This window comes from Actinomycetes bacterium, assembly GCA_036000965.1.
GTDB lineage: Bacteria > Actinomycetota > CALGFH01 > CALGFH01 > CALGFH01 > DASYUT01.
Genome location: DASYUT010000175.1, coordinates 1 through 55,839, shown reverse-complemented (window position 1 = coordinate 55,839; position 55,839 = coordinate 1). Strand labels below are relative to the sequence as shown.

Genomic DNA, 55,839 nt, shown 5'->3' with positions numbered 1-55,839 from the left:
AGGGTCAGGTCGAACGGTACCCCGCGGGCCTTGGCCCAGCGGTAGGCGGCCTCGGCCTGGACGAGCGTGCGCGGGTAGCCGTCCAGGATGTAGCCGCCCTCGGTGTTGGCCCTGACCACCCGGTCGCGGGTCATGGCGATGACCAGCTCGTCGGGGACCAGGTCGCCGCGGTCCATGTACGCCTTGGCGGTCCGGCCGAGCTCGGTGCCGCCGGCGACCTCCTCGCGCAGCGCATCCCCGGTGGCGATCCGGGTGAGGTCGAAGTGGGCGGCGATCCGGCTCGCCTGGGTGCCCTTGCCCGCCCCGGGCGGGCCGATCAGCAGCACGCGCATCCCCTGCTCCCTCCCCTTGGTTTGCTCCCTCCCCTTGGTTCTCCCGGCCGGGCCGGGCTCCACGTCGCCCGGCCCAGGAGTTTGCCAGACGGCCGACCCTTGCCGCGAGCGGACCGCGCGGGAGCGCGACGTCACCGCGCCGCGCGCCCGCGCCGGCCGGCCAGCGCGCGGCTCGCTCCTGGCTCAGAGGCGGGGCGCGGGCCGGCTACAACCCGAGCTCCTCGAGGATCGGGGTGGCGCCGCGCACGCGCTCGCGGGCGGTGGCCGCATCGGGGGCGGCCAGGGCCTCGTCGGCGAGTCGGCGGCAGTCGTCCAGGGTGTGCCGGCCGAGCAGCATCCGCACGTCTGCGATGGATGGCGGGGCCATCGACAGGCTGGTCACGCCCAGGCCGACGAGCACCAAGGCGAGCACGGGATCGCCGGCCGCCTCGCCGCAGACCCCGACCGGCTTGCCGGCGGCGTGGCCGGCCGCCGCGGTCATCGCGACCAGCTTGAGCAGGCCGGGCTGCCAGGGGCTCTGCAGGCTGGCGAGCGCCCCGACCATCCGGTCGGCGGCGAGCGTGTACTGGGCCAGGTCGTTGGTGCCGAGGCTGGCGAAGTCGGCCTCGGCCAGGATCGCCTCGGCGGTCAGGGCGGCCGCTGGGATCTCGACCATGACCCCGGTCCTGGCCACCGGTCGGTCGCCGAGCTGGGCGCGGAACCAGCTGGCTTCCTCGACCGTGGCCACCATGGGGGCCATGACCCAGACGTCGGCCGGGCTGCCGGCGGCGGCCTGCCCGATCGCGTCGAGCTGGGCGGTGAGCAGCTCCGGCCGGCGGCGCATGGCCCGCAGGCCGCGCACGCCGAGAGCGGGGTTCGGCTCGTGGCCCAGGTCGAGGAAGGCGAGCGGCTTGTCGGCGCCGGCGTCCAGGGTGCGGATGACGACCTTGCCGCCCGGGAACGCCTCGAGCACCGACCGGTAGGCGGCCGCCTGCTCCTCGACCGGCGGCGGGTCGGTGCGGTCCAGGAAGAGGAACTCGGTCCGGAACAGGCCGACGCCTTCGGCGCCGGCGGCCACCGCGGCCTCCACGTCGCCCGGGCCGCCGACGTTGGCGAGCAGGTCGACGTGGTGACCGTCGCTGGTCCGGCCCAGGCCCACGAATGCCGACCGGGCTGCTTCCAAGGCCCTGGCCCGGGCCTCGGCGGCCTGGACCCGCGCCTGGTCCGGTTCGACCACGACCTGGCCGGCCCCGCCGTCGACGATCACCTGGACGCCGTCGGCCAGCCCGGTGGCGCCCGTGCAGGCGACCACGGCGGGTACCCCCATGGACTTGGCCAGGATCGCGGTGTGGCTGGTGGGGCCGCCCTCCTCGGTGACGATGGCGAGCACGCGGTCGCGGGGCAGGGTCGCCGTGTCGGCCGGGGCGAGGTCGCGGGCGACGAGCACGAATGGGTGGCCGGGGTCGGGCACGCCCGGCATGGGCACGCCGAGCAACCGGGCGACGGTCCGGTCCCTGATGTCGTCGAGGTCGGCGACCCGGGCCGCCATGTAGTCCCCGGCCCCGCCGAGGACCTTGCGGTACAACCCGAACGCCTCGTAGACGGCGCGGGCGCCCGTGCGCCCGCCGCGGGCGTACTGCTCGACCTGGTCGGCGAGGCCGGGGTCCCTGGCCATCATCGCCTGGGCCTCGAGCACCGCTTGCGCCTCCCCGCCGGCGGCCTGGCCCCTGGCTTCCAGGTCGTCGGCGACCGCCTGGAGGGCCTCGGCAGCGGCCCGCGCCTCGGTGTCCGGGTCGGCTGCCGCGCCGCCCTCAGGGGGCACGGGAACCTCGCCGCCGACGCGGGCGACAGGCCCGACGACGACGCCGGGGCTTACCCCGACGCCCTGCAGCTCAGCCGGCATCGGGGGCGTCCAGGTCCTTGGCCACGAGGGCGGCCAGCTCGTCGAGGGCCTGCTCGGCACCGTCGCCCTCGGCGACGAGGATGATCTCCTGGCCGCCGCGGATGTCCAGGCCGAGCACGGCCAGGATGCTGCGGGCGTCGACGGGGTCGCTGCCCTCCTTGGCGACCGTCACCTTGACAGGCAGCTTGCTGGCGGTCTGCACGAACAGCGCGGCCGGGCGGGCGTGCAGCCCGACCTTGGAGCCGACGACGACCCGTCGAGTCGCTCCCATACCAGGTACCTCCTTGTTGTGACGGTGCCCTCTTCGTCGGGATGGTGCCTCTTCGTTGGGACGGTGCCTCTTCGTGGGGTTGGGATGCTGCCTCTTCGTCGGGGTTTGGGGCGGTGCCCTCATGGTTGGACGGTGCCCTCCGGGAGCTGGGACCACCGGAGGGCACCGTCGGCCGATCGCGCCACCTGTGCGACTGTGCTACCCGGTGGCCGTCGCGGTCCCGGTCGGCATGACGGCCGGCTCGGCCTCGGCGGGGACCCGGCGCCCGATCGACTTGGCCAGGGCCACCACGACCGCGGTCACGATCGTCCCCGCGACGATGGCGACCAGGTACAGCAGGGGCCTGCCGACCAGCCCGAGCACCCAGATGCCGCCGTGCGGCGCCCGCGACGTGGAGCCGAACACCATGGAGAGGCCACCGGTGACGGCGCTGCCGAGCATCAGCGACGGGATCACCCGGATCGGGTCGCCGGCGGCGAAGGGGATCGCCCCCTCGGTGATGAACGACGCCCCGAGCAGCCAGGCCGCCTCCCCGGCCTGCCGCTCGGCCCTGGTGAACAGCTTGGGGCGGACCACGGTGGCGAGCGCCAGGCCGAGCGGCGGGGTCATGCCGGCGGCCATGACGGCGGCCATCACCTTGAGGTTGCCGCTGGCCAGGCTGGCCAGCCCGAAGGCGTAGGCGACCTTGTTCACCGGGCCGCCCATGTCGAAGGCCATCATCAGGCCGATCAGCACGCCGAGCACGACGGCGTTGGTGCCGGACAGGCCGTTCAGCCAGTCGGTCAGCCCCTCCGTCGCCGCCGCGATCGGCTGGCCGACCACCACCAGCATGAGCGCGCCGACGACCAGCGCGGACACGAGCGGGATGACCACCACCGGCATGATGCCGGCGACCCCGCGCGGCACCTTGACCCGCTTGATGGCCATGACGATCGCGCCGGCGAGCAGGCCGCCGATGAGCCCGCCGAGGAAGCCGGCGCCGATCTCGTTGGCGAGCAGGCCGGCGACGATGCCGGGCACGAGGCCCGGCCGGTCGGCCATGGCGTAGGCGATGAAGCCGGCCAGGATCGGCACCAGCATGAAGAACGAGGTCGCGCCGATCTTGAACAGCAGCCCCGCCCAGCCGGCCTGGACGACCAGCTTGGACAGGTCGGTGACGGCGGGGTACTCGACGCCCTCGAAGGTCCCGCCGTTGACCTTGTTGGCGACCTCGGGGCCGCCGAGCAGGAAGGCGAGCGCGATCAGGATCCCTCCGGCGGCGACGAACGGGATCATGTAGCTGACGCCGGTCATCAGCCAGCCGCGCAGCCGGATCCCCAGGTGGGCCTGCTGGTCGACCTTGGTGGCCAGCGCCGGCGCGGCATCGGCGACCAGCGAGTCGGCCGGCCCTGCGGTGGCCGGGGCGGCCGTCACGCCGCGCTCGGCGGCCGTCTCGACCTCGGCGAGCACACCGGGAGCGTCGTTGATGGCACGCTTGACCGACGTCTGGACGAGCGGCTTGCCGGCGAACCGCTCGCGGTTGCGGACCTCGACGTCGGCGGCGAACACGACCGCATCGGCGTTGGCGATGTCCTCGGGGGGCAGCGGCTCGGCACCAGCCGCGCCCTGGGTCTCGACCTTCAGCTCGTGGCCGGCGTCCTTGGCGGCCTGCTCGAGCGCCTCGGCCGCCATGTAGGTATGGGCGATTCCCGTGGGACACGACGTCACCGCGACGATCTTCACTGTCCCAGCACCTCCTTCTTGATGAGGTTGACGACGGCCTCCGGGTCGGGGGCGGTGCGCAGCGCCTCCTTGAAGGAGGCGTGGATGAGCCTCCTGGCCAGGGAGGCGAGGATGTTCATGTGCTCGGCGCCGCCGCCCTCGGGGGCGGCGATGAGGAAGATCAGGTCGGCCGGACCGTCGTCGGAGCCGAAGTCGATCCCGGCCGTGCTGCGCCCGAAGCCGAGCGTGGGCTCGGTGACGTGCGCCGAGCGGGCGTGCGGGATGCCGATGCCACCTTCGATCCCGGTCGGCATCTGCGCCTCCCGGGCACGCACGTCGGCCAGGAAGCCGTCGAGGTCGGTGACGCGCCCGGCTGCCTGGAGCCGCTCGGCCAGCGAGCGGGTCGCCTGGTGTCGGTCGGCGGCGGCCAGATCGAGGTCGACGAGGTCGGGGGTGATGAGGTCCGCCATGGGCTCAGCTCCGTTCCTTCAGGGGTTGGTCGGGGTCGAAGCGGGTCGAGATCCGGACGGCGGCCGGGTCCAGGTCGCCCGGCCGGGGCATCCGGCTGCCGGGCAGGCTGGCGGCGGCGGCCCCCCAGGCGAGCGCCTCGGCCAGGGCCTCGGGCCCGCTGCCACCGCCGGCCAGGAAGCCGGCCAGCAGCGCGTCGCCGGCGCCGACGGCGCTTCGCGGCCGGTCCACCCGGGCCTCACCGTGCACGGCTCCGCTGGCGTCGACCAGCAGCGCGCCGTCCGCGCCGAGGCTGGCCAGCACCGTGCGGGCACCGCGGCGACGCAGCTCCTCGGCGGCGGTGACGGCTTCGCCGAGCGTGGTCACCGGCCGACCCGCCGCCTCGGCCAGCTCTTCCCGGTTGGGCTTGATGAGGTCCGGGCCGGCGGCCAGGGCGGCGACCAGCGGCGGGCCGCTGGTGTCGACCGCGGCCCGGACCGAGGCCGGGCCGAGCCGCTGGATCAGGCGGGCGTAGAAGTCGACGGGCGTGCCGGGCGGGAGGCTTCCGGACACGGCCACCCAGTCGGCACCGGCCGCGGCCGCCACGGTGGCGGCGGTGACCGCCTCGAGCTCGGCCTCGCTCAAGGTGGGGCCGGGCTCGTTCAGCTTGGTCACGGTACCGTCCGGTTCGACCACGCTGACGTTGGCACGGATCGAGCCGCTGACCGGGACCAGCATGACCGGGACGTCCTCCGGGGCGAGCAGGGCGGCCAGCTGGTCGCCCTCCCAGCCTCCGGCCGGCAGCACGGCGTACGTCTTGCGCGCGTTGGCGGCCAGCGCCCGGGACACGTTGACTCCCTTGCCGCCCGGGTCGACGCGCGAGGCCTGGGCCCGCAGCACCGCCCCTCGTACCAGGGCATCCACCTCGATCGTCCGGTCGACGCTCGGGTTCGGTGTCAGGGTGACGATCATGCGCGCACCACCTCGAGTCCGGCCGTCTCGAGCCGGGCGACCTGGGCGGCGCCCAGCCCGGAGTCGGTGACCAGCAGGTCGACGTCTTCCAAGTTCCCGAATCTGGCGAAGTGGTCGGAGCCGACCTTGGTGTGGTCGGCGAGCACCACCACCCGCCTCGCGGCGGCGATCATAGCCCGCTTGACGGCCGCCTCGGCCGGGTCGGGCGTGGTCAGCCCGCGCTTGAGCGAGATGCCGTTGGTGCCGACGAACGCCACGTCGACGTAGATCTCCCGCAGGTCCCGCTGGGCCCAGTCGTCGACCACGGCCAGCGTCCGGCCGCGCACCCGGCCGCCGAGCAGCCGCAGGGTGAGCCCCGGGCGGACCGACAGGGTGAGCGCGATCGGCAGCCCGTTGGTCACCACGGTCAGGTCCCGGTCGCCGGGCAGCAGTTCGGCCAGGCGGGCGGTGGTGGTCCCGGCGTCCAGGAGCACCGAGCCCTCGGTGGGCAGCTCCGCCAGGGCTGCCTTGGCGATCCGCTCCTTCTCCTCGGTCATGACGGCGTCGCGGGCGGCCAGGCCGGGCTCGAACCCCAGCCGCTCGACCGGGATGGCGCCGCCGTGGACACGGCGCAGGACGCCGTGGCGCTCGAGCGCCGTCAGGTCCCGGCGTACGGTCTCAGCGGTCACCTCGAACTCGGCCACCAGGGCGGCGACGTCGACCCGCCCGGCGCTGCGGGCCAGTTCCACGATGCGCTGCTGCCGTTGCTCCGCATACATGTGGATTCTCCGTCGATTAAGTCTGTGTTCCTATTCGTATACGGCTGTTTGTGTGGGAAGTCAATACCGATCGTACCGCAATCCTCGTACCTCAATCCCAGCCATGTCCCCTCAGTTATGTCCATTCAGACCGGGCAGGAACCGTGGTGTTGCCCTTCGATCCTCCTGGGTCGTCCTCCGGTGTCCATTTCCGGTGTCCATGCGAAGGTGGCGCCACGACCTGGGTCGTCCTCCGGTGGCCACGCGGAGGTGGCGCCACGACGCGTCGCTACGTGCGCAGGCAGGCCGCACGGGGCGTGTAGGCTGCCTCAGCTTCGCCGGTCATGAGAACCTCCCGGAGCCGGCAAGGAGGCTCTCATGACCGCGCCCGGGGAGATCTCAAAGGCTCCTGACAGCCAGCAACCGGGAAGTCCGCGTGCCAGGGCTGAGAGGGTGTCAGCTGGAGCCCACCCGCCGGACCTGACGTGGTGCATCCCAGCTGACGTGGTGCATCCCAGCGAAGGAGGCACGATGCCGGAGGCTTCCGCCCACCCTACGGCCGCCGACCTGCTCGCCGACGTGCAAGCGGAGCTCGAGCCGGTCGAGCGCGCCGTGCGCGGTCATCCGTTCCTGACCGCACTGGCCGAGGGCAGAGTGGCGCGTGACCGGCTGGCCGATCTCGCGGCCGAACAGCAGTCGATCATCGGCAGCGACCGGCGCAGCTTCGCGTTCCTGGCCGCGCGCTTCCCCGCAGCGCCTGCAGGCGACCTGTTCCTCGGGCTCGCCCAGGGGGAGGGGACGGCGCTCGAGCACCTGGCCGGGTTCGCTCGCTGGCTCGGCCTGGACCCGGCCAGCCTGGGCGACCGGGAGCCAAGCGCGCGGGGCCAGGCGTACACCGCCTTCGTGGCGTGGCTGGCGTTGAACGGGTCAGCCACCGACGTGGCGGTGGCGTTCCTGGCCAACCTGGCCGCGTGGGGTGAGAACTGCGGGCGTGTCTCGGCCGCGCTCGCCGGGCAGCACGACGCCGGGCCGGAGGCGACGGCCTTCTTCGACTTCTTCGCCACGCCTGCACCCGGCTTCCGGGAACATGCCTTGGCCGTGGTCCAGGCCGGGCTGGCCGCGGGCGACCCGCCAGCGCAGGCACGGCATGCCGCCCGGCTGCTGCAGTCCTATGAGCTGATGTTCTGGGACAGCTTGATGGACCCCTGGCCACCCGCCCCAGCAGGCGCGCCATGAACCACCGCTCGGCAGGCCGGTTGGCACTCCGCGTCGCTCGACGGCGAGGTCGTCGCCCCTCCCGATCTCCTCCCAGCTGCCGCCAAAGCCTCGCCACCAGGGTTGGCGCCTCCGTGGAATGGGAACTCAGGAGCATCGGCGCACATCAAGGAGCCGCGGCATGGGTCTGGCCCAGGGGAGCGAGCAGCGCAGTGGGGCAGGCGTGAGGCTGGAGCTCGACATCTCCCTCTCGCCTGGGCGGGTCGCTCGCCTCCTGGCACTCGTGGTGGCAATCCTCACGCTGCTCTCCGCCATGGGGTGGCTCGCGGTGCTCCTCCTGCCGGACTTTCCCTTGCGGGACTTCACCGCGCGCCTGTTCGACGTGGACAAGGAGATGAACATCCCCTCCGTCTACTCGACGCTCGCGATCCTCGCCTGCTCGGCCCTGCTGGCAGTGATCGCACGGTCGGAGCGGCTGGTGAGGGGCTCGCGCCATGGCCGTCACTGGCGGCTCCTGTCGCTGGTCTTCCTCGGCCTCGCCTTCGACGAGCTGCTCAGCTTCCACGAGGAGCTGGTCGGCCGTCTCGACCTCGGCGCGTTCAGCAGGTTCACGCTGTTCTCGTGGGTGGTCGTCGGAGCCGGCCTCGTGGTCGCCGCCGCCGTCGTGTTCAGCGGGTTCCTCATGCGCCTTCCAGCGGCCACGAGGCGCCGGTTCCTGCTTGCCGGAGCGTTGTTCGTCGGTGGCAGCCTCGGTGTGGAGGTGGTCGGCGGCCATTTGGCGAGCCTGGATGGAAAGGACACCCTCGCCTACATGGTCGCAACCCACGTCGAGGAAGCCCTCGAGATGGCCGGGATCGTCGTCTTCCTCTACGCTCTGCTGTTGTACCTGCGGCGGGTCACGCACACGGTCGTGGTGGAACTCCACCTCGACGGCGAGGGCCCTCTCGGCAGGACGACCCTGCCGGACCAGGGGCACGAAGGGACGAACAGGGGGGTGACCCATGGCACAGACCCGGCGTCACGAGGCTGAAGGGCCCACGCCGGCCGGTGGGCTCATGGCGCTCGAGGGGACGGGGTTCGGCGAGGCGTTCCGGCGGCGCCAGCCGGTCGAGTTCGGCCACAGGCTCGCCGACCACCCGCTGTTCACCCTGGAGGCGATCGCCGACCTGGCCGACGCCCTGCCGAGGGACTCGATCATCTACGACACGGCGGACCAGGCCCTGCTCGTCCCGGAAGGAGGGCCGCCCCGCGGCGCGCTCGACCGGCCCGGGGACGTCGTCCGCCTCCTCGACCAGAACCGCTCCTGGCTGACCCTGCTGAACATCGAGCAGCACCCGGCCTACGCGAAGCTGATGGACGACTGCCTCGACGAGGTCGAGCCCCACATCGCCGCGCGCGGCGTGGACATGCGCAGGCGGGTCGGGTTCGTGTTCGTGTCGTCGCCGAGTTCGACGACCCCCGCGCACTTCGACATCGAGCACAGCCTCATCATGCAGATGCACGGCCAGAAGCGGCTGACGTTCGGCAGGTTCGAGACGCCCCAGGCCGAGCAGCACGAGGTCGTGCGGTACTGGGACGGCTCCCACGGACGCGTCGAGGCGCTACCGCCCGAGCTCGTCTCGTTCGACCTGACGCGGGGCGCCGGCGTCTACATCCCGCCGGTCACTCCCCATTGGGTGCGCAACGGGGACGCGGTGTCGGTCTCGGTCACCCTCACGTTCTTCACGCCCGACACCGACCGGGAGTCGCTGGTGCAGGCGTTCAACGCGCGCCTGCGGCGCATGCGCCTGTCGCCCAGGTGGCCGGGGCAGTCACCGCTGGTGGACCGGGCCAAGGTCACCGCCATGCGCGCGTACGCCCTGCGGCACCAGCTGCGCCGCGGCCAACGGGGCAGGAAGCGCGCGCCGGTGACGTAGCCGCGTGCGGAGGTGACGTAGCCGCGTGCGGACCTGCCGGAGGAGGCGCCCCGCCAGCGTCCGCACCCGGGTGCCGAGGACCAGCGCGGCCAGTGCCAGGCGCCCGGCCGACCCGTGCGCGGCCTGGAGCCGCACGATCTCCCGCGCGGCCGAGGCGAAGTTCGCCTTGTACGGCTCGTCGCCCCGGAGAAGGTCGACCTCGGTCAGCCCGTGCCGGCAGGCGTCCTCGACCACCTTGGCGAGCAGGACGGTCGCCGCGTTGCGCCAGCGGTGCGCGGACAGCCGTCCGCTCTGGTAAAGGCTCACCCGGCCGGCGAGTTCGAAGCAGCTCACCGCGGCGACGACCACCTCGCCCGCGGCGAGCTCGTGGAGCACGACCTCGCCGCGCGACGCCCCGGCCCGGCTGGCCGCCGCGAACTGGTCGTAGGCGGCCAGGAAGTTGGACCGCTCACCCCACTGCGCGCCGTGCAGGCGCCGCAGGGTGGCGAGCGCGGCGTCGACCGAGCCGTCTCGGAGCACGCGGTGCTCGGCCGCCTCCTGCTCGAGCCGCCGGGTGGCCTTCCGGAGCGTGGCGCGGAAGCCCCGCGGGCGGGTGCGCAGCCAGTCGCCGGGGTCTGCCGCGAGAGGCGCCCATGGGGCCACGGCGACGACCTCGCGGCGCACCCGCCCGGGAAGCGCCGCCGCGAGGCGGGAGCCGCCGGCCACGCCCTCGAGGTCCAGCACCCGCGACCCGGGCCGGCGCAGCCAGGCGGCCAGCGCCGCGAGCACGTCCTGCTCGCGGCCGGGGAGCGCGACGACGTCGAGGTGGTCGGGGCAGAGGGCGCCCGCGCCCATCACGCGCAGGCGCGGCACGCCGAGCCACCGCTCCTCTTGCAGAGCGAGCCCGCCGGCCAGCTCATCCCCGTCCATGACCAGCAGGAAGCGGGGGACGCCGCCCGCGGTCTGCTCGAGCCACCACGAGCGCAGGAACGGAGAGGGCAGGGGCAGGCGCTCGACCAGGGCGTCCCAGGCGCGCTCCAGCGCGCCGAGGCGGGGCTGCACGAGAAGCTGCAGGCCGCTTTGGTCGCCCATGCGCCGTCCTTTCGAGCCGCCGCACTACGCCTGGCGCCCCGGCTGGCCGCCCACCGGCCAGCGGATTGTAGGGGACGCGGCCGCACCGGTCCACGGCACGCCGGTGTCCCGGTTGGCAGGTTCCGGCCGCTGCTGTAGGGTCAGCCACGGACCGTCTCCCCTGCTGCTGTGATCGCCGTCAATGACCGAGCCCTCCACCACGGCGCCGGACCGCCCGCTGGACGTCGCGGTCATCATCCCTGCGTTCAACGCCGCTCACTACCTGGACCAGACGCTTGCGTCGGTCGCCGGCCAGACCCGCGCCCCGGTCGTGGTCGTGGTCGCCGACGACGGCTCGACCGACGACACGGCCGAGCGGGCCCGGCGCTGGCAAGGCCACCTGCCGGTCGAGGTCGTGCGCCTGGCGCGCAACGTCGGGCCCGGGCCGGCGCGCCATCGGGCGATCCTGGCCACCGACACCCCCGTGCTGGCGATGCTCGACGCCGACGACCTGTGGTTCCCCGACCATCTGGAGACGATGACGGCGGCGTACGAGCGCGCCCCCGGGCTGGTGAGCGCGCGGGAGTTCGCCTGGATCCCGGGGCGCGGGATCGACCTGGCGCGGCGGCGGGCGCGGCCGCCGATCCCCACCGACCCGGAGGGCCAGCTCGCCGCGCTGCTGCAGTACAACTACGTCAGCTTCGGGTTCTTCCCACGCACGCTGTACGAGCGGGTGGGCGGCTTCCGCAGCTTCCTGGGCACCGAGGACTGGGACCTGTGGATCAGGATGCTGCGGAGCGGCGCGAGGCTGACCGAGGCCTCCCACCCGACCGCCCTGCACCGCGTCCGCTCGGGCAGCCTCTCGGTCGACCCGGCGCCCATCGTGGAGCACGGCATCGCGGTGCTCACCGCGGCGGCTGCCGAGGCGAGCTCACCATGGGAACGGGCGGCCGCCGAGCGCGGGCTCCGCGCGCTGCGCGCCAGGAAGCGGTACCACGACGTGTGGTCCCTCGCCGGCGACGGCCACCCCTGGCGCGCGCGGCTCGCGGCCTTGCAGGGGCTGCGGGGCGGTGGCTTGAAGCTCACCCTCGGCCTGGCCGCGATGGCGGTCGCGCCCCGCACCTCTCTCCAGCTCGACCGGGCCACCAGGCGCTACCGCGTCTTCACCGTGGAGTGAAACGTCCCGGTCATCGAGTGAGGTGGGTGCGCAGCCGCCGGACGTCGGCGCGTAGCGCCGGCATCAGGAGCCAGGCCGCCGCGGCGTAGGCGAGCGTGAACGAGGTGCCGAGGAGCAGCAGCGTCGGCCAGGTCGCGTCCGCCGCCCAGACGCCGCCGAGCGTCCGCAGGCCGAGCACCACGGCGCCGCCGAGGGCCACCGCCACGGCGAGCCGGCCGAGGACGGCGGCCACCACGCCTGGACGGACCCCGACGAGCCGCCGGGCGGCCTCGGCATAGGCGACGAGCAGCACGCCGGCGACCACGGCCTGGGCCCCCGCGACGGCCGTGATGCCCTCGGGGGCCACGAGCAGGACCAGGCAGGCGAGCAGGACGAACCAGCAGGCACGCAGGGCGGCGTCGGCGCCCGGGTGCCCCGTGGCCGCAAGCAGCGGGGTCATGAAGTGCGCGGCCGACCGCAGGCACACGTAGAGCCCGAGCACGCGGGCGGTGGCGACGGACGGCTCCCACTGGCTGCCGAGCACCTGCACGCCCGGGGCGAGGAACAGCAGCCCGCCGGCGAGCAGCACGGTCAGCGCCATCCCCAGGCGCAGCGTGGAGTAGAAGGCGTGGCGTACCCGTTCGAGGTCGGGGGCCGCCCGGGCGTAGAAGGGGAAGCTCACCCCGGCAAGCACGTAGGTCACCACGAGGAACGGCAGGATGGCGACGCGGAACGCCAGCGTGTAGTAGCCCAGCGCCACCGGCCCGAGGAGCCGCCCGACGAGCGCGTAGTCGACGTTCTGCAGCGAGAACTCGAACACCTCCGAGGTCAGCGAGTGCCGCGCGTACCGCCACATCGTCACCGCGAGACCACGGTCCCAGCCAAACCCGAACCGCTCGGGGAGGACGACGAACACGAGCGCGAAGACCAGCACCTCACGCACGGCGTCGCCGACGACCACCGACCAGACGCCTCTGCCGCTGAGCACCGCGCCGATGGTGACCAGCCCCCCGGCGACGCTGCCGACCGCCTCGGGCACGAAGCGTCTGCCGAACGCCAGCTCACGGGTGAGCATCGCCAGCGGGACCCGCACGGCGGTGCCCACGGCGATGACGAGCGCGTAGGCGCGGATCGGGCCGGTGGCCTCCGGGACGCGGAAGAACGCCGCCACCGCCGGGGCGGCGGGGAGCAGGGCGAGCCCCAGCAGCGTGCCGAGGACGGTCGTGATCGTGAAGGCCGTCCTGGCCGCCTGCCTGATCCGGTCACGCTGGTAGACCACGGCGTCGCCGAACCCGTAGCCGCCGAAGATGACCAGGGCGTTGCGGGCCAGGCCGAGGACGCTCAGGATGCCGAACTCCCGCGGGCTGAGCCGCTGCGCCAGCATGGCGAGGACGACCAGCAGGACGAGCCGGTTGACCCATGAGCTCGCCCCGACCCAGAGCGTGCCCCGCACGGCCCGCCGGCCGAGGCTCAAGAGCGGTCTCCGGCCGTCTCCGCACCCGTGAGTACCATGCCGCTCATGGGCGGCAAGGTCACGGTCGTCGCGGCCGACCCGTCCGGCCTGTGGTACTCGGCGCCGAGCTCGAAGCGCTGCGACGCCGACGGCGACGGGTTCACCACGGCGATGCCGGCGGCGTAGCGGCGCTGCCAGCCCACACCGACCCGCACCCGCGCGGCGTCGGACGGCGCGCCGAGGTCCGGGCCCCAGGCCGGCGAGAACCCCGCCGCGGGATCGCCAAGGACGTTGTACCCCCAGCCGCCGTCCAGCAGGCCGTCCCACACCAGCCAGAAGCTCGCGACCGCGTACTGCTGGTCGGCGGCTGCGCCGTTCGGGCCCGGCCCGTCATAGGTGTTGGCGATGAACGGTCTGCCGAGCGCCTCCACCTGCTGTGCGAGCGTGGCGCCCGCCTCCCACGCCGCGCCGCCGTGGCCCGGCCCTGCGCCCTTCCAACGTGTCCAGAACTCCCGGAAGAAGCCGGAGCTCGCGCGCGCGATCGCCAGCGCCCTGCCGCGGTGCGCCGGCGTCCCAGGGTCGGCGCCGACGTTCGGGACGACGAGCAGGCCGAGCCGCTTCGCGCCCGGGCCGATGCGGCGCATCGCCCCGACCATGGCGTCGCCGTAGGCGGCGTCGGTGGGGTACTCGTCCAAGGGCGTGCCGCTGGCCTCACCCAGCCCGTGCCCGGGGTAGACGTTGGCGTCGTCGCCGAGGACGCCGTCGTAACCGTCGGCCTTGATCCGCGCCAGGCGGCGCAGGCACTGCGCCTGGTAGGAGCTGCGCCCGACGTTGCCCGGGTCGAGGTAGGCGTACTCGTCGTGGAACGACAGCACGTTCCCGGCCCGGTCGTGCAGGTGCCAGGCGTCGCCCGGGGCCACGGCGTCGTGGGCGGCCGCCTCCTCCTGGGTGACGCAGGTCGACGGCCTGCCGTCGGTGTGCGGCCCGGCGATCATGGCCCCGATGTTCTGGTAGGCCAGCACCCTGGCGCCGGGGTTGGCCGCCTTGATCCGCTCGAGGGGGCAGGCGGCGTCGCGGGTGGTGTACCACTGCACGACGATGTACCGGTAGCGGCCGGCACCGTCCCCGTGGCAGGCATGGCGGTTCTCCCCGTGGTCGAGGAGCAGCCAGACGCCGCGCCGGTACGGGCCCGGGATGCGCGGGTCGGCGCCTGGCCCCGGGCCCGACCCGCGCACCGACGGCGCCTGGGTCTCGCAGCCGCCGACCGTGAGCAGGAGCACGAGGCAGAGGCCGACAAGGCCCCGCCACCCTGAGGACCCTCCGCTTGGTAGCTTTTGCAAGCTGGACCCCTCTGGCGTGCAAGCTCGACCCCTCTGGCCTGGGCAGGCTCCTTCCAGGATGCCAGTGTTGCCGAGCGGCGGGCCCTAGTCGCGGCCGGACGCCCGCTCGGCGTACGCGTACCTGTACGGGGAGTAGCGGCCGACACGCCTCGAACTCATCGTCAGGATGAGCCCGAGCACGGGCACACCGACGGCGTCGAGCCCGTGGAGGGCGTGGCGGAGCTGCTCCGCGGAGGTTGCACCCGCCCGGACCAGGAGCACGACCCCGTCGGTCATCGCGGCCAGCAGCCGGACGTCGGCGGCGGCTGACAGCGGCGCGCTGTCGACGATCACGAAGTCCGCGAACTCGTTCAGCTTGGGTACCACGTGCACGTACTGCCCAACGATCTCGCTCTGCCGCTGCGGCCGCGGGCCTGCCGTGAGGACGCTGACCTTGGGGAAGCTGGTGGTCTGCAACGCCGTCTCGACGTCGACGGCCGTGCTGAGGCCCTGCTCGTTGGGCAGGTCGAAGATCTCGTGCTGACGTGGGCGGTGGGTGTCGGCGTCCACGACCAGCACGTGCAGGCCGACCTCAGCGATGGCCACGGCCAGGTTGGCCGTGAGCGTCGACTTCCCCTCCTCCGGGTTGATGCTGGTCAGCGTGACCTTCTGGAACGTCGGCGTGCCCCGGCCCGGGCCGAGCAGGGCGACCCGGATGTTGCGCAGGCTCTCCTCGACGACTGCCATGGTCGGGTCGCCGATGAACAGTGCGCTCGCCGGGCGTCTGAGCAGCCGTTCCTTGGGAACGGCGCCGAGGACGAGCGCCCCGGAGGCCAGCCTCAGCTCCTCCAGGTCGTGGATGTGGCCGAACAGCCGCTCCCAGGCCACCGCCACCGCGACGGCAAGGAACGCGGCCAGAAGGAGCGACGACGCCAGGACCAGCCAGGGCCGCGGGCTCACCGGAGCGTCAGGCACCCTGGGCTGGTCGATGACCTCGAAGCTGACGATGCGCGTGCCCTGCAGCTCGAACAGGAACTGCTGCGTGGTCACCTCCGCCCGCCGGGCGGCCCGCTGCGGGTCGTTCGCGCGAGCGACGAGCTTGAGCACGGCGGCGGCGGGATCCGGCTCGGCGAACACCTTGCCCTTGAGGGTCCTGCCGTTGGGGTGCTCTGGCAGCTGCGCCGCGACCCGGTCGAGGAAGGTCTGGGTGCGCACCTTGGTGGCGTACAGCGGCAGCAGCCTGGTCACGATCGCGTCGTACGCGGCGAGCGTGTCGGGCCTCTGGGCCGCCGGCTCCAGCGCCACCGAGGCGCTGGACTCGTAGACGCGGGGCTGTGAGACCAGGAAGAGCACTCCTCCGGCGAGGACCAGCGCGGCGGTGAGGATCGCGACCAGCTTCCGGCGCGCGATCACATGGAGGAGCTCGGCTGTGTGCACGGCGACATCATAGGTCGGAGCCGCCCGCCGTGCCGGGATGTCCAGGTCGTGCGGGAAGGGGGCGGGATGTCCAGGTCGTGAGGAAAGCGGGCGGGATGTCCAGGTCGTGCGGGAGCGGGCGGATGTCCTGCCGGCGATAGAATGCGTCGTCCCGACTCGGCTGCCTGGGGGGTACGAGGATGCCGCTCCGAACGACGGTGGCCGCCGAGGAGCCGCGCGCGATCCCTCCCCGGCTCGCGGACAGGCGGGCCCGCGGCATCGCCGTGGCCGTCGTGGTCGCCCTCTCGGCCGCCGCGGCGTTGGCCGCGAGCCACAGCCCGCTCTGGGCGCTTACGGGCGTGCTCGTCGCCGTGGTCCTGGCGCTCGCCGCGGCGAGGTTGCCGTTCGCCGTCGCGGTCCTGGTGGCGTCGTTCTACTTCGACTCCTACCTCGCCGTCGGCGCGGGCATCGTCACCGTGGGCAAGCTGCTCGGCGCGCTCGCGGTCGCCGCCTGGTTCCTCCGCTGGAGCCTCGCCCGCCATCCCGCCGTCGGCGACCCGCTGCTCTGGCCCCTGGCCGGGCTGGCCGCCTGGATCCCGCTGTCGCTGGCCACCGCCTACGACCAGGCCGCCGGGCCGACGGTGGCGCTGCGGTACCTCACCTTCTTCGCGCTCGTCTTCCTGGTCGTCCAGACGGTCGACGGCGACCGGCGCACCGCGACCCGGATGATCGACGTGGCCGTGGCCGCCGGCGGAGCGTCCGCGCTGGTGGGGCTCTACAGCTTCTTCCTCGCCGGCGACGGGCGCGCACACGGCCCGCTCGACGACCCCAACGACTACGCTTTCGTGCTCGCGGTCACCGTGCCGCTGGCCCTGCACCGCGCCCGCTCGGCCGCGGGACCGCTCCACCGGGCGTTCGCCGCGCTCGCGCTCCTGGCCATGCTCGCGGCCATCCTCGCCTCCTTCTCCAGGTCGGCGCTGGTCGGGCTGGTCGTGGCGGGCGCGTGGGCGGCCGCGACCAGGCGGCTGCCCCTGCGCTGGGCCCTTTTCGCCGTGGCCGGCCTGGTCGCCGTCGCGTTGACCTCCTACGTCCTGCAGCCGGAGCGCGTCGAGACCGCTCTGCTCCAGAAACGGCACGTGGCGCAGAGCAACATCGACCAGCGCCTGGTCGCCTGGCGGGTCGCGCTCGAGGAGTTCGCAAGCTCCCCCGTGCTCGGTGTCGGACCGGGCAACTTCGAGGCCAGGTTCGACGAGTTCGCGCTGCCCCCCGACTCCAGGGAGGGCGCGCTCGCTGCCCACAACGCCTACCTGAGCGTCCTCGCCGAGCTGGGCGCGCCCGGCCTCGCCCTGTTCCTGGCCTACCTCGCCCTGGCCTGGTCGAGGCTGCGGCGGCGCTTCCCCGGCGACCCGGACGCCGACGCCCTGCAGTCCGCCCTGGCCGGGGGGTTCGTGGTCGCGATGGTGGGCGCGATGTTCCTGACCGAGCAGTTCTACGCCCCGCTGTGGCTCCTGCCAGCGATCGGCGCCACGCTGGCGCGGGGGCGGCCGGCGGGCCGTGTCCGGGTGGACCGGACCCGGACCGCATGAGGCCCACGATGCAGTGGCTGGCCCGGGCGTGGGCCCGCTGGCCCCTGCCCCGCGGTGCGGCCGTCGCGGTGCTCGGCTACCACCGCGTCGACGACGACGGCGGCCCGCTGGCCGTGAGCAGGCAGGCGTTCCTGCTCCACATGGCGGAGCTCGACGCGAAGCGCGAGCGGCAGCCCGTCCTCAACCTCGACGACGCCGTCGACCGGCTCGTGGCCGGGACGGCGCCGTGGCGGGGGGTGGTCGTCACCTTCGACGACGCCTGGGCCGACAACCACGCCAACGCCCTCGGCCCCCTGGTCGAGCACCGGGTGCCCGCCACCGTGTACGTGCCCAGCCGGCTGCTCGGCGCCCCCGGCCGCCTGACCAGGACCCAGCTCCTCGAGATGGCCGCTGCCGGGGTCAGCGTCGGCGCCCACTCGCGGACCCATGCCGACCTGACCGCATGCAGCGACGCCGAGCTCGAGCGGGAGGTGCGCGGCAGCCGCGAGGACCTCGAGGACCTGCTCGGTGTGCCGTGCACGCGCTTCGCCTACCCGGCCGGGCGCCTGGACGCGCGCGTCCGGGCGGCGGCGGCCGCCGCCGGCTTCCGTACCGCGGTCACCGCCATGAGGGGCTGGACCCGGGCCGGTGTGGACCCGCTGCGCATCCCCCGCAACTTCGCCGAGGACTTCGACGCAGCGACCTTCACCGCGGCGCTGCGGGGCGGGCTCAACTACCTCCGCCCGGTCGACGCGGCGCGGGCGCGGCTCGGGCGGCGATGAGGGTCGCCTTCGTCCTCACCCAGGACCGGGGCGGTCCCGTCGACCTGACCGTCGCGCTGGCCCGGGAGCTGGCCGGGCGTCCGGGAGGGCCCGCCGTGATGATCGCCGGGCCAGAGCCGCTCACCAGCGCCGGCGACGTCGCCGGCCTGCTCAGGCCGGTCCGGGTGCGCTCGAAGACCGACGTGCGGGGCGGCCGGCAGCTCGGCCGGGTCCTGCGCCGCTGGGCCCCCGACGTCGTCCACGCCCAGGACCGGCGGGCGGCGCTCGCGGCCACCACGGTCGCCCGCGCCGGGGCGCCGGTGGCCGCCACCTACCATGGCGTGCCCGACGGCGCGGCCGGGCTCTGGGTCGAGGAGGGCCCGCTCGCGGGCCGCCGCCCCACCGCAGGGTCGGCCGCCGTGCTGGCCGCCGACGCCCTGGTGGCCCGGCGGGTCGCCGTCACCTTGGCCCCGTCGGCGGCGATGGCCGGCTTCTTGCGCCGACGCCTGCGCGTGCCCGCCGCGAAGCTCCGGGTCGTCCCGAACGGGGTAGCCCTGCCAGCGCCGCGGCCCCCGGCCGGCCCGGCTCGGACGTTCGTCTCCGTTGGGACCTTCGCGCCCTCCAAGTCGGTCGCCACCCTCGTCGACGCCTTCGCGGACGTGGCCCGGACCCGACCCCACCTGCGGCTGCTGCTGGTTGGCGACGGCGACGAGCGGATCGCGTGCGAGCGTCGGGCCGCCGCCCTCGGCGTCGGCGCGGTCGTCGAGTTCACCGGGTATCGCACCGACGTGCCCACGCAGCTCGCCCGGGCCGAGGCGTTCGTGCTGCCGTCGGTCAACGAGAACCTCCCCCTCGCCTTGATGGAAGCGATGGGTGCCGGGCTCGCCTGCGTCGCCTCGCGGGTGGGCGCGGTCCCCGAGCTGCTGGCCGACGGGACCGGGCTGCTGGTCCCGCCCGACGACGTAGCTGCTCTGGCCGCCGCGATGGCGTCCCTGGCCGACGATCCCGGCCTCGCCCACACACTGGGCAAGGCGGCCGCGGCGGCGGCCCGGCGCTTCTCGGTCGCCGCCTGCGCAGACGCCCACCAGGCGCTCTGGCGCGCGCTGCGGTGAGGTCCGACCTCCCGAACCAGTGCGGTGAGGTCCGACCTCCCGAACCAGCGCTGCCCGGAATCACATCGCCCACCAGGCGCTCTGGCGCGCTGTGGTGAGGCTCCCACCTCCCGGACAGCAGCGCTGCCAGGGATCACCCGCGCCCACCGCGGGCTGCGGTGAGGGGCCGTCACCTGCGGAGCAGGATGTTGGCGCAGGTGTGGGCGACGATCACGACGTCGCGACAGAGCGACCAGTGCTCGATGTAGTGGTTGTCGAACCTGGCACGGTCCAGGATGGGCGTGTCCCCTTTGAGCCCGTGGACCTGGGCCCAGCCGGTGATGCCGCCGGGCATCCGGTGCCGGTCGCCGTAGCGCGGCACCTCCTGGGCGAAGCGCTCGGCGAAGTAGGGCCGCTCGGGCCGCGGGCCGACCAGTGACATATCCCCCCGCAGGACGTTGAGGAGCTGCGGCAGCTCGTCCAGGAAGGTGCGCCGCAGGAACATCCCGGTCCTGGTGATGCGCGTGTCGCCCACCACCGACCAGGTCGTGTCCGAGTCACTGTTGACCTGCATGGTCCGGAACTTCAGCAGCTCGAACGGGCACCCGTCCCTGCCGATCCTGAGCTGCCGGAAGAACACCGGACCGGGGCTCGAGCGTCGCACCGCCACGGCGACGGCAAGGAACACGGGCGCCGCCAGCAGCAGGCCCACGGTGGCCAGCACCAGGTCGAACGCTCGCTTGGTCAGGCGGGTGGTCCGCCGCAGCGCCGGTCGTCGCAGCCAGACCAGGGGGATGCCCCAGACGTCCTCGGTGGACAGGCCCGCCGGGGCGCCCCCCCGCTCGAAGAACCGTGGCACGACGTACAGCTCGACCGGCAGGGCGTCGCACGCGCGGAGGATGCCTGCCAGCTCCTCGTCGCCCATCGCGCCGAAGGCGATGATGACGGTCGTCACCTGGGCTCGCTTCACCGTGGAGGCGAACGCGTGCACGTCGCAGAGGATCGGCATCGCCAGAGCGCTGCCCTCAGACGAGTCCACGAACCCGACGGGCACCAGGCCGTACTCGCGGTGCTCCTGGATGACCCGCTGCACCTGTGCGCCGACCTCGCCCGCACCGACGATCAAGGCCCGCTCGAGCAGATACCCCCGCGCCCGGACGAGACGGATCGCCGCGTAGGTCACACACCGTTCCACCGGGACCAGCACGGTGGCCACTGCCGCCACCCGGACCAGATCCTGGAGCGAGGCGGAGGACACGCCAAGCGGCAGCGCCAGGCCCGAGAGGAGCAGGAGCGGGACGGCGAGCCGGCCGAGCAGCGCGGGAAGGTCGTGGCCGAGCGTCGGGTTGAGCCGGGGGCGCAGGGTGCCGGTGGCCGCAAGCGTGAGGAAGACCATGACGCCATAGGCCGTTCCCAGCCCGCTCCCGCGCCCGAAGAGCGTCACGGCGACGAGCAGCATGACCGCGTCGGCGGCGGGAATGACGAGCGCCGGCAGGAACGGCCCGGCGCCGCGGTGTGAGATCGTCCCCGTCTCGGTCTCGGTACGGAACGCGGAGGACTCGGCCACCATGGACAGCTGTACCCCTCGTCGTCAGAACCTGATGCCGGGCAACGGCCAGCGGTCACTGCGCGAGCCAGATCCCCTGCGGGCACCGGCATGGCTCCTGCGTGACGGCGCGCTGCGCGCAGACCAGGACGAGCGACACGGCATGCCATCGCGGGGACCACGTCGACGCCGGCTCGGCCGCGGGCGTTGTCCCCAATGAAGGACCACCATTCCCCCCCTTCGACCGGTGGGTGCTCCAGGCACCCGAACCACTGGCATCGATCACCATATTGGCATACCCGTCCAACCGGACCGTACAACGCCAAGTCTGGACAAATTAGTGGTCATCCGCAGACCTCCTGTGAGCGCTGGTCGGTGCGTGCCAAGCCGCTCGCCATTCCTCGGGCGGCGTTCATGAGGCTGCTGCTGGCCGCCGGGCGGCGTTTATGAGGCTGCTGCTGGTCGTCGCGGCGATGCGCCCTGGCGGCGCCGAGCGCATCGTCGTACAGCTCGCCGCCGACGCGGTCCGGCGCGGCGACGCGGTGACGGTGGCGTCGGCCAGCGGCCCCTGGGTCGAGCAGGTCCGGGCGGCCGGGGCCCAGCACGAGCTCGTCCCCCTCGACCAGCGCTCGGCGCCGGCCACCCTCAGGGCGGCCGGTCGGCTCGCTGCGGTGCTGCGACGCTTCCGGCCCGAGGTCGTGCACGCCCAGAACGTGCGGGCGACGCTGGCCGCGGCGCTGGCGCTCGCCCGCCCGGGCCGGCGAGCGGCGCTGCTCACCACCTTGCACGGGCTGGCCCCGGCCGACTATCCCGCCGCCGCTCGCCTGCTGCGGCTCGCCGGCGGCACGGTGATCGCCTGCGCCCCGGCGGTCGGCCGCTCGCTGCTGGCCGCCGGGTTCCCGGCCGGCCGACTCGAGGTCATCACCAACGGCGCCGCCGTGGAGTGGCCCTCCGAGCCCGAGCTGGCGGCCGTGCGGCAGCGCTTCGCGGTCGGGAGCAGGCCGCTGGTGGTCGGGATCGGCCGGCTGGTCGCCCAGAAGGCCTGGCCGACCCTGGTCGAGGCCGCCCGGCACATCCGGGATGCCGACGTGCTGGTCGCCGGCGACGGGCCGCTGCGGGCCGAGCTGGAGGCAACGGCCGCCGCGGCAGGGGACCGGGTGCGGTTCGTCGGCGCGGTGGAGCGGCCGGCCGCGCTCGTCGGCCTGGCCCGCTGCGTCGTGTCCACCTCGGCCTGGGAAGGCCTGCCGCTGGCGCTGCTGGAGGCGCTCACGCTCGGCGCCCCGGTGGTCGCGACGGCGGTCGACGGCGTCGCCGACGTCGTCCCGCCGGACGCCGCCCTGCTGGTCCCGCCCGGCGACCCGGCCGCGGTCGCCGCCGCCGTCAACCGCGTGCTCACCGAGCCGGGCCTCGCCGAGCGCCTGTCGCGGGCGGCCCGCGGCGCGTCCGGGGCGTGGGCGCTGGACACCATGCTCGCGCGCTACCGGGAACGCTACGCGGCCTGCGTCACAGCCCCTTCCTGAGGTCCCGGCGGCCTGCGTCACCGCCCTTTGCTGAGGTCGCGGCCCGCCCGCCGGCGCCCGTGCGCAGCGCCGTCGCGTACACGCGCTCGAGCGCCTCCCGCTGCGCCTCCGGGCGGTGCTGGCGGAGCAGGCGCTCGGAGTGCTTGCGCAGCTCCGCGCGGCAGTGCCCGTCGACGAGTGGGCCGATCGCCTCGATCAACGCCTCCGGGGTCTCGCCCGACGACGGCATGCCAAGGGCCGCCAGCGCCGGGTTGCGCCGGGCCACGATCGGCAGCCCGAGCGCGGCCGCCTCCAGGACGCTCACCGGCGAGCCCTCCCAGGCGGCGGTGTGCACGTACACGTCCGCTGTGGCCAGCCAGCCGAGCGCCGCCGGCCGCGAAGACCAGCCCGTCACCACCACGCCCGCGTCCCGGAGCCGCTGCTCCTCGGCGGGCTCCCCGCCCCCAACCCAGATCCAGCGGAGCGGCAGGCCCAGCTCGCGGCCGAGGAGGACCAGACGGCGGAAGAACCCGGGGTCCTTCGCCGGCGTGATCCGGCCGAGTGTGGCCAGGCGCAGGCACGGCGGCGCACCCGCCTCGGCGGCCGCAGGCGGCTCGACCGGTTCCTCGGCGGCCGCGGGGGGCTTGACCGGCTCCATGAGCCGGATGACGTTCGGCACGTAGGTGACGTGCTGCCTGCCCGGAAGGCGCCTGGCCAGCTCGGCCTCGCGCGGGCCGACCGCGGCGACATCGGCCCTACGGAGGCTGAGAGCAGCCTCGGCGAGCCAGAACACAGCCCGCAGCGGCGCCGGGACGTCGCGGCGCTCGAAAGAGAACCCGTGCGGCGTGTAGACGACCGCGCCGGCCAGCCTCCTCGGGAGCAGCCGCGCGTACACGCCGGCAAAGGAGGAGTGGGCGTGCACGATGTCGGGCCGCAGCTCCTCGACCCACCGGCGCACGGCCCGGAGCTGGGCCAGCCGGCCGGCCGGGAGGGGCAGCACGCCGGCGGCCAGCCGAGCCAGCTCGTCCCCGGTCTGCGCGCCGCGCCGCCGCCAGCCGAGCACGACGTGGACGTAGTCCGGCGTGCTCCGCAGGTAGTCCTCGAGCGCGGTGGTGACCCCGCTGCCGAGGGATTCGACGACGTGGAGGATGGTGGGACGCTCGGCCCTCGGCCCGCCCCCGAGCTCGGCACGCCCGGCGTCCCGAGGCGCAGAACGAGCCCTCGCGGCCCAGCGCACGGGCACCTCCCTGGCAGGAGCTCACACCGACCGGACGGGGGCGCACGACCGCCCACCGCCGGTGAGGCCCGACTTCCCCGACACGCACGCCATTAACGCGTAAAAGGTGCGAAACCGCATGCCCACACTCCTGCACCGCCGCGCTGCCCCGGTCACTACTTGACCGGCCCGCTAGCGGCGGCGCCGGTTGCGGCCGGTCCGCCAGGGCGGCTCGTAGCCGGGGTCGACGAACAGCTCCCGCCTGACCCAGGCGAGCAGCAGGGCGCGCATGGCGGCGGCCGAGACCACCGGGGAGTCGGCCATCACCTGGATCGCCAGGCCGTCGAGCAGGGCGGTGAAGTGGGCGACGAACTCCTCGGTGTCGACCTGCTTGAAGACGCCCTCGCGCTGGCCCCGCAGGGTGATGCGGCGCACCAGGTCGCGCCACTGCTCGTAGGTCTCGTGGTTGCGGTCGCGCAGCTCCGGGCGGAGCACCGACTCGTTCCAGAACTGCAGCCACACGCTCCACTCGCCGCGCACCTCCGGGGAGTCGGGCACCTGCAGCTCGACCAGGCGGATGAGCCGGTCGCGGGCGTCGCCCAGAGGGAACAGCGCCTCGTGCTGGCGTGCGAAGGCCTGCTCGAAGGAGATGGTCAGCGCCTGGTCGAGGACGTCGTCCTTGCCCGGGAAGTAGTAGTGGACCGTGCCGGTGCTGGTGCCGACCTCGTGGGCGATGTCGGAGACGCGGACGTTGTGGTAGCCGCGCTCGCAGATCAGCCGCCAGGTCGCCCGCAGGATCGCGCGGCGGCGCTGCTCCTCGCGGGTGGGCTTGGACGTGGACGGGACGGTCATCGACGGGAACTCCTCGCTTGTGACATGACGGCACTGCTCCCTGCGGTGATGACTTGATGCGAATCTTGACTGACCGATCAGGTCATCACCGCAGGAAACTGAGATATTGACAAAGCGATGCAGCCTAACCTTTGATTGACGCGTCAGTCGAGGCCCCCTGCTCAAGGAGCCGCTCATGACCGCACCGCTCGACTGGCGCGTCTCGCGTCGGTCCCTGCTCAAGACGGCCGCGCTCGGCGCCGTGGCTGTCGGTGGCGCGCCGCTGCTCAGCGCCTGCGGCGGCTCCAGCGGCATCGAGACGAGCGCGACCGCGCCGGCCGGCTCGCCCAAGCGGGGCGGGAACCTGCGCGTCGGGATCGTCGGCGGTGGCGCCAAGGACACCGTGGACGCCCATCTCCCGGTCAGCCATCCCGACGAGGCGCGGGTGTTCGCCCTCTACGACAGCCTCCTCACCCGTAACCCGGACTACTCGATCCGCCCGGCCCTCGCCGAGTCGCTCACGCCGTCGTCCGACCCCCGGACCTGGACGCTGAAGCTGCGCCAGGGAGTCACCTTCCACAACGGCAAGCCGCTCACGGTCGACGACGTGAGCTTCACCTTCCAGCGCATCCTGGACCCCAAGAGCCCCAAGAGCCAGGCCACGGCGCTGTCGATCATCGACCTCGAGGCGCTCAAGAAGGTCGACGACCACACCCTGGCGATCGGGCTCAAGTCCCCCTCGGTGATCCTCGACGACCACCTCACCAACTACGCGGCCGGCATCGTGCCCGCCGGCTACGACCCGGCCAAGCCGGTCGGCACCGGGCCGTTCAAGTTCCAGAGCTTCACGCCCGGGCAGCAGAGCGTGTTCGTCCGCAACGACAGCTACTGGCAGAGCGGCCAGCCCTACGCCGACCAGCTCACCATCATCGACTTCCCCGACGACACCGCGCGGGTCAACGCCCTGCTGTCCGGCCAGGTCGACGTCATCGACCAGGTGCCGCTCGGCCAGCTCGCGGTGGTCAAGGCCAACCCGGGGCTGCGCGTGCTGGAGTCCGAGACCGGTGCGTGGATCCCGTTCACCATGCGGGTCGACGCCGCGCCCTTCAGCGACGTCCGCGTCCGCCAGGCGCTGCGGCTGCTGGTCGACCGCCAGCAGATGGTCGACCAGGTGCTGTCCGGCCACGGCAAGATCGGCAACGACCTCTACGCGCCCTTCGACCCGATGTTCGCGCGTGACCTGCCCCAGCGCCACCAGGACCTCGACCAGGCCAAATCCCTGCTCCGCCAGGCCGGCCACAGCGACCTGCGCGTCGAGCTGGTCACCTCCGAGGTGGCCGCCGGCACGGTCGAGGCGGCCCAGGTCTTCGCCAGGCAGGCGCAGGACGCGGGCGTCACCGTCAAGCTCAAGAAGGTCGACTCCGGCGTGTTCTACGGCGACAACTACCTGAAGTGGGACTTCGCGCAGGACTTCTGGTTCACCCGCAACTACCTGCCGCAGGTCGCCCAGGGCAGCCTGCCGACCTCGCCGTACAACGAGACGCACTGGAAGGACCCGACCTTCATCGACCTGGTCACCCGTGCCGGCAGCACGGTCGACGAGGCCAAGCGGCGCCAGCTCCTGCACGACGCCCAGAAGATCGAGCACGACTCCGGCGGCTACATCATCTGGTCGTTCACCAACCAGGTGGACGCCCACTCGTCCAAGGTGAACGGCCTGGTCCCCGACAAGAGCGGCATCCCGCTGACCAGCTACGGCTTCGGCCGCATGTGGCTCGGCTGAGCACGGTACGCTCCGACCATGCTCCGGCTGTTGCTGCGCAGGCTCCTGCTGGGACTGCTGACGCTGTGGCTCGTCTCGCTGGTGCTGTTCGTGCTGACCCAGGCGCTGCCGGGCGACGCGGCCCGGGCGATCCTTGGCAGGGAGGCGACCCCGGAGCGGCTCGCCGCCCTGCGCCAGCAGCTCCACCTGGACCAGAGCCCGGCCGCGCAGTACCTGCACTGGCTCCGCGGCGCCGTGCGCGGCGACTTCGGCCGCTCCCTCGCCGACCAGCAGCCGGTGTCGCGCCTGCTCGGCGACCGGCTGGTCAACTCGCTGGTGCTGATGGCCGCCGCGGCGCTGGTCTCGACCGTGCTCGGCGTCGCCGCGGGCACCTGGAGTGCGCTGCGCCGTGACCGGTTCGCCGACCACGCGACCTCGGTGGTCACGCTGGTGCTGGCGGCCCTGCCGGAGTTCGTGATCGGCATCGCGCTGGTGGTGCTGCTGTCCACCACGGTGTTCCGGGTCTTCCCGGCGGTGACGCTGGCCACGCCGGGCCACCCGGTGTGGACGCGGCTCGACGTGCTGGTGCTGCCGGTGCTCACCATGACCCTCGCGGTGGCGCCCTACATCACCCGCATGCTGCGCGCCTCCATGATCGAGGTGCTGGACAGCGAGTACGTGCAGATGGCCCGGCTCAAGGGCATGCCGGAGCGCACGGTCATCGTGCGGCACGCCCTGCCCAACGCGCTCGGCCCGGTCGCGCAGGTGATCGCGCTGCAGCTCGCCTGGCTCGCCGGCGGGGTGGTGGTGATCGAGTACCTGTTCCGCTACCCGGGCATCGGCCAGGCCCTGGTCGACGCGGTCGCCAACCGCGACGTCCCCATGGTGCAGGCGATCACGGTGGTCATCGCCGCCATCTACGTCGCCGTGAACCTGCTCGCCGACATGGTGCAGATCCTCGGCAACGCCCGGCTCAGGACGTCGCTGCGATGAGCGCCAGCGCGCCGGGGCCGGTCCCGATCCCCCCCGGCCCGGCACCGGCACCGGCACCGGCCCCGCCCGGGAGCGTGCTACGGGACCGCTACCCGGGCCCGCTGCGGTCGCTGCTGGCGCAGGCGCTCCGCCTGCGCCAGAGCCGCGTGGGGCTGGCGCTGTCCGTGCTGGTCATCGTGGTCGCGGTGGTGGGGCCGCCGCTCGCGCCGACGTCGCCGACGGACTTCGCCGGGCGGCCCTACCAGGGGCCCGGCGCGGGCCTGCCGTTCGGCGCCGACGCGCTCGGCCGTGACGTGCTGAGCCGGTTCCTGTACGGCGGGCGCTGGCTGCTGCTGCTGGCGCTGCTCGCCACCGTCCTCGGGGTCACGCTCGGCGTGCTGGTCGGCATGCTCGCCGGCTACCTCGGCGGCGTGCTGGACGAGCTGCTGATGCGCGCCAACGACGTGGTGCTCGCCCTCCCGCAGCTGGTGCTCGCGCTGCTCGCGATCACCGTCCTCGGGCCGAAGAAGTGGCTGCTTGTGCTGGTCATCGGCGTCACCCACGCGCCGCGGGTGGCGCGCGTCATGCGCGCCGCCAGCGTGGACGTGGCCCAGCGCGACTTCGTCAAGGCGGTCCAGGTGATGGGCGTGCGGCGCCGCCGCGTGCTGCTCTCCGAGATCCTGCCGAACGTCACCGGACCGCTCATGGTCGAGCTGGGGCTGCGCTTCACCTACTCGATCGGGTTCGTCGCCGCGCTCAGCTTCCTCGGTCTGGGCATCCAGCCCCCCGCGGCCGACTGGGGGCTGATGATCAACGAGAACCGCATCGGGCTGACCGTGCAGCCCTGGCCGGTGCTGCTCCCGGTGCTCGCCATCGGGGTCCTGACCGTCGGCACGAACCTGCTCGCCGACGGCTTCGCGCAAGCGTCCGCCGGGGTGGACCGGGAGGTGTCGCCGTGAACCAGGTGCCGCGCACCGGCCCTGGCGTCCCGGGCTCTGGCCTCCCGGGCTCTGGTGCCCCGGTCCCGGGCTCTGGCGCCCCGGGCCCAGGTGCCCCGGTCCCGGGCGCCGCCACCCCGGCCGCCGCGCTGCGCGTCCAGGGCCTGACCGTCGCGGTGCGCTCGAGCGGGGTCACCCTCGTCGAGGCGCTCGACCTGGAGGTCGCCCACGGCGAGATCCTCGGGCTCGCGGGGGAGTCCGGCTCCGGCAAGACCACCGCGGGCCTGGCCATGCTCGGCCACTGCAAGCGCGGCACGCGCATCACCGCGGGCTCGGTCACCGTCGGCGGGGCCGACCTGCTCCGCCACCCGCCTCGGGAGCTGCGGCGCCAGCGCGGCAAGGTCATCTCCTACGTGCCGCAGGACCCGGCCAGCGCCCTGAACCCGAACCTGCGGGTCGGCGCGCAGCTCCGCGAGGTCCTCGACACCCACCGCTTCGGCAGCGGCGAGGCGCAGCGGGAGTCGCGGCTCGCCGAGATGCTCGTGGAGGTCGGCCTCGGCGCCGAGCCGGGGCTGCTGCGCCGCTACCCGCACCAGCTGTCCGGCGGGCAGCAGCAGCGCGTCGCGATCGCCATGGCGTTCGCCTGCCGGCCGCGGGTCATCGTGCTCGACGAGCCGACCACCGGGCTGGACGTCACCACCCAGACGCACGTGCTCGCCACGGTCCGGCGCCTGTGCGCCGAGCACGGCGTCGCCGCCGTCTACATCACCCACGACCTCGCCGTGGTCGCCGAGATCGCCCAGCGGGTCGCGATCCTGTACGCCGGCAACCTGGTGGAGGTCGGCCCGACCGCGCAGGTCCTGGACACGCCCGCTCACCCCTACACCGAGGGGCTCATCAAGGCCGCGCCGGACCTTGAGGGCAGGCGTGTGCTGGCCGGCATGCCCGGCCACGCGCCCGACCCGGCGCGGCGCCCGGCGGGCTGCCGCTTCGCGCCGCGCTGCGCGCACACCCGCGAGGCATGCACCGGCCGGCTCCCCGACCTCGTCGAGGTGGCAGCGGGCCACCAGGCCCGCTGCGTGCGTGTGGGGGAACTGGCGCTCGGCGTCACGCTGTCGGAGCGGGCGCCGGCGGCGACGGCGGGGACAGCCCCCGAGCCGATGCTGTCGGTGGAGGGCCTGCGCGTCGCCTTCGGCGAGCGGCAGGTGCTCGAGGACGTGTCGCTGCGGGTCGACACGGGCCGCTGCGTGATCCTGCTGGGGGAGTCCGGCAGCGGCAAGACCACCCTGGCCCGCTGCGTCGCCGGGCTGCTCGACCGCTACAGCGGCACGGTGCGCCTGCGCGGCACACCCCTGCCCGCCGGCTACGCCCGCCGCCGCCGCGAGATGCTGCGCGCGGTGCAGTACGTGTTCCAGAGCCCCTACAACTCCCTGAACCCCCGCAAGACGGTGGGGGAGTCGGTCGCCGAGCCGCTGCGCGCCCTGACCGACCTGGACCCGCGGCACCACCGGGCCGAGGCGCGGCGGATGCTCGCCCAGGTGTCGCTCCGCCCGGAGCTGCTCGACCGCTATCCCGACCAGCTCTCCGGCGGCGAGCGCCAGCGCGTGGCGATCGCGCGGGCGCTCGCCGCCGGGCCCAGCGTGCTGATCTGCGACGAGGTGACCTCCGCGCTCGACGTCTCGGTGCAGGCGTCCATCGTGGAGCTGCTGCGCCGCCTGCAGGGCGAGATGGGCCTGACGCTGCTGTTCGTGACCCACAACATCTGCCTGGTCCGCCATGTCGCGCAGGAGGTCGCGGTGCTGCGGAGCGGTCGCATCGCCGAGCTGGGCGACGTCGACGCGGTCCTGTCACGGCCCCGGGACGCCTACACCCAGGAGCTGCTCGCGAACACGCCGAGATTCTAAAAGGACCGCCGCTCGATGAACGTGCTCGACGTGCTCGCCCCTGACGCCCTCGCTGGCCGGACCGTGCTGGTCACCGGCGGGGGCACCGGGATCGGCCGGGCCACCGCGCTCGCGGTCGCGGGCTGCGGCGCGCGGGTGGCCGTCTGTGGCCGGCGGCCCGAGCCGCTGGAGGCGGTGCGGCACGAGATCGAGGCGGCCGGGGGCTGCTGCCTGGCGGTCGCGGGCGACGTCCGCGACGAGGCGTTCGTGCCGCGGCTGGTCGGCGCCGCCCTGGAGCGGTTCGGCAGCGTCGACGTGCTGGTCAACAACGCTGGCGGGCAGTTCATGGCGCCCGCCGAGGAAATCTCCGTGGGCGGCTGGCGGGCGGTGCACCGCCTCGCGGTCGAGGCGGCCTGGAACCTCACCCGCGAGGTGGCCAACGCCTCGATGCTGCCCCGCCGCGGCGGCGTGGTGGTGTTCCTGGCGTTCTCGCCACGGCGCGGCATCCCCGGCATGGTCCACGCCACCGCCGCACGCGCCGCGGTCGAGAACCTGGCCGCGGGCCTGGCGCTCGAGTGGGGCCGCTACGGCATCCGCAGCGTCTGCGTCGCGCCCGGCACGATCCTCACCGAGGGGCTGGACGCCGCGTACACCAGCCTGGACGTCGCCCGCTGGGCCGCGGCGGTCCCGCTGGGCCGCCTCGGCCGGCCCGAGGAGGTCGCCGCGGTCATCGCCTTCCTGGCCTCCCCGGGCGGCTCCTACGTCACCGGCAGCACCATCCTGGTCGACGGCGGCGCCGACGCCTGGGGCGCGGGCGAGCCGGCACCACCGCCCGACCCGGGGCCCGGCCCGGCGCCGGGGCCCGACCAGGGGTCCGGGCCTCAGCCGGGAGCCGCGCCGTGACCGCCGAGGCGGCCAGTGCCGCCGTGACGCCTCCCCGGCACCCGGAGCCGGGCCGGACCCGGGACCTCACGGCGCTGTTCGCGCCCGCGTCGGTGGCGGTCGTCGGGGCCTCCAGCGACCCGTCCAAATGGGGCAACTGGCTCGCCGCGCGCGCGCTGCGCGGCCGTCACCGCCGGCCGGTGTACCTGGTCAACCGGCGCGGCGAGGAGGTGCTCGGCCAGCGGACCTGGCCGAGTCTGGCGGCGCTGCCCGGGCCGGTCGACCTGGCCGTGGTTGCGGTGCCCGCAGCCGGGTTCGAGGAGGCGGTGGACGGCGCGCTCCTGGCCGGTGCCCGCGCCATCGTCGGGATCAGCGCCGGTCTCGGCGAGACCGGCGCGGAGGGGCTGGCGCGCCAGCGCGCCCTGGTCGAGCGGGTCCGGGCCGCGGGCGCCGCCCTGCTCGGCCCCAACTGCCTCGGCGTCATGGACGTCGCCGCCGAGCTGCACCTGACCAGCGACGACCTGCCGGCGGGGTGCGTCGGACTGATCTCCCAGAGCGGCAACCTCTCGCTGGAGCTCGGCCTGCTGCTCGCCCGCAACGGCATGGGGTACTCGCGGTTCGCCTCGCTCGGCAACCAGGCCGACGTCGACGTGGGCGACCTGGTCGGCGCGTACGGGGAGCACGAGGCCACCGCGGTCATCGCCGTCTACTGCGAGGACTTCAAGGATGGCCGGCGCCTGACCGCCGCGGCTGCGGCCGCGGCGCGCCGTGGCAAGCCGGTCGTGCTGCTCGCCGTCGGCGCCAGCCGCGCGGCGCGCCGCGCCGCACGCTCCCACACCGGCTCGCTCACCAGCGACGCCGCCGTGGTCGACGCGGCCTGCGAGGCCGCCGGCGCCGTCCGCGTCGCCACCCCGGCGCAGATGGCCACCGTGCTGCAGGTGCTGGTGCAGCCGCGCCGCCCGCGCGGGCGGCGGGTGGCGGTGTTCGCCGACGGCGGCGGGCACGGCTCGGTCGCCGCCGACCTGGCGGAGGCCGCGGGCCTGGAGGTCCCGGCGTTCGGCGCCGCGCTGCAGGCCCGCCTGCGCGCCGAGCTGCCGCCCGCGGCGGCGGTGGGCAACCCGATCGACCTGGCCGGCACCGGCGAGCGGGACATCTCCGCGTTCAACCGTGTCCTCGGCGTGCTCACCGACCCCGCTGCCGAGGTCGCCGCCGAGGTCGACGCGGTGCTGGTCACCGGGTACTTCGGCGGCTACGGGGGCTACTCGCCACAGCTCGCCGCCGGCGAGCTGGCCGCTGCCGAGACGATGGCCCGGACCGTGCGGGCTTCCGGGCCGCCGGTGGTGGTGCATACCATGCACGCGGCCCGGGAGGCTCCGGCCGTCCTGCGCGCCGCCGGCATCCCGGTGTACGCGACCGTGGACGAGGCCGTCCTGGCCCTGGCGGCCCTGGCGGCCCTGGCGGCCCTGGCGGGCCGCGGCGGCGCCAAGGGCCCCGACCCGCGCCCGAGTGGTGCCCCCGATCCCGGCTCAGCGCGTGGTGCCGGCTCGGCCTCGGCTGCCGGCTCGGCCTCGGCTGCCGGCTCGGCCTCGGCTGCCGGCTCGGCCTCGGCTGCCGGCCCGGCCTCGGCTGCCGGCCCGGCCTCGGCTGCCGGCCCGGCCGCAGCCGGCACCTTGGGCCCGGCCGGGCCACCGGCCCTGCCCACGCCCGAGGCGCCGCTTCGGGACGGCGGCTACTGGGCGGCGAGGGCGCTGCTGGCCGCGCACGGCCTGCCGTTCGTGGCGGGCGCGCCGGCCGGCGCGCTCGAGGAGGCGCTCGCGGTCGCCCAGGCGATCGGCTACCCGGTAGTGCTCAAGGCGCTCGGCCTGGACCACAAGTCCGACGCCGGCGGCGTGCTGCTCGACCTGGGCGGCCCCGAGGAGCTGGCCGCGGCGGTCGGGGACCTGCGGGCGCGGCTCGACCCGCCGTGCCTCAGCGTCGAGCGCATGGCCGACACCAGCGGCGGTGCCGAGCTGCTGGCCGGCGCGCGCTGGGACCCGCGCTTCGGGCCGCTGGTGCTGGTCGGCCTCGGCGGTGTCCATGCCGAGCTGTTCGGCGACGTCGCCCTGGCGCTCGCCCCGGTCTGCCAGGCTCAGGCCCGGGCACTGCTCGCCTCGCTCCGTGGCGCCGCGATCCTCGGCGGCGCCCGCGGGCGGCCGCCGCTCGACGTGGACGCCGCCGCCGCGGCGGTCGCGGCGCTGTCCCGGGCGGCCGCCGCCCACCCCGAGCTGCACGAGATCGAGGTCAACCCGCTGCTGGTGCGCGTGCGCGGCAGCGGCGCGGTCGGCCTCGACGCCCGTGCCGTCCTTCGCTCCTCCGACGATCCCGACCAGCCCGACCAGCCCGACCAGGAACTCGACCAAGAACCCGGCTAGCAGCCCGACCAGGAGCCCAGCCAGCAGCCCAACCAGGAACTCGACCAGGAACTCGACCAGGAGCCTGACTAGCAGCCCGACCAGGAGCAAGCATGGACTTCCGTTACACGCCGCGGCTCGCCGAGCTGAAGGCGGCCGCGAGGGAGCTGGCGGGCTTCCTCATGACCTACGAGCAGGCCTGTGAGGAGCAGGGCGGGCTCAGCCCCGGCGACCATCAGGTCATCCGCGAGCGCGTCCGCGCCTCGGGCCTGGCCGCCATCAACCAGCCGGCCGAGTGGGGCGGCGCCGGCCTGTCGGTGCTCGAGCAGTTCGTCGTCCAGGAAGAGCTGGGCAAGCTCACCAACGCGCTGTGGGACGTGGTCTGGCGGCCCGCCAACGCGCTCAAGGCCTGCACGCCCGAGCAGCGCGAGCGCTGGCTGCTGCCGGGGATCCGCGGCGAGCGGCGCGACTGCGTCGCCATCACCGAGCCGGGCGCAGGCTCCGACCCCACCGCCCTTGCCACCACCGCGGCCCCCGACGGCGACGGCTGGCGCCTCAACGGCGAGAAGTGGTTCGTGACCGTCGGCGACGTCGCCGACCACATCCTGGTGCTCGCCCTGGTCCAGCCCGAGCGCGCCCCCACCCTGTTCATCGTCGACGCCGCCACCCCCGGCGTGCGCACCAAGCGCACCCCCCGCTACATGCACACCTTCGTCTACGAGCACCCCGAGATCGAGCTCGCCGACGTGCGCGTCGGCCCCGAGCACCTGCTCGGCGGGGTTGGCCAGGGCTACGAGCTGACCAAGGCGTGGTTCCTGGAGGAGCGGCTGATGATCGCCGCCCGCACCGTCGGCGCGGCCGAGCGGGCGCTGGAGCTGGCCACGGCGTGGGCCACGGAGCGGCGCACCTTCGGCCGGCGCCTGGTCGACCACCAGCTCCTCCAGGGGATGCTGGCCGACTGCGCCATCGACATCGCCACCAACCGCGCCCTCAACCACCAGGTCGCCTGGGAGGCCGACAACGGCATCGACCTGAAGCTGCTGCACGCCAAGTCCGCGCTGGTCAAGGTCGCCGCCTCCGAAGCCGCCGGGCGGGTCGTCGACCGCTGCGTGCAGATCTTCGGCGGCCGTGGCTACATGCGCGAGAACCCGGTGGAGCGTCTCTACAGGGAGCTGCGAGTCGACCGCATCTGGGAGGGCACCTCGGAGATCATGCGCCTGGTCGTCGGCAACCACGTCGGCAAGCGCGGCGTCACCGGGCTGCTCGCCTTGCCGATGCCGGCGCCAGAGCCGGCCGCCAGGCCCGCGGCCGTTGCGGTGGCCGCCGGGCCCGCGGCCGTTGCCATGTCTGCCGGGCCCGCGGCAGGCGACGGCTGATGGGCGGCACCGGCGAGGCCGAAGCCGCGCCGCTGGTCACCGTGGACGCGGCCGCGGCGGCGGGGCAGGGCAAGGGCGGGATCGCGCTGATCCGCCTGCGCCGCGAGCGCAAGCTGAACGCCATCTCCACGGCCATGGAGGAGGCGCTGCTCGCCGTGCTTGGGCGGGAGCCGGTGACGTCGAGCCGCGCCGTGGTGGTCGCCGGCTCACCCCGGGCGTTCTCCGTCGGCGCGGACCTCGGCGATGTCAACGGGCTCGACCCGCACGCGATCGCCGCGTACTACCGCCGCAGCGGCGCGGTCTACGAAGTGCTCGCGCAGCTCCCGCAGCCGACGGTCGCGTCGGTCAGCGGCTGGTGCCTCGGCGGCGGCCTCGAGCTGGCGCTCGCCTGCGACTTCCGCGTGGCCGCTCCCTCGGCGGTGTTCGGCCTGCCCGAGGTGGGCCTCGGCATCGTGCCGAGCTCCGGCGGCCTGTACCGGGTCGTGCGCGCGCTCGGCCCGCTGGCTGCGCGGGAGCTGGTCCTGCTCGGCCGCCGCCTCGACGCCCTCGAGGCGGCCCGGCGCGGCCTGGTCACCGAGGTCGTCGACGATCCCGACCCGCTGCCGCGCGCGCTCGCGCTGGCCGCGGAGCTGGCCGCGCTGCCAGCGCTCGCGGTCACCGTCGCCTGCCAGGCCATCGACCGGATCGCGGAGTCCTCCCGCGAGGCCGCGCTGCTGATCGAGCGGCTCGCCTACGCTGCCCTCAACCAGACCCCGGAGGCGCGCGAGGCGCCTGCACCGTGAGGAGCGTGTGCGGGGCTCCCCGGTCGCGGTCAGGGAGCGTGCCTGCTCCACGATTCTAGGACCGCACCCGCATGCGCATCCCCGGCGGTGGCCGGCGCTGCAGCCAACGGCGACCCGGCAGTCAGCGGGAGGGGCGGCGGAATGCCGCCTGGAACCCGGTACTGCCGTCGCTCGTTGTAAAGCGCACGTGGGCCACGTCCCGCAGCGCGACCGGGAGCGCCCGGCCCCAGCTCCCCCTGCCATCCCTCACCACGAGCGTTCCGAGCGGGAAGCGCCTGCCGTCGTGGGTGGTGACCTCGACCGCGTAGGCGCCGGACCGGTTGGACGAGCTGACCACCACGAAGATCCATGAAGGGGAGCCCTCGTAGCCGAACACGTTGCCGGCCGGGTGGCCGCCGGCGTCGCGCAACGGGACCGCGCCGAAGTACCTGCCGTTGGCCTGCTGGAGGGTGTGACGGTACCGGGCCGCCAGCTGCCGGTCCTCCTTTGTGGCCAGGTGGAAGCCGGTCGCGGTCAGGGCCGCCGCCAGCACGGCCGCAGCAGCCATCGCGACAAGCCGCCGTCTGCGGGCCGTTGGCGCCCGGCCGGTCAGCCGAGCCACGACGCGTGACTCGAACCCCACGGGCGGCTCCCGGGGCGGGATCAGGAGCAACAGTTCGTCGGCCACCTCGGCGAGCTCTGCAACATGCCGTCGGCAGCTGCTGCATCCGGCCAGGTGCTGGAGCGCCTCGGCTCGCTCCTGCCCCGCGAGGACGCCGAGGGCCAGCTCGGGCGCGACCTCCCGGACCTGGTGACAGCCAAGGCTATCGGTCATCGCCCACCTCGAGGACCGCGCGCAGCTTCAGCAGGGCCGCCCGGATCCTGGTCTTGGCGGTCCCGATCGGGATCCCCTCGGCTTCGCCGATCTCGCGGGCGGTGCGTCCCAGGAAGGCCGCCAGGAGCAGGGCTCGGCGTTGCTCCTCGGGCAGCGCAGCGATCGCCCGTCGCAGCCGCCGGGACTCCTCGCTGGCCAGTCCCTGCTCCTCCGGCCCCGCCTCGGGGCTCAGGATCGGCATCGCAAGGATCATGTCGGGGTCGATCGGCGTGGCGCGCCGCAGGCGACGGGCGTCGACGGCGAGATTCCTGGCGATTGTGAGCAGCCAGGTCGACACCTGGCCCCGTACGGGATCGTGGGCCGCTGCGTAGCGCCACGCTCGGATGAACGTCTCCTGGGCGACGTCCTCCGCGGATTGGGGGTCGCCCACGATCGTGAGCGCAAGGCCGTAGACGCGAGCCTGGAACCGGCGCACGAACGCCGCGGCGGGCTCGGGCTCCCCAGAGGCCAGCCCGGCCAGCAGCGACTCATCCGAGAGCGACCACATGCACGTCGACGGTACGCGAGGCCGTCGGACACCGGGGACCCTGCGTCACCGTCGGCGCGACCTCGCCCGTCAGCCTACCCGATGCGGTGTGGGGCCTGCGACGGAGCCGATCGGCTGATTCCTCGGGACAGTGCGTCGGAGCCAGTGCGTGGGTGGGGGCCAGTGCGTGGGTGGGGCCAATCCGTCGGTCGGGCCAATCCGTCGGGGGCGTTCGCCGGTATTACCTACGTCGGCACCTTGGGATCGAGGCGACCTGGTAGGGGGCACGCTGGGATGAGGTGTCGCTGCAGCACCGTCTTCGGAGAGGGGATGACTGCGATGGCCGGCAAGAGACGCTCCGCCCGCGCCGCCGTGCTCCTGGTAGCCCTTTCGAGCCTGCTCGTCGTGGGTCCCGGCGGCATCGGGGGCGCGCAGGTCAAGGGCCCGACGATCCTGCATCCGAGGCTGTCGGTGCGAACGCTGGTGGACGGCCTCGTCACGCCGACGAGCCTGGCGTTCCTGGGGGCCGACGACATCCTCGTGCTCGAGAAGAACACCGGGAAGGTGCGGCGCGTCGGGGGCGGAGCGATCCAGTCCACGGTCCTGGACCTGCCGGTGAACTTCGGCTCGGAGCGAGGGCTCCTGGGGATCGCGCTGCATCCGGGCTTCCCGCACAACCCGAGCGTCTACCTCTACTGGACCGAGAGCAGCACCGGCCAGGACACCGACGTGCTCAGCCAGACCCCGCTCCTGGGCAACAGGGTTGACCGCTACGTCTGGGACGGCGCCACGCTGACCTTTGCACAGAACCTCATCAGGACCCGTGCCCTGCAGCAGGACGCCGGTCAGCCCGAGCGCGGCAACCACGACGGCGGGGTGCTCACGTTCGGACCCGACGGGAAGCTGTACATCCTCGTCGGTGACGCGGGCCGCCGTGGCCAGCTGCAGAACCTCCCCGACGGGCCCTTCGGGCCCGGGCAGCCCGACGACCAGTTCGGCGGCCCGCAGCCCGACGACGCCCATCTCACCGGAGTGATCCTGCGCCTGAACGACGACGGCACCACGCCCTCCGACAACCCCTTCTTCGACGTCGGCGCCAAGACCGGCGGGCAGGTCGGCGCCAATCTCCAGAAGGTCTTCGCCTACGGGCTCCGCAACAGCTTCGGGATGGCCGTTGACCCGATCTCCGGTGCGCTGTGGGAGGAGGAGAACGGGGACGATACCTTCACCGAACTCAACCGGGTCGAGCCGGGCTTCAACTCCGGCTGGGTCCAGATCCAGGGGCCACCGGACCGCATCGCCCAGTACAAGGCCATCGAGACCAGCTCGGGCGTCGACCCGGTCACGGGCACGGCCTACTTCGGGCTCCAGCAGGTCCGCTGGCCGCCGACCAACATCGCCGGATCCCCCGGGGAGGCCCTGTCGCGGCTGTTCACGCTGCCAGGCGCGCGGTACAGCGCCCCGGAGTTCAGCTGGAAGTTCGAGGTTTCCCCGGCGGCCATCGGCTTTGTGGACAGCGGCAGCCTCGGAGCGCAGTTCCAGGGAGACCTCTTCGTGGGCGCCGCCCGCACGTTCCTGGAAGGCGGGCCCCTGTTCCACTTCAACCTGACCGGGAACCGCCGGAAGATCGCCGTTGACGATCCGCGGCTTGAGGACAGGGTCGCCGACAACAACCACAAGTTCGACATCACCGAGAGCGAGAGCCTGCTCATCGGGACGGACTTCGGGATCGTGACCGACATCGAGACGGGGCCGAACGGCAACCTCTTCGTGGTCTCCCTGTCGCAGGGCGCGATCCACGAGATCGCCCGGCGGTAGGCCGTTTCACGATAGGCTCGACGCTCTCGCGAGTGGGGCAAACTGGAAGGAGGGGAAGAATGCGCAGGATGCGCAGGATGATCGTGCTCGTTGTCATGCTCGCGCTGGCGCTGCTGGCGCTGGCGCTGGTGCCGTCGGCCTCGGCCGGCGACAACTTCGTAGCCACGCTCTCCGGCGGCGAGGAGGTCCCGGCGCGGGACACCCAGGCCGTGGGGGTGGCGAAGTTCAAGCTCCGCGAGGACGGGGCGGCGCTGCTGTTCAAGGTCAACGTGGCCAACATCGACAACGTCTTCGCGGCCCACATCCACTGCGGTGCCGTCGGGGTCAACGGCCCCGTTGGCGTCACCCTGTTCATGGGGGCTCCCGCGGGGGGGGCCGTGAACGGGACGCTGTCTGAGGGAACGATCACCGCTCCCGACCCCGGCAACGGGTGCGGCTGGACCGACCTGGCGGCGGTCCTCGCCGCGATGCAGAGCGGCAACACCTACGTCAACGCGCACACCAACGACGGGGTGGCGCCGCCAAACACCGGTCCCGGGGACTTCCCCGGAGGGGAGATCCGCGGCCAGGTACGGTAGGGACCCCAGGGGAAGTGGCAGAGGGCCCAGCCGGGCCCTCTGCCATCCGGTCCGGCAGCCCTTAGGAGATCGCCTGCGACGATCGGCCGGCAGACAGAGCCTGCCAGCGGGCCATCCGCCCTCCGTCGCTGGCGACCACCTCGCCGCGCTCCAGGACCGATCCCTGCCGCCGCCACGTTCGGCCATCGGCGTCGGTGAAGACCAGCTCCACTCTCGCCTTGGCGTCGTCCTCCGGCCAGCTCCCGCGCACCGACGCCGGCAGCTCGGCGGACTTTCCGGGCGGCAGCAAGCCGAGAACGCACGACCCCTCGCTGACGCTCTGGCCGGGATGCTGCGGCTCAACGACCGCGAGCAGCTCCCAGATCGGAGCGTCGCTCCTGTTCTCGACGTGGACCAGGTAGGCGGAGCGGTTCGCGTCCAGGCCGCGCGCCCACGCGAACACCCTGCTGGCTTGGACGCGCTCTCGCTCCTCGCGCTGCCGCTCCTCCGCCCTGCGTTGGTCCTCGCGTCTGACCCAGATGTCGTAGGCCGCAGCGCCAGCGCCGACCAGAGCTGCCGCCGCCGAGACGACTGCCGCTCCGTCAGCCACGATGCACACCTCATCTCCTCGCGCTCCTCCAGGTCGCGCATCATCCCGCACCCCCTCGATTCGGGGCGAATCGTTACGTCGACCCCGCCCGTGCGGGTGGCCGTACGCCTTGGTCAGCGGCGCCGACCAGCCCACTGGTCGGCGCCGCGCAGCTGCGCGCGGCGAAGCGGTCGAAGCGGTAGAGGTCGCCGATGGCGACAACGGAGTCGAGCTGCTTCGCGACGGGTTCGATCCACACCCGCACTTCCTCGCGGGTATGGCGGGCGAGCGGCAGGTGATCGCGGCTGAGAATGCCGGCGGCCTCGCTGCTGGCGATCTGGCGGCCGCATTGGCACGGGTTGGCTGGGTCGATGAGACCGCATCGGTTGTCGATCACCTGCCGCAGGGTGCGCCGTGCTCTCGAGACGCGCTGCCGGAACGCCTCGCGGGTGCAGTCGAGGATCTCGGCACCGTCGGTGTCGGTCAGCCCGAGCACGTCGGCGAGCAGGTAGGCGGCGCGCTGCGGTCGCGAGAGGCACAGCAGCATGCCGTAGGTGCAGCTGATCCGGAGCTGGCTCCACTTTTCGACGAGTTTGGACATTACGTCTAGGCCGAGGCGAAGATCAGTGTCGGTTAGAAGCGACCACACCTGTGGATCGCCGGAGGTCTGGAACGATCGGACGCGTTACCTGCCATGCCCCTTGCTCTGGTAGCTGTGAGTGACGCCGGTCGAGGGCGTCGTGGCCGCAGCACGTCCGCTCATGCCGAGAAGAGGACGTCAGGCGGGCTGCTGCTGGCCGTTAGGGAACCTTGGCGAATCGCATCTGGGCGGGCCGGCTTTGGCGTCGTTCTAGTCATGTCAGGGATCTCGCGCGTAGGTGCGCGCGTTCGCCCTGTCGGCCGAAGAGGCTGAGGACCTCGACGGGTACAGTGTCGGCGCTGCCGAACCAGTGCGGCACGCGGGTGTCGAACTCGGCAGCTTCGCCCGGGGTGAGCACGAGATCGTGATCGCCGAGTACCAGTCGGAGTCGCCCGCTGAGGACGTAGACCCATTCGTAGCCTTCATGGGTTTGCGGCTCGGGGATGACCGGCTGGCGGGCGGTGGGAATGATCAGCTTGTAGGCCTGTATGCCCCCGGCGCGGCGGGTCAGCGGCACCATGGTCATGCCGTTGCGGGTGACCGGGCGCAGGTGGACTCGGGGGTCGCCGGTTGGCGGTGCGCCGACGAGTTCGTCGATCTGGACCCCGTAGGCCCGGGCCAACGGCAGGAGTAGTTCCAGGGTGGGGCGGCGCTGGCCGGATTCCAGCCGGGACAGGGTGGAGACCGAGATGCCGGTCGTCGCGGACAGGTTGGCCAGCGTGGTCTCACGTTGCCGCCGTAGCGTACGCAGCCGGGGTCCGACAGCGGTGAGCACGCTGTCCAGGTTGTCGTCCACGGTCCTAGTTTGCCATAGCGGCAAGAATGTTTGCGCATCCGTGTTTGCGACCGCATGGTGGTCGTGGAGGTGGTCGCAATGACCCAGGAACTGGCAGAGCAGTTGACGCAGAGATTCGATGTCGCGGTGATCGGTGGCGGCGCCGCCGGCTTGAGCGCAGCGGTGGTGCTGGGACGGGCACGACGCTGCGTGATCGTGATCGACGCGGGATCGCCGCGCAACGCCCCCGCCGCCGGTGTGCACGGGTTCCTATCCCGCGACGGCATCAGCCCGGCCGAGCTGATCGAGACCGGCCGTAAGGAGGTCGACCACTACGGTGGCCTCGTGTTCCACGGCGAGGCCCGGACCGCGCACCGCACTGCGGACGGGTTCGACGTGACCCTCGACGACGGCAGTCTCATCACCGCCCGGCGGTTGCTGGTGACCACGGGGCTGGTCGACGAACTGCCCGACGTCACCGGTGTACGGCAACGGTGGGGCCGGGACGTGCTGCACTGCCCGTACTGCCACGGGTGGGAGATCCGCGACCAGCCCGTCGGCATCCTCGGCACCGGACCGTGGGCCGTCCACCTGACTTTGCTGTTCCGGCAGTGGACGTCCGACCTCGTGCTGTTCACACACACCGCAGCAGCCCTGACCGACGAGCAGGCCGAGCAGCTGGCCGCCCGCGGCATCCGAGTCGTCACCGGCATCGTGGACTCCCTCGAAGTGGTCGACGACCGCATCGCCGGGGTGCACCTGTCCGACGGCACGGTCATAGCCCGGCAGGCGGTGGTGGTCTCCCCACGGTTCGTGGCCTCCTCGCAGGTGTTGGCCACCCTCGGGCTTCACCCCACCACCCACCCGCTCGGCCTCGGAGAATTCATCGCTGCCAACCCCACCGGTCTGACCGAAGTCCCGGGTGTGTGGGTTGCCGGCAACGTCACCGACCTCACCGCACAGGTCGTCACCGCAGCCGCCGGTGGCGTGTCCGCGGCCGCTGCCATCAACGCCGATCTGATCGCCGAGGACACCCAACGCGCCGTCACCGGCTACCGGGATTCGCGCTCCCTGCCGTCGAGGTCGTAACTCTCCGTGCGCGTCGAACGCCGGCTCCTACTGGGGTGGAAGCTTATCGTCCTGCGGGCCGCGCTGGAGGCCCTCGCCGTTGCCGCGCCGGACTGGCTGGCCGAGACCTTCGAGGTGTCCGGCTGGGGTCTCTCTCCACGCCAAGGCACCGCCGACGAGGCGGTGATCGGGTAGACGTTGGGATGTCCTGAAGCCGGTCCCCGAGGAGTCGGCGAACCCCAACCCGATGTTCTGCAGCGGTGGCCTCGGTGGCGCCGCTGGGTGTCACGGCGGCGGCTTGATGGCGAAGGTGATCCCGGTCTCGCGCTCCGAGACCTCCCAGAGGGCGGCCATGGCATCCCGGTTCCGGGAGCGACCGAACAGCGGCCGGCGCACCGGCGCACCCCAGTTCACCCAACGCGGCGTGTACAGGGCGCCGCCGACGGCGCCCGGGTCGGTGGCCGCTCGCAGCAGCGCGAGGGCACCTCGGGCCGGCGTCATCCCCAACCGTCGGACGGCGGCGTGGAAGAACCGCTGGCTGCGGCCGCCGCCGCTCTCGCGCACGCTCCGCGCCTGCAGGTCGGTGTTGGTGAACCCCGGGTGCACGACGATGCTCCTGGCCGGCACGCCCGCCGCGCGGAACCGCCGGTCCAGCTCGAGCGCGAAGTGCACGTTCGCGAGCTTCGACTGCCCGTAGGCCCGCCAGGGGTCGTAGCGGCCTGTGAGGTGGGGGTTGTCGGGGTCGAGGGCGCGCCCGGCGTGCCGGCCGGTGCTGGTGACCGAGACGACGCGAGCGCCGGGGCTGCGGAGCAGTGCCGGTAGGAGCTGGGCGGTGAGCGCGAAGTGGCCGAGATGGTTCACGGCGAGCTGCATCTCAAACCCGTCCTCGCTGCGCCGCTCGGGGATGCCCATCACGCCCGCGTTGTTGACCAGGAGGTCGATCCTGGGATGGTCGGCGAGGATCCGCGCGGCGGCCTCGCGCACCGAGGCCAGCGACGCCAGGTCGAGCGGCTGCAGCTCCAGCGAGGCGTCCGGGATCTCGCCGCGGATCGACGCGCGAGCCGCCTCCGCCTTCGCCTGGTCGCGCACCGCCGTCACGACGTGGCCGCCCTTCCGCGCGAGCTCCCTGGCGACCTCGAGCCCGAGCCCGCCGTTCGCGCCGGTCACCACGGCGACCCTGCGCGACTGATCGGGGATGTCCGCGGTGGTCCAGGCCATGCTCCATGCTACGTCGACGGCTCGCGGAAGCGGATCAGCTCCTCTCGGTGAGCCGCCGGGCACGCTGATCAACAGCACGAGACCGACGCTCGGGGGGTTAGAGCTTGTACTCGCCGCCGAAGAGCCGCCTCGAAGGGCCGCGTAGGTCACGCGACGGCCGAACAACCCGCAAGCGGGGCCGTCGCCGGGGCGGAGGCGTCCACCGTTCCTGAAGACGCTTGGTGCGCACCGCCGCTACCTGGCCGCAGAGATCCGCCAGCTGGCCGACGACCTGCAGGTACGGCCGGCGGGCTGAGCGGTCAGTTCCTCCGCCTGGTTCTGTGGCACGTCGCGGCCTTGGCCGTAGGGTGCGGATATTCGGTCAGCGCCTGATGAACGCCTTTACGCAGCCTGATGAACGCCTTTACGCACCCTTCAGGATCGGCGCGATCGCGAACCCCTCCGAGGACGCCATCGGGGACGACCCCGGGGTAGCACGCCGTCGGCGAGACGACTACGCTGCGCGCGCGTGTCGTGTATGTCCCATCGCTTCCGGAGGGGTTCTTGTGACCGACAGCTCGTCCACCCCCAGCTACGAACCGTCGTCGACGAAGCTCGACACGGGCGTGCCGCATTCGGCTCGGCTGTGGAACTACTAGCTGGGTGGCAAGGACAACTTCCCCGCCGACCGCGAGGTCGCAGACCAGATCCTGGCGATGGTGCCGGAGATGGTCACATCGGCCCGCGCCGACCGGGAGTTCCTCAGCCGGGTGGTGCGGCACCTGGCCGGTGTGGAGGGCATCCGCCAGTTCCTCGACATCGGCACCGGCCTGCCGACCGCCGACAACACCCACGAGGTCGCCCAACGGGTGGAACCGTCCAGCCGGATCGTCTACGTCGACAACGACCCGATGGTGCTGGTCCACGCCCGTGCCCTGCTCACCAGCGACCCGCGGGGCGCCACCGCCTACATCGACGCCGACCTGCGGGAGCCCGACAAGATCCTCGACGCGGCCAGCCGGACGCTGGATTTCGACCAGCCGATCGCCATCATGCTGCTCGGGATCTTGAACTTCGTCCCGGACAACGACGAGGTGGCCGCGATCGTGCGCCGGCTCCTCGCCGTGGTGCCGCCGGGTAGCTTCCTGGCCATCTCCCACCCCACTACCGAGGTCAACGGCGAGGTCATGACCGAGGCGCTGCGGCTGTGGAACGAGGGACCCGCGGCGAAGATGGTGCTGCGTACCCGTGACGAGCTCGTGCCGTTCTTCGACGGGCTGGAGCTGCTCGATCCGGGCGTAGTGAGCTGCTCGCAGTGGCGGCCGGACCCGCAGACCAGCAGCGTGTCGGTCGAGGTCGCGCACTACGGCGGGGTCGCACGCAAACGCTGAAGGTGCACCATGCGCACCCCGGGGGCCGGTCAGCGGGGCATCCCAGCGTGCCAAGATCCGCACGCCGCAATCTCCGCACTCGAGCGCGCTTACGAGCAGCCTTCCGGCTGCGGAGCGTTGCGCCGTCTCGACGAGGCGGCTCGTGAACTGCGCAAGCTCGGTCGCGCTGTGCCCCGCGCGGGCCGCGGGCGGCGGGCGGACTCGCCTGCCCTCGGGCTCACCGCGCGCGAGCTCGAGGTGCTGGAGCACGTCGCCGCCTTGATCGTGGGAATTGAACTGATCGGAAGGGTCTCATGCGCGCGGTGTGGTTGAGGGAATTCGGCGGGCCGGAGGTGCTCGTCGCGGCGGACGCGCCGGATCCGGTGGCCGGGCCCGGGCAGGCGTTGATCGAGGTGGCGTTCGCCAACATCACCTTCGTGGAGACCCAGTTCCGCGCGAGCGGTGTCGGGCCGTTCAAGGCGGTGTTGCCGATGATCCTGGGCAACGGCGTTGGCGGTGTGGTCACGTCGGTTGGTGCGGGAGCCGACGAGGGACTGGTCGGCAAGCGGGTGGTCAGCAGCACCGGCGGTTCGGGCGGCTATGCCGAGCGTGCTGCGGTGGATGCCGGCGGACTCGTCGAGGTGCCAGACGGTGTAGAGCTCGACAGCGCGGTAGCGCTGCTGGCCGATGGGCGCACGGCGACGTTGCTGGTCCGAGCGGTCGGATTGCGCGGCGGGGAACGGGTACTGGTTGAAGCGGCGGCGGGCGGTGTGGGCACGTTGCTGGTTCAGCTCGCGCGGGCTGCCGGCGCCAGGGTCGTCGCGGCGGCTGGCGGCGCACGCAAGGTCGAGCTGGCGCGCGACCTGGGTGCCGACGTGGTGGTCGATTACCGGGAGCCGGGTTGGACGCAGCGGGTCCGTGAGGCCGTCGGCGGGGTGGACGTCGTGTTCGACGGGGTCGGCGGCGCCATCGGTCGATCGGCGTTCGAGCTGCTCGACCGTGGTGGGCGGATGCTCAGTTTCGGGCTCGCGAGCGGCCAGTGGGCCGACATCTCCGACGAGGCCGCCGCGGATCGTGGGGTGACGGTGGTGCGCGGGCTGCCGGCGACGCCGGAGGAGCTGCGCGCGTTCACCGAGAGCGCGCTGGCCGAGGCGGCGGCTGGCCGGTTGCGTCCGGTGATCGGGCAGCGGTTCCCGCTGGACCGGGCGGCCGACGCGCATGCGGCCATCCAGTCGCGGGCCACCGTGGGCAAGACCCTGCTCGAGGTGCGGTGATGGGCCTCGGCCGGAAGTACTTGTCCTGGTCGTAGAGGGCGGCAGTCCGCCCGGTCTCCTCCGGGGTGAGCAGCTGCGGCGTCAGCGCGCACCCGTACTCGTTGACCTCCCCGGTGATGCGGTCCCAGTCGCCGCCGTCGACGCGGTCCTTCCACGGGCTCGACTGGTTGGCGTCCTTGCTCTTCATCGGGGTCTTGGCCCTCGGCTTCGCGGTGGTTGTGGTGGTCATGCCGCCTCCAGTCTCAGAAGGGTTTGCTTGGCTGCCGGCCCACCGAGGTAGCCGCCGAAGGAGCCGTCGGAGCGGACGACGCGATGGCAGGGCACAACGACGGGCAGAGGGTTGGTCGCACAGGCCGTGCCGACCGCGCGAACGGCCTTGGGGTGGCCCGCCGCGGCGGCGACGGCCGCGTAGCTGGCGGTGTGACCGTAGGCGATGTCGGGCAGGTGGTTGAGCACCATGCGGCGGAAGCCTTTCGACAGGCTGAAGTCCAGCGGCAGGTCGAAGCCGTGACGCAGGCCGGCGAAGTACTCGTCGATCTCGCGCGCGGCGGCGTCCAGCCGCTTGGGGGCGTTCAGGATCCGCGGGCTGATCCGCGCGGCAAGGGTTGCCAGGACCTTGTCGTGGCCTTCGGTCTCGTAGGCGACTCGGACCAGCCCCTTCTCGGTCGCCGCGAGCAGCAGCGTCCCGACGGGCGTGTCGAGCGTGCGGTAGGCCACGTCGAGGATGCCTTGTGCGTCCGCGCTGTCGGCCAGGCGGTCGTGCAGAAGGCGGAGCTCTGCCTCGGTGGCGTCGGGGTAGGCCTCGAACAGGTCTCTGACTTCCGGGGGATAGTCGGTGGTCATCGGGTTTTTCCTTTCAGGACTGTGGTACCCGAATGGCTCTTCCGCAGGTTGGCGATGCCGTCGGCGGCCGACCTGCGGGCGGCGTCGGTGGTGCCGCCGATGACGGCGGCGACGTCCCGGTAGGGCATCCCTGCCAGGTAGTGGTAGGCGACGGCCTCCCGTTGCCTGCGTGGGAGGGCGGCGAGGGCCGCGCTGAGGTCGAGGTCGCGCCCGTCCGTCCGCTGCGCGGAGGGACGCTCGGGGACGTCAGCGACGGGGATCGCGCGGCGCGCTGCCGCGCGGGTGACGTCGATTGCCTTGCGGTGCGCGATCGTCACCAGCCATGCTTCGACATTCGCGTCGTCGGGGAGCTCCGGGTACGCCTTGAGGGCGGCCAGGAACGTCTCGGCCCACGCGTCGTCGGCGTCGGCCGGGCCGAGGACGGCCCTGCACACGCGCTGGACGGTCGCGCCGTGGGCGGCGACGACGGCCTCGAATGGCTGCTTCCCTGTCACACTGTGTAAACGGCTGGGAGCGGTGGAACGTGAGATGGTCGGTCAGAAGCGTTTCGTGGATCTCACCGCGGCCGACTCTTCCAGGTCGAGGAGGTACCTCTTGCGCGTCAGCCCGCCGGCGTAGCCGGTGAGCCTGCCGTCTTTGCCGACGACGCGGTGACAGGGCACGAGCACGCACAGCGGGTTGCGTCCGACGGCCGCGCCGACGTCCTTGGCGAGTGCCGGGTCGCCGAGCTCGCGGGCGAGGTCGCCGTAGGTGGCGGTCTGCCCGTACGGGATGCGGTCGATCAGGTCCCAGACGCGGTGCTGGAACTCGTCCCCGCGGGCGTCGAGCGGGAGGTCGAAGCGTTGCCGGTCGCCGGCGAAGTACTCGGCGAGCTGGTGTTTGGCCTCGTCGAATCCCGCGTCGGTACGGGGGCCGAAGGTGGCGGGGTCTGGCTTGTACCAGTGGTGCAGGAAGTACAAGCCGATCAGCCTGCCGTCCTCGGCAACGAGGGTGAGCTCGCCGATCGGCGAGTCGACGGTGGTGTTGGCGGCGACCATCGTGGTTTCTCCTTGTCCTTGTGTCCCGTTGTCCTTGTGTCCCGTTGTCCTGGTGTCCCGTTGTCCTGGTGTCCCGCCTCGTAGACGGCTGGGGCCGCAGGGACGTGAGGTCAGGCCTCGCCGCTGCCGACCGGACCGGCGAAGATCCCGGTCTGCAGCGAGGAAACCCGGGTCTCGCCGTCGAACTCAGGACACCATGGCTGCTGGTCGGCCTCGATGGGTCGCCGACTGCAGCAGTTCCTTCATGCGGTCCAGGTCGGTGTGCAGGGCTGCTGGTTGGCAGCGTCTGGCCCCCACCCGAGGGGTTGGGGTGGGACGCTCAATGTGCCCCGGTGACGAGCTGGCTGATCTGGGTCGCGGTGGTGAAGTCGGCGGTGAGCCGGTTCTTGGTCAACGCGAACGCGATCCCGGTGGCGGTGTCGGCGTAGGCGAAGCTCCCGCCGGCGCCGCCCACGCCGAACGCGGTTGGCGTGTCCTGCGCGGTGGAGCCGGGAAGGCCGATGGAGTACCCCAGTCCCCACGCGGACGGCATCCCGAAGACTTCGTCGACGCCGCTGGTCGCCACGGCCGTTGCCTCGCGCAGCCGTTGGGGCGAGATCAGCCGGACGCCGTCCACCTCGTCGAGCAGCGCGGCATACATGCGTGCGATGGCCCGGGCGGAGGTCTTGCCGCCCGCGGGGATGTCGGCTGCGAGGATGTCGGTACGGTTGCCCAGCTGGGCAGTCGGGAACAGCGTCAGCGGCCCAGCCTTGAACATCGGCAGGTCAGGCGGCATTTCCGGCATCATGTCGGCGGCGCCGGGTGTATCCTCCAACCGAGCCAGCCGGTGGTGTTCTGACGCCGGCATGCCGAAGTAGAGCTCGTCGGCCACGCCCAACGGCCCGGCAACGTCCTCCCGAAGGACCTGCGAGATCGGCTTGCCGGTGGTGCGGCGAACGATCTCCCCGACGATGTAGCCGAAGGTGTAGGCGTGATACCCAACCTTGGTGCCGGGCTCCCACCACAGCTCGGCATCGGCGATCGCCGCGCACATCTTGTCCCAGTCGCACAGGTCCTCCGGCGTGGTGTCCAGCGGGATGCCTGGCACACCGGCCGAATGGTTCAGGACGTGCCGCACGGTCACGGCGTGCTTGCCGTGGGCGCCGAACTCCGGCCACAGCTCCACGACCGGCGTGTCGTACCCGAACAGGCCCCGCTCGGCGAGGACGTGTGCCACGGTCGAGGCCGCGCCCTTGCCGATCGAGAAGTTGTAGAACGGGGTGTCGGAGGTGACCGGACGTCCGGTAGCCGGGTCGGCGACGCCCGCGACGGCGTCGACCACCTGCTCGCCGCGCCGGTGGACGGCGACCTGGACACCTCGCTCGGTTCCGGACTCGACCACCTGGTCGATGGCCTCCTGAACCAGCTGCTGGACTTCGCTCATGACCGTCTCCTTCGTGAAGGTGGGCGACCGTACAGTAGACCTGGCTTCGGACAAGAACTCATCGCTCGGCCGCCCAGGCAGCTGCATCGTGCTCGAGCCCGTTCCTACGGGAGGGCCAGAGGATGTGGCTTCTTAGCCGTTTGAGCTGCGGAAACGCAGAAATGGCAGCACACTGTCCGGCAGTCCCCGTGTTACTTGACCGGCTCTAGGACTGGGGTGGTTGGTCCGACGCTGGTTCTTGTGGCGTGTGGCCGGCGCCGAGCGCGGACGTCAGCGCTGGATGTAGGAGGCCAGGCCGCGGATGATGACCTCGAGTCCCAGCTCGAATCGTTCGTCCGGGCCGCCGCTGAACAGCTCGTCCAGGGTCGCGTGCACGTTGGGGAACCGGTCTGCCGGCAGGGACTCGTAGTAGCCGCGGAACATCGCCAGGATCTCCTCGGGTGGGAGGTCCTCGCCGGTCGGCGAGGGCAGGGCCAAGCTCTCTTCGTAGGCGGAGGCGCCCAGGTACAGGCCCCCGAGGTCGCCGGCGTAGGCGGCGATGCGGTCGGGGATCCCCGCGCCGCGGAGCAGGGCCAGCAGCCACTCGGTCCACCGGACAAGGTTGGGACCCACGGGGATGCGGCCCAGGGTGAGCCCGGCGACGCCCGGGTAGCGCTGGAAGACCCGCCGGGCCTGGACCATCCACTCCTTGAGCTGCTCCTCCCACCGTGCGGGGTCCGGCGGGGGGACCTGGATCTCGCTGACCACCCGGTCGACCAGCAGGTTGATCAGCTCGTCTTTGCTGGTGACGTGCCAGTAGAGCGAGGCCGGGCCGGTCCCGAGCTCCTCGGCGACCCGACGCATGCTGAGCCCGTCGGCCCCCTCGCGCTCCAGGACCCGGAGCGCCGCGTCCACGATGGCCTCCCGGGTGAGTGGGGCCCGGGTCGGACGCTCACGCGGCGCGGCCTTCCAGGGCGGCTCTGGGACCGATCGGTCCGGGCTGGTCTCCATGGCGAACATCGTATCAGAGACGAACATCGTTCCGAACTCGAACAGCGTTTGACAACCGAGCTCAGTTCGCGCATACTCGAACGATGTTCCAAGCCTGGAAGCGTGTTCGACCCTCGGGTCGAACGGACAGAGGAGGACGGCATGACCAACGAGATGCGGCTCCGGGAGACGGTCACGGAGCTGGGAGCCCAGCAGTTCTCGGCTCCCCGCGGGTCGCTGCGCAGGGCGGAAAGGAAGCGAGACAGCATGACCCCGACCATCGAGGCCGTGGGCCTCCGCAAGCGGTTCGGCAAGACCGCCGCCCTCGACGGGCTGGACCTGGTCGCCGAGCCGGGGCAGGTCCTGGCCGTGCTCGGCCCCAACGGGGCCGGGAAGACGACCTTCGTCCGCACCGTGGCCACCCTGCTGCGCCCGGACGCCGGCGAGCTGCGCGTCGCCGGCCACGACGTGCGCCGCGAGCCCCAAGCGGTGCGGCGCAGCATCGGCCTGGCCGGGCAGTCCGCCGCGGTGGAGCCGGCCATGACCGGACGGGAGAACCTGGAGCTGGTGGCCCGCCTGTTCGGCCAGGACGCGCGGTCGGCTCGGGCCAACAGCGCCAGGGTGCTCGAGCAGCTCGGCCTGGCCGACGTGGCCGGCCGGCTGGCACGGACCTACTCGGGCGGCATGCGGCGCAAGCTCGACCTGGGGGCGAGCCTGGTCGGCGCGCCGCGGCTGCTGCTGCTCGACGAGCCGACCACCGGGCTGGACCCCCGCAGCCGCATCGAGCTGTGGGACGCCATCCGCGCCCTGGTCGAGCGGGGGACCGACGTCCTGCTCACCACCCAGTACCTGGACGAGGCCGACCACCTGGCCGGCCGGATCGTGATCATCGACCACGGCCGGGCCGTCGCGGCCGGCACGCCCACCGAGCTCAAGCAGCGGGCGGGCCGCAACGTGATCGAGGTCCACGTGCGCGACCGGACCGACCTGGCCACGGTGGCCGCCGCCCTGGCCGCTGTGGACCATGGCGAGGCGCAGGTCGAGGAGGCCACCCGCCGGGTCAGCGTCGCGGTCGAGGCCGGCACCGACCGGCTCCGGGACGCACTGCAGTCGCTGGATGCGATTGGGACCGATGTCGACGACATCTCCCTGCGTCCCCCGACCCTTGACGAGGTCTTCCTGGCGCTGACCGGCCAGCCCCTCGAGCAAGCACCCGACAACGCCGCCGGCCACACGGCGGCCTGAGACTGCCACAGGAGACCGACATGGCAACCGTCGCACCACCCATCCAACCCTCGGCCACGCTGCCGGCCAGCACGCTCGGGATCGCCAAGCGAGGCCTGCTGAAGTTCCTCCGCACCCCCCAGCTGGTGGTCCTCGGCACCATCCAGGGCGCCATGTTCCTGCTGATCTTCCGCTACGTGTTCGGCGGGGCGATCGGGGCGGGCGGCCTTGCCTACGTCGACTTCCTCGTGCCCGGGTTCATCACCACCGGCATCCTGTTCTCCGGCATGGGCGCCGCCACCGGGGCGGCCGAGGACCTCGAGCAGGGATTCGTCGACCGGCTCCGGTCCCTGCCCATCCCAAGAAGCGCCGTGCTGGCCGGACGGGCGCTGGCCGACACCGCCATGCAGGTGTGGGGCCTGGCCATCACCACGGCCATCGGCTTCGCCGTGGGCTTCCGCATCCACGGCTCGGTGCCGGACGCGCTGGCCGCCTTCGGGCTGCTGCTGGTGCTGGGGTTCGCGTTCGAGTGGCTGTTCATCACCCTCGGGCTGTTCGCCGGCAACGCCCAAGCCGCCCAGGGGCTGGCGTTGCTGGTCTTCCCGCTGACGTTCGTGTCCAGCGCCTACGTCCCGGTCGAGACGATGCCAGGATGGCTCCAGACCATCGCCGAGAACCAGCCGATCACGGTGATGGTGGACGCGGTCCGCGCGCTCACCCAGGGCCCGGCCGCGGAAGCCCTGCTCGGCCACGGCGCCGGCTTCTACGTGGTCTGGTCGCTGCTGTGGGCAGCCGGCATCGTGGCGGTCTTCGCCCCCCTGGCCGTGGCACGCTACCGGCGAGGCTGACACAGCGGCGGCGCGCCGCACCAGCGCGCCGAGGCCTGCGGCGCCAGCTCCATGCCGCAGGCCCTCTGGCGTTCACACGAAGGCGCTGATGCCGGTGATGGCGCGGCCGACGATCAGCGTGTTCATCTCGCGGGTGCCTTCATAGGAGTAGATGGCCTCGGCGTCGGCGACGAACCGGCCGACGTGGTGCTCGAGCAGGATGCCGTTGCCGCCCAGCAGCTCCCGGGCATACCCGACCGTCTCGCGCATGCGCACGGTGCAAAACGCCTTCGCCAACGAGGCGTGCTCGTCCCTGGCCAGCCCCGCGGCCTGCAGCTGTGACAGCCGGGCGCACAGCGCCGCCGAGGCGGTGATGTTGCCCAGCATCCGCACCAGCAGGTCCTGGACCAGCTGGAACCCGGCGATGGGCCGGCCGAACTGCTCGCGCTCGACGGCGTAGGCCAGGGCGTGCTCGTAGGCGCCGCGGGCGCAGCCGACCGCCATCCAGGCCACCCCCGCCCGGGTCATCCGCAGCACCTGGGCGGTGTCGCGGAAGGAGGTGGCCTGCTGCAGCCGGTTGGCCTCGGCGACCCGCACGCCGTCCAGGGTGATGCGGGCGTTTTGCACCACCCGCAGCGCGATCTTGTCCTTGAGATCCTCGGTCGCAAACCCGGGCGTGCCTGCCTCGACGACAAACCCCTTGACCTGGCCGTCTGCGACGTCCCTGGCCCAGATGACGGTGAGGTCGGCGAAGCTGGCGTTGCCGATCCACTTTTTGCGCCCGTCCAGCACCCAGGTGTCGCCGTCGCGGCGGGCGGTGGTCGCAAGGCCACGCGACGCGCCCGAGCCGACCTCGGGCTCGGTGAGCCCGAACGCGCCGATCTTGTCCATGCGGGCCATGGCCGGCAGCCAGCGCTGTCGCTGCTCCTCCGAGCCGCATACATAGATCGAGCCCATCGCCAGGCCGCTGTGGACGCCGTTGAAGGTCGCGATCGACGGGTCGGTGCGGGCCAGCTCCATTGCGACCATGCCGTCCAGCAGCGGGCTTTTGCCCCCACAGCCGTAGCCGCGGTACGGAAGTCCGGCGATGCCCAGCTCGGCCAGGCCGGGCACGAGCTCGTGGGGGAACTTCGCCCTGGTCCAGTAGCGGTTGATGATCGGCTCCACCTCCTTTTCCATGAAGGTCCGCACGCGGTGCAGCAGCGCGCGGTCCTGGTCGTCGAGCAGCAGCTCCAGGGCGTAGAAGTCGGCGTCGGCGGGCGGGTCGGTCGGCATGGGAGACCACCTCCTCGGCGGGCATAGTCAGGGAGCAGCGTCGACGCTGCGGTGGTCGCGGCGCAAGAACCGGTCCACCACCGGGGCGAGCTCGGCCGCCTCGGTAACCAGGCCGAGGTGGCCGCCGTGGTAGACGTGCAGCTGGGCGTCGGGCAGCAGGCGCCCCATGATGCGGGCGTTGACCAGCGGGACGATCGGGTCGTCGTCGCCGGCCAGCAGCAGCGTCGGCTGCCCGATCCAGGGCAGCAACGGCAGGCTGGTCCAGCCGGCAGCGGCGACCAGCTGGTAGAGGTAGCCGCGCCGCGGGCCAACGCGGGTCTGGCCGTGCAGCAGCGCTCGCGCCCGGGCCGGGTCTGAGCGTATGGTCCCGCCGTAGATGCCGGCGGCGATGCGCTGGTGGTAGTCGGGGTCCAGGTACCGGCGGGGCGTGGCCAGCCGCGCCAGGACCGTCGGCCGGCCCGGCACCATCAGCATGCCCGTGCCGGTGGCGGCCAGGACCAGCCGTCGGCAGCGGCGGCGCTGGCACAGCGCGAACTGCTGGGCCAGGCCACCACCCCAGGAGACGCCCAGCAGGTCCACGACCGGGTGGCCGAGCTGGTCGAGGAGGCGGGCAAGCAGCCGCGCCAGTGCCGGCAGCCGGTAGGGGACCCTCGGCAACGGTGAGCCACCCACGCCAGGGACGTCGAAGCGAACCACCTCGATCGAGGGGTCGAGGGCGTCGACGAACGGCTGCAGCAGCTCCAGGCTGGCACCGATGCCGTTGGCCAGCACCAGCGGGGTGCGGGTCCCGTCGCCGCGACGAACCGCCACCCGCACGTGCTGGCCCCCAACCGCCACGGTGCGCACCGGCCCTTGCACGTCCGCGCCTCAACGGTCCAGGACGTAGGTGCCGGGGGCGGGGTCGACCGGGCGGAAGCCGGCGGCGCCCAGCCGCCGAGGTCGGGCCTTCTCCCCGCCGCCGCGCTGCTCGAGCCAGCGGACGTAGTCGGGCCACCACGATCCGCGCTCGGTGGTCGCCTGGCCCAGCCAGTCGGCGGGGTCCGGCGGGCTGTCCCCCGCGGTCCGGAAGCTGGACTTCTCGTTCCCGGGTGGGTTGACCATCGAGGCAACGTGGCCGCTGGTGGACAACACGAACCGGGAGCGGCCGCCGAGCAGCTGGGTGCTGCGGTAGCAGGACTGCCAGGGGCAGAGATGGTCGGCGATGCCGGCGACGACGTACGCGTCCACGTCGAGCTTGGCCAGGTCCACCGGCGAGCCGAGCATGCTGGCAGCGCCGGGGTGGGTGAGGGCGTTGTCGACGGCGAGCCGGACGAAGTCCCGGTGGAGCCCTGCGGGCATCCTGGTCGTGTCGGCGTTCCAGTACAGGATGTCGAACGGCGGCGGCGTGCGCCCCTGCAGGTAGTTGTTGACCCAGTAGTTCCAGATCAGGTCCCCGGGACGCAGCCAGGCGAACACCTCGGCCAGGGCGCGGCCGTCCAGGTAGCCGCGCGCCGCGGAGGCGGCGATGGCCGCCTGCGCGGTTGCCTCGTCAAGGGCGACGCCGGCCATCCCGGCCCGGGCCTGGTCGAGCACCGTCACCGCCAAGCTGAACCCGGCGACTCGGTCTTGCCGCCCCGTGGCGCTCAGGTATGCCAGCACCATCGCCGCGAGGATCCCGCCAGAGCACAGCCCCAGCAGCAGCGACCGGTCGGCGCGGCAGATCCGCTGCGTCGCTTCCTGTGCCTCGACGATCGCCTGCCCGTAGGCGTCGGCGCCCCAGTCGCGGTGCCGGGCGTCGGGGTTGCGCCACGAGATGACGAGGACCTGCTGGCCGCTCCTGACGAGGTACTCGACGAGGCTGCGTCCGGGGGCGAGGTCGAGAATGTAGTACTTGTTGATCGTCGGCGGAACGATGAGCAAGGGCACGCGGCGCACCGTCGGCGTCTGCGGCTGGTACTGCAGCAGCTCGAACACCGGGGTGCGCAGCACGACCGCGCCGGGGGTCACCGCGAGGTTGGCGCCGACCTCGAACGCGTCGGCCTCCACCATGGATGGCACGCGTGGCGGCGTGGCCAGGTCGGCGGCCAGGTGCCGGGCACCGCGGATGACGCTGCCACCGCCGGAGTCGATGAGGTAGCTGTTCAGCGAGGGTGGAACGGTGTTGGCGCTGGTCTGCACAACACCACAGAGGCCGCGCGACCGCGCGTGCAGCGTGACGGTGACAAAGGGATCTCGTTTGACCCGGGACCGGTCAGCCCGCGCCGGGCGCGATG

Annotated in this window: 52 protein-coding genes (1 of these 52 only partly in view); 24 read left to right on the top strand and 28 right to left on the bottom strand. The window is 73.0% G+C overall.

Features of this window, described 5'->3' with window-relative positions; translation table 11 throughout:
* From VG276_15885 to VG276_15855, 7 genes are all read right to left on the bottom strand, one after another.
* A protein-coding gene (locus VG276_15885; GenBank protein HEV8650832.1) for an adenylate kinase crosses the window boundary here: on the bottom strand, positions 1-332 show its 5' portion. The gene continues 298 nt to the left of window position 1, outside the view; 332 of the gene's 630 nt are visible here — the first part of the coding sequence; its start codon is at positions 330-332; its stop codon lies off the left edge, out of view.
* A gap of 205 nt (positions 333-537) precedes the next feature.
* Positions 538-2,214 carry a phosphoenolpyruvate--protein phosphotransferase gene (ptsP, locus tag VG276_15880; protein ID HEV8650831.1) on the bottom strand — a complete coding sequence of 559 codons (1,677 nt, stop codon included), beginning with the start codon at positions 2,212-2,214 and terminating at the stop codon, positions 538-540.
* Positions 2,204-2,485, bottom strand: a complete 282-nt coding sequence (locus VG276_15875; GenBank protein HEV8650830.1) for an HPr family phosphocarrier protein — start codon at positions 2,483-2,485, stop codon at positions 2,204-2,206. The genes ptsP and VG276_15875 overlap by 11 nt, the downstream gene beginning before the upstream one ends.
* 198 nt (positions 2,486-2,683) lie before the next feature.
* Positions 2,684-4,207 (bottom strand): fructose-specific PTS transporter subunit EIIC, encoded by a 1,524-nt coding sequence (locus VG276_15870; protein ID HEV8650829.1) that lies wholly within the window; start codon positions 4,205-4,207, stop codon positions 2,684-2,686.
* A complete protein-coding gene (locus VG276_15865) occupies positions 4,204-4,656 on the bottom strand; it encodes a PTS sugar transporter subunit IIA (GenBank protein HEV8650828.1) in 453 nt (150 codons plus the stop codon). Before VG276_15865 ends, VG276_15870 begins: the two co-directional genes overlap by 4 nt.
* A 4-nt stretch (positions 4,657-4,660) precedes the next feature.
* Positions 4,661-5,605: a 1-phosphofructokinase gene (pfkB, locus tag VG276_15860; protein HEV8650827.1), complete on the bottom strand. Its 945-nt coding sequence runs from the start codon at positions 5,603-5,605 to the stop codon at positions 4,661-4,663.
* Positions 5,602-6,363, bottom strand: coding sequence for a DeoR/GlpR family DNA-binding transcription regulator (locus tag VG276_15855; protein ID HEV8650826.1), 762 nt, complete (start codon positions 6,361-6,363; stop codon positions 5,602-5,604). The genes pfkB and VG276_15855 overlap by 4 nt, the downstream gene beginning before the upstream one ends.
* 510 nt (positions 6,364-6,873) lie before the next feature.
* On the opposite strand from VG276_15855, the gene VG276_15850 reads away from it, so the two are divergent.
* The 3 genes from VG276_15850 to VG276_15840 all read left to right on the top strand — a co-directional run bounded on the left by VG276_15850 (position 6,874) and on the right by VG276_15840 (position 9,473).
* Positions 6,874-7,578 carry a transcriptional regulator gene (locus VG276_15850; protein HEV8650825.1) on the top strand — a complete coding sequence of 235 codons (705 nt, stop codon included), beginning with the start codon at positions 6,874-6,876 and terminating at the stop codon, positions 7,576-7,578.
* Positions 7,579-7,738: 160 nt separating this feature from the next.
* Complete coding sequence (locus VG276_15845; protein ID HEV8650824.1) at positions 7,739-8,587, top strand: hypothetical protein; 849 nt, start codon at positions 7,739-7,741, stop codon at positions 8,585-8,587.
* Entirely contained in the window at positions 8,559-9,473 is a 915-nt protein-coding gene (locus VG276_15840) for a cupin domain-containing protein (protein HEV8650823.1), read from the top strand. Before VG276_15845 ends, VG276_15840 begins: the two co-directional genes overlap by 29 nt.
* Here VG276_15840 and VG276_15835 read toward each other — a convergent pair.
* Positions 9,369-10,544, bottom strand: coding sequence for a GNAT family N-acetyltransferase (locus VG276_15835; protein HEV8650822.1), 1,176 nt, complete (start codon positions 10,542-10,544; stop codon positions 9,369-9,371). The two genes, VG276_15840 and VG276_15835, sit on opposite strands and share 105 nt — an antisense overlap.
* A gap of 181 nt (positions 10,545-10,725) precedes the next feature.
* Between VG276_15835 and VG276_15830 the strand changes: the two genes are divergently transcribed.
* Positions 10,726-11,700 carry a glycosyltransferase family A protein gene (locus tag VG276_15830; GenBank protein ID HEV8650821.1) on the top strand — a complete coding sequence of 325 codons (975 nt, stop codon included), beginning with the start codon at positions 10,726-10,728 and terminating at the stop codon, positions 11,698-11,700.
* A 10-nt stretch (positions 11,701-11,710) separates the two neighbouring features.
* Here VG276_15830 and VG276_15825 read toward each other — a convergent pair whose 3' ends face one another.
* The 3 genes from VG276_15825 to VG276_15815 form a co-directional block, all read right to left on the bottom strand.
* Entirely contained in the window at positions 11,711-13,153 is a 1,443-nt protein-coding gene (locus VG276_15825) for an oligosaccharide flippase family protein (GenBank protein HEV8650820.1), read from the bottom strand.
* Positions 13,150-14,472, bottom strand: a complete 1,323-nt coding sequence (locus VG276_15820; GenBank protein ID HEV8650819.1) for a putative glycoside hydrolase — start codon at positions 14,470-14,472, stop codon at positions 13,150-13,152. The genes VG276_15825 and VG276_15820 overlap by 4 nt, the downstream gene beginning before the upstream one ends.
* A gap of 84 nt (positions 14,473-14,556) precedes the next feature.
* The gene (locus VG276_15815) at positions 14,557-15,888 is read right to left on the bottom strand and encodes a polysaccharide biosynthesis tyrosine autokinase (protein HEV8650818.1); all 1,332 of its coding nucleotides are present in this window, start codon (positions 15,886-15,888) and stop codon (positions 14,557-14,559) included.
* 179 nt (positions 15,889-16,067) lie between these two features.
* On the opposite strand from VG276_15815, the gene VG276_15810 reads away from it, so the two are divergent.
* The 3 genes from VG276_15810 to VG276_15800 are packed head-to-tail and all read left to right on the top strand — an operon-like array spanning position 16,068 to position 19,305.
* Entirely contained in the window at positions 16,068-17,453 is a 1,386-nt protein-coding gene (locus VG276_15810) for an O-antigen ligase family protein (GenBank protein HEV8650817.1), read from the top strand.
* An 8-nt stretch (positions 17,454-17,461) separates the two neighbouring features.
* Positions 17,462-18,214: a polysaccharide deacetylase family protein gene (locus VG276_15805; GenBank protein ID HEV8650816.1), complete on the top strand. Its 753-nt coding sequence runs from the start codon at positions 17,462-17,464 to the stop codon at positions 18,212-18,214.
* Positions 18,211-19,305, top strand: coding sequence for a glycosyltransferase family 4 protein (locus tag VG276_15800; GenBank protein HEV8650815.1), 1,095 nt, complete (start codon positions 18,211-18,213; stop codon positions 19,303-19,305). Before VG276_15805 ends, VG276_15800 begins: the two co-directional genes overlap by 4 nt.
* A 169-nt stretch (positions 19,306-19,474) precedes the next feature.
* On the opposite strand, the gene VG276_15795 is transcribed toward VG276_15800, so the two are convergent.
* Positions 19,475-20,854, bottom strand: coding sequence for a sugar transferase (locus VG276_15795; protein ID HEV8650814.1), 1,380 nt, complete (start codon positions 20,852-20,854; stop codon positions 19,475-19,477).
* A gap of 422 nt (positions 20,855-21,276) precedes the next feature.
* On the opposite strand from VG276_15795, the gene VG276_15790 reads away from it, so the two are divergent.
* The gene (locus VG276_15790) at positions 21,277-22,350 is read left to right on the top strand and encodes a glycosyltransferase family 4 protein (protein ID HEV8650813.1); all 1,074 of its coding nucleotides are present in this window, start codon (positions 21,277-21,279) and stop codon (positions 22,348-22,350) included.
* Here VG276_15790 and VG276_15785 read toward each other — a convergent pair.
* Positions 22,334-23,566 (bottom strand): glycosyltransferase, encoded by a 1,233-nt coding sequence (locus tag VG276_15785; GenBank protein ID HEV8650812.1) that lies wholly within the window; start codon positions 23,564-23,566, stop codon positions 22,334-22,336. The two genes, VG276_15790 and VG276_15785, sit on opposite strands and share 17 nt — an antisense overlap.
* A 171-nt stretch (positions 23,567-23,737) precedes the next feature.
* Positions 23,738-24,397, bottom strand: a complete 660-nt coding sequence (locus VG276_15780; protein HEV8650811.1) for a TetR/AcrR family transcriptional regulator — start codon at positions 24,395-24,397, stop codon at positions 23,738-23,740.
* A 175-nt stretch (positions 24,398-24,572) separates the two neighbouring features.
* Between VG276_15780 and VG276_15775 the strand changes: the two genes are divergently transcribed.
* The 8 genes from VG276_15775 (at position 24,573) to VG276_15740 (ending at position 35,361) form a co-directional block, all read left to right on the top strand.
* Positions 24,573-26,159, top strand: a complete 1,587-nt coding sequence (locus VG276_15775) for an ABC transporter substrate-binding protein (protein ID HEV8650810.1) — start codon at positions 24,573-24,575, stop codon at positions 26,157-26,159.
* Positions 26,160-26,177: 18 nt separating this feature from the next.
* A complete protein-coding gene (locus VG276_15770; GenBank protein ID HEV8650809.1) occupies positions 26,178-27,131 on the top strand; it encodes an ABC transporter permease in 954 nt (317 codons plus the stop codon).
* Positions 27,128-28,069, top strand: a complete 942-nt coding sequence (locus VG276_15765; protein ID HEV8650808.1) for an ABC transporter permease — start codon at positions 27,128-27,130, stop codon at positions 28,067-28,069. Before VG276_15770 ends, VG276_15765 begins: the two co-directional genes overlap by 4 nt.
* On the top strand, positions 28,066-29,952 hold the full coding sequence (locus VG276_15760) for an ABC transporter ATP-binding protein (protein HEV8650807.1): 1,887 nt from the start codon (positions 28,066-28,068) through the stop codon (positions 29,950-29,952). The genes VG276_15765 and VG276_15760 overlap by 4 nt, the downstream gene beginning before the upstream one ends.
* 15 nt (positions 29,953-29,967) lie before the next feature.
* Positions 29,968-30,834, top strand: coding sequence for an SDR family oxidoreductase (locus VG276_15755; protein HEV8650806.1), 867 nt, complete (start codon positions 29,968-29,970; stop codon positions 30,832-30,834).
* Positions 30,831-33,224 (top strand): acetate--CoA ligase family protein, encoded by a 2,394-nt coding sequence (locus tag VG276_15750; protein ID HEV8650805.1) that lies wholly within the window; start codon positions 30,831-30,833, stop codon positions 33,222-33,224. The genes VG276_15755 and VG276_15750 overlap by 4 nt, the downstream gene beginning before the upstream one ends.
* 92 nt (positions 33,225-33,316) lie before the next feature.
* On the top strand, positions 33,317-34,579 hold the full coding sequence (locus VG276_15745; GenBank protein ID HEV8650804.1) for an acyl-CoA dehydrogenase: 1,263 nt from the start codon (positions 33,317-33,319) through the stop codon (positions 34,577-34,579).
* Positions 34,579-35,361, top strand: coding sequence for an enoyl-CoA hydratase/isomerase family protein (locus VG276_15740; protein ID HEV8650803.1), 783 nt, complete (start codon positions 34,579-34,581; stop codon positions 35,359-35,361). Before VG276_15745 ends, VG276_15740 begins: the two co-directional genes overlap by 1 nt.
* 121 nt (positions 35,362-35,482) lie before the next feature.
* Here the strand turns inward: VG276_15740 and VG276_15735 are convergent, their stop codons facing one another.
* Positions 35,483-36,175 carry a zf-HC2 domain-containing protein gene (locus tag VG276_15735; protein ID HEV8650802.1) on the bottom strand — a complete coding sequence of 231 codons (693 nt, stop codon included), beginning with the start codon at positions 36,173-36,175 and terminating at the stop codon, positions 35,483-35,485.
* Positions 36,165-36,722 carry a sigma-70 family RNA polymerase sigma factor gene (locus VG276_15730; protein ID HEV8650801.1) on the bottom strand — a complete coding sequence of 186 codons (558 nt, stop codon included), beginning with the start codon at positions 36,720-36,722 and terminating at the stop codon, positions 36,165-36,167. The genes VG276_15735 and VG276_15730 overlap by 11 nt, the downstream gene beginning before the upstream one ends.
* Positions 36,723-37,040: 318 nt before the next feature.
* Between VG276_15730 and VG276_15725 the strand changes: the two genes are divergently transcribed.
* Entirely contained in the window at positions 37,041-38,519 is a 1,479-nt protein-coding gene (locus tag VG276_15725) for a PQQ-dependent sugar dehydrogenase (protein HEV8650800.1), read from the top strand.
* A 77-nt stretch (positions 38,520-38,596) separates the two neighbouring features.
* Complete coding sequence (locus tag VG276_15720; protein ID HEV8650799.1) at positions 38,597-39,097, top strand: CHRD domain-containing protein; 501 nt, start codon at positions 38,597-38,599, stop codon at positions 39,095-39,097.
* A gap of 61 nt (positions 39,098-39,158) precedes the next feature.
* Here the strand turns inward: VG276_15720 and VG276_15715 are convergent, their stop codons facing one another.
* From VG276_15715 to VG276_15705, 3 genes are all read right to left on the bottom strand, one after another.
* The gene (locus tag VG276_15715; GenBank protein HEV8650798.1) at positions 39,159-39,686 is read right to left on the bottom strand and encodes a hypothetical protein; all 528 of its coding nucleotides are present in this window, start codon (positions 39,684-39,686) and stop codon (positions 39,159-39,161) included.
* A 73-nt stretch (positions 39,687-39,759) separates the two neighbouring features.
* The gene (locus tag VG276_15710) at positions 39,760-40,212 is read right to left on the bottom strand and encodes a sigma factor-like helix-turn-helix DNA-binding protein (GenBank protein HEV8650797.1); all 453 of its coding nucleotides are present in this window, start codon (positions 40,210-40,212) and stop codon (positions 39,760-39,762) included.
* A gap of 307 nt (positions 40,213-40,519) precedes the next feature.
* A complete protein-coding gene (locus VG276_15705) occupies positions 40,520-41,101 on the bottom strand; it encodes an XRE family transcriptional regulator (GenBank protein HEV8650796.1) in 582 nt (193 codons plus the stop codon).
* Positions 41,102-41,191: 90 nt separating this feature from the next.
* Here VG276_15705 and VG276_15700 point away from each other — a divergent pair, with 90 nt between their 5' ends.
* Positions 41,192-42,169, top strand: coding sequence for an NAD(P)/FAD-dependent oxidoreductase (locus tag VG276_15700; protein ID HEV8650795.1), 978 nt, complete (start codon positions 41,192-41,194; stop codon positions 42,167-42,169).
* A 6-nt stretch (positions 42,170-42,175) separates the two neighbouring features.
* Positions 42,176-42,343 (top strand): hypothetical protein, encoded by a 168-nt coding sequence (locus VG276_15695; GenBank protein HEV8650794.1) that lies wholly within the window; start codon positions 42,176-42,178, stop codon positions 42,341-42,343.
* Between the two features lie 90 nt (positions 42,344-42,433).
* Here VG276_15695 and VG276_15690 read toward each other — a convergent pair whose 3' ends face one another.
* Positions 42,434-43,366 carry an oxidoreductase gene (locus tag VG276_15690; protein HEV8650793.1) on the bottom strand — a complete coding sequence of 311 codons (933 nt, stop codon included), beginning with the start codon at positions 43,364-43,366 and terminating at the stop codon, positions 42,434-42,436.
* Positions 43,367-44,004: 638 nt separating this feature from the next.
* On the opposite strand from VG276_15690, the gene VG276_15685 reads away from it, so the two are divergent.
* Together VG276_15685 and VG276_15680 are read left to right on the top strand one after the other, a co-directional pair.
* On the top strand, positions 44,005-44,736 hold the full coding sequence (locus tag VG276_15685; protein ID HEV8650792.1) for an SAM-dependent methyltransferase: 732 nt from the start codon (positions 44,005-44,007) through the stop codon (positions 44,734-44,736).
* Between the two features lie 293 nt (positions 44,737-45,029).
* Positions 45,030-45,989, top strand: a complete 960-nt coding sequence (locus VG276_15680) for a zinc-binding dehydrogenase (GenBank protein HEV8650791.1) — start codon at positions 45,030-45,032, stop codon at positions 45,987-45,989.
* Positions 45,990-46,214: 225 nt separating this feature from the next.
* Here VG276_15680 and VG276_15675 read toward each other — a convergent pair whose 3' ends face one another.
* The 5 genes from VG276_15675 to VG276_15655 form a co-directional block, all read right to left on the bottom strand.
* A complete protein-coding gene (locus tag VG276_15675; protein HEV8650790.1) occupies positions 46,215-46,832 on the bottom strand; it encodes a methylated-DNA--[protein]-cysteine S-methyltransferase in 618 nt (205 codons plus the stop codon).
* Positions 46,829-47,326 carry an RNA polymerase sigma factor gene (locus VG276_15670; protein ID HEV8650789.1) on the bottom strand — a complete coding sequence of 166 codons (498 nt, stop codon included), beginning with the start codon at positions 47,324-47,326 and terminating at the stop codon, positions 46,829-46,831. Before VG276_15670 ends, VG276_15675 begins: the two co-directional genes overlap by 4 nt.
* Positions 47,327-47,368: 42 nt before the next feature.
* Positions 47,369-47,869, bottom strand: coding sequence for a methylated-DNA--[protein]-cysteine S-methyltransferase (locus VG276_15665; protein ID HEV8650788.1), 501 nt, complete (start codon positions 47,867-47,869; stop codon positions 47,369-47,371).
* A gap of 319 nt (positions 47,870-48,188) precedes the next feature.
* Positions 48,189-49,292 carry a serine hydrolase domain-containing protein gene (locus tag VG276_15660; protein ID HEV8650787.1) on the bottom strand — a complete coding sequence of 368 codons (1,104 nt, stop codon included), beginning with the start codon at positions 49,290-49,292 and terminating at the stop codon, positions 48,189-48,191.
* A 270-nt stretch (positions 49,293-49,562) separates the two neighbouring features.
* A complete protein-coding gene (locus VG276_15655) occupies positions 49,563-50,309 on the bottom strand; it encodes a TetR/AcrR family transcriptional regulator (GenBank protein ID HEV8650786.1) in 747 nt (248 codons plus the stop codon).
* 114 nt (positions 50,310-50,423) lie between these two features.
* On the opposite strand from VG276_15655, the gene VG276_15650 reads away from it, so the two are divergent.
* Positions 50,424-51,506, top strand: a complete 1,083-nt coding sequence (locus VG276_15650) for an ATP-binding cassette domain-containing protein (protein HEV8650785.1) — start codon at positions 50,424-50,426, stop codon at positions 51,504-51,506.
* 20 nt (positions 51,507-51,526) lie between these two features.
* On the top strand, positions 51,527-52,333 hold the full coding sequence (locus VG276_15645) for an ABC transporter permease (protein HEV8650784.1): 807 nt from the start codon (positions 51,527-51,529) through the stop codon (positions 52,331-52,333).
* 72 nt (positions 52,334-52,405) lie between these two features.
* Here the strand turns inward: VG276_15645 and VG276_15640 are convergent, their stop codons facing one another.
* The 3 genes from VG276_15640 to VG276_15630 all read right to left on the bottom strand — a co-directional run.
* Positions 52,406-53,587 (bottom strand): acyl-CoA dehydrogenase family protein, encoded by a 1,182-nt coding sequence (locus VG276_15640; protein HEV8650783.1) that lies wholly within the window; start codon positions 53,585-53,587, stop codon positions 52,406-52,408.
* A gap of 27 nt (positions 53,588-53,614) precedes the next feature.
* Entirely contained in the window at positions 53,615-54,424 is an 810-nt protein-coding gene (gene phaZ, locus VG276_15635; protein ID HEV8650782.1) for a poly(3-hydroxyalkanoate) depolymerase, read from the bottom strand.
* Between the two features lie 30 nt (positions 54,425-54,454).
* A partial coding sequence (locus tag VG276_15630) for an alpha/beta fold hydrolase (protein HEV8650781.1) occupies positions 54,455-55,839 on the bottom strand: 1,385 nt, incomplete at its 5' end.

What these genes read in the sequence shown, in the direction of transcription:
- VG276_15720 (HEV8650799.1), top strand. Translation starts at nt 38,597, where the DNA reads ATGATCGTGCTCGTTGTCATGCTCGCGCTGGCGCTGCTGGCGCTGGCG.
- VG276_15865 (HEV8650828.1), bottom strand. Translation starts at nt 4,656, where the DNA reads ATGGCGGACCTCATCACCCCCGACCTCGTCGACCTCGATCTGGCCGCC.
- VG276_15640 (HEV8650783.1), bottom strand. Translation starts at nt 53,587, where the DNA reads ATGCCGACCGACCCGCCCGCCGACGCCGACTTCTACGCCCTGGAGCTG.
- VG276_15810 (HEV8650817.1), top strand. Translation starts at nt 16,068, where the DNA reads ATGCCGCTCCGAACGACGGTGGCCGCCGAGGAGCCGCGCGCGATCCCT.
- VG276_15805 (HEV8650816.1), top strand. Translation starts at nt 17,462, where the DNA reads ATGCAGTGGCTGGCCCGGGCGTGGGCCCGCTGGCCCCTGCCCCGCGGT.
- VG276_15855 (HEV8650826.1), bottom strand. Translation starts at nt 6,363, where the DNA reads ATGTATGCGGAGCAACGGCAGCAGCGCATCGTGGAACTGGCCCGCAGC.
- VG276_15725 (HEV8650800.1), top strand. Translation starts at nt 37,041, where the DNA reads ATGGCCGGCAAGAGACGCTCCGCCCGCGCCGCCGTGCTCCTGGTAGCC.
- VG276_15850 (HEV8650825.1), top strand. Translation starts at nt 6,874, where the DNA reads ATGCCGGAGGCTTCCGCCCACCCTACGGCCGCCGACCTGCTCGCCGAC.
- VG276_15840 (HEV8650823.1), top strand. Translation starts at nt 8,559, where the DNA reads ATGGCACAGACCCGGCGTCACGAGGCTGAAGGGCCCACGCCGGCCGGT.
- VG276_15765 (HEV8650808.1), top strand. Translation starts at nt 27,128, where the DNA reads ATGAGCGCCAGCGCGCCGGGGCCGGTCCCGATCCCCCCCGGCCCGGCA.
- ptsP (HEV8650831.1), bottom strand. Translation starts at nt 2,214, where the DNA reads ATGCCGGCTGAGCTGCAGGGCGTCGGGGTAAGCCCCGGCGTCGTCGTC.
- VG276_15780 (HEV8650811.1), bottom strand. Translation starts at nt 24,397, where the DNA reads ATGACCGTCCCGTCCACGTCCAAGCCCACCCGCGAGGAGCAGCGCCGC.
- VG276_15645 (HEV8650784.1), top strand. Translation starts at nt 51,527, where the DNA reads ATGGCAACCGTCGCACCACCCATCCAACCCTCGGCCACGCTGCCGGCC.
- VG276_15655 (HEV8650786.1), bottom strand. Translation starts at nt 50,309, where the DNA reads ATGTTCGTCTCTGATACGATGTTCGCCATGGAGACCAGCCCGGACCGA.
- VG276_15690 (HEV8650793.1), bottom strand. Translation starts at nt 43,366, where the DNA reads ATGGCCTGGACCACCGCGGACATCCCCGATCAGTCGCGCAGGGTCGCC.
- VG276_15835 (HEV8650822.1), bottom strand. Translation starts at nt 10,544, where the DNA reads ATGGGCGACCAAAGCGGCCTGCAGCTTCTCGTGCAGCCCCGCCTCGGC.
- VG276_15755 (HEV8650806.1), top strand. Translation starts at nt 29,968, where the DNA reads ATGAACGTGCTCGACGTGCTCGCCCCTGACGCCCTCGCTGGCCGGACC.
- VG276_15650 (HEV8650785.1), top strand. Translation starts at nt 50,424, where the DNA reads ATGACCAACGAGATGCGGCTCCGGGAGACGGTCACGGAGCTGGGAGCC.
- VG276_15680 (HEV8650791.1), top strand. Translation starts at nt 45,030, where the DNA reads ATGCGCGCGGTGTGGTTGAGGGAATTCGGCGGGCCGGAGGTGCTCGTC.
- pfkB (HEV8650827.1), bottom strand. Translation starts at nt 5,605, where the DNA reads ATGATCGTCACCCTGACACCGAACCCGAGCGTCGACCGGACGATCGAG.
- VG276_15675 (HEV8650790.1), bottom strand. Translation starts at nt 46,832, where the DNA reads ATGACCACCGACTATCCCCCGGAAGTCAGAGACCTGTTCGAGGCCTAC.
- VG276_15710 (HEV8650797.1), bottom strand. Translation starts at nt 40,212, where the DNA reads ATGCTGCTGTGCCTCTCGCGACCGCAGCGCGCCGCCTACCTGCTCGCC.
- VG276_15740 (HEV8650803.1), top strand. Translation starts at nt 34,579, where the DNA reads ATGGGCGGCACCGGCGAGGCCGAAGCCGCGCCGCTGGTCACCGTGGAC.
- VG276_15660 (HEV8650787.1), bottom strand. Translation starts at nt 49,292, where the DNA reads ATGAGCGAAGTCCAGCAGCTGGTTCAGGAGGCCATCGACCAGGTGGTC.
- VG276_15775 (HEV8650810.1), top strand. Translation starts at nt 24,573, where the DNA reads ATGACCGCACCGCTCGACTGGCGCGTCTCGCGTCGGTCCCTGCTCAAG.
- VG276_15830 (HEV8650821.1), top strand. Translation starts at nt 10,726, where the DNA reads ATGACCGAGCCCTCCACCACGGCGCCGGACCGCCCGCTGGACGTCGCG.
- VG276_15800 (HEV8650815.1), top strand. Translation starts at nt 18,211, where the DNA reads ATGAGGGTCGCCTTCGTCCTCACCCAGGACCGGGGCGGTCCCGTCGAC.
- VG276_15795 (HEV8650814.1), bottom strand. Translation starts at nt 20,854, where the DNA reads ATGGTGGCCGAGTCCTCCGCGTTCCGTACCGAGACCGAGACGGGGACG.
- VG276_15875 (HEV8650830.1), bottom strand. Translation starts at nt 2,485, where the DNA reads ATGGGAGCGACTCGACGGGTCGTCGTCGGCTCCAAGGTCGGGCTGCAC.
- VG276_15735 (HEV8650802.1), bottom strand. Translation starts at nt 36,175, where the DNA reads ATGACCGATAGCCTTGGCTGTCACCAGGTCCGGGAGGTCGCGCCCGAG.
- VG276_15790 (HEV8650813.1), top strand. Translation starts at nt 21,277, where the DNA reads ATGAGGCTGCTGCTGGTCGTCGCGGCGATGCGCCCTGGCGGCGCCGAG.
- VG276_15665 (HEV8650788.1), bottom strand. Translation starts at nt 47,869, where the DNA reads ATGGTCGCCGCCAACACCACCGTCGACTCGCCGATCGGCGAGCTCACC.
- VG276_15845 (HEV8650824.1), top strand. Translation starts at nt 7,739, where the DNA reads ATGGGTCTGGCCCAGGGGAGCGAGCAGCGCAGTGGGGCAGGCGTGAGG.
- VG276_15745 (HEV8650804.1), top strand. Translation starts at nt 33,317, where the DNA reads ATGGACTTCCGTTACACGCCGCGGCTCGCCGAGCTGAAGGCGGCCGCG.
- VG276_15730 (HEV8650801.1), bottom strand. Translation starts at nt 36,722, where the DNA reads ATGTGGTCGCTCTCGGATGAGTCGCTGCTGGCCGGGCTGGCCTCTGGG.
- VG276_15770 (HEV8650809.1), top strand. Translation starts at nt 26,178, where the DNA reads ATGCTCCGGCTGTTGCTGCGCAGGCTCCTGCTGGGACTGCTGACGCTG.